This window comes from Campylobacter concisus, assembly GCF_003048535.1.
GTDB classification, from domain to species: Bacteria; Campylobacterota; Campylobacteria; order Campylobacterales; family Campylobacteraceae; genus Campylobacter_A; species Campylobacter_A concisus_S.
In genome coordinates, this window is the sequence record NZ_PIRQ01000003.1 from 1 (window position 1) to 57,671 (window position 57,671).

At 38.0% G+C, this 57,671-nt stretch carries 50 protein-coding genes and 4 pseudogenes (1 of these 54 running past the window's edge); 21 read left to right on the forward strand and 33 right to left on the reverse strand.

The features are described from left to right. Window positions 1-248: 248 nt before the first annotated feature. From CVS93_RS09910 to CVS93_RS03380, 8 genes and pseudogenes are all read right to left on the reverse strand, one after another. Window positions 249-428: a hypothetical protein gene (locus CVS93_RS09910; RefSeq protein ID WP_234400075.1), complete on the reverse strand. Its 180-nt coding sequence runs from the start codon at window positions 426-428 to the stop codon at window positions 249-251. A 38-nt stretch (window positions 429-466) separates the two neighbouring features. Continuing rightward, window positions 467-1,449, reverse strand: a pseudogene (locus tag CVS93_RS10060) (methyl-accepting chemotaxis protein); the annotation flags it as partial. Between the two features lie 30 nt (window positions 1,450-1,479). Next, window positions 1,480-2,202: pseudogene (locus CVS93_RS10065) on the reverse strand (cache domain-containing protein); the annotation flags it as partial. A gap of 198 nt (window positions 2,203-2,400) precedes the next feature. Then, window positions 2,401-3,333, reverse strand: coding sequence for a methyl-accepting chemotaxis protein (locus tag CVS93_RS10070; protein ID WP_413784186.1), 933 nt, complete (start codon window positions 3,331-3,333; stop codon window positions 2,401-2,403). 303 nt (window positions 3,334-3,636) lie between these two features. Then, window positions 3,637-4,368, reverse strand: a pseudogene (locus tag CVS93_RS10075) (cache domain-containing protein); the annotation flags it as partial. Between the two features lie 207 nt (window positions 4,369-4,575). Then, on the reverse strand, window positions 4,576-5,004 hold the full coding sequence (locus CVS93_RS03370; protein ID WP_413784287.1) for an EamA family transporter: 429 nt from the start codon (window positions 5,002-5,004) through the stop codon (window positions 4,576-4,578). A gap of 39 nt (window positions 5,005-5,043) precedes the next feature. Beyond that, window positions 5,044-5,967, reverse strand: coding sequence for a Dyp-type peroxidase (locus CVS93_RS03375; protein WP_107686580.1), 924 nt, complete (start codon window positions 5,965-5,967; stop codon window positions 5,044-5,046). 20 nt (window positions 5,968-5,987) lie between these two features. Beyond that, entirely contained in the window at window positions 5,988-6,683 is a 696-nt protein-coding gene (locus CVS93_RS03380; RefSeq protein ID WP_107686581.1) for a DUF4230 domain-containing protein, read from the reverse strand. Between the two features lie 279 nt (window positions 6,684-6,962). Between CVS93_RS03380 and CVS93_RS03385 the strand changes: the two genes are divergently transcribed. Next, on the forward strand, window positions 6,963-10,154 hold the full coding sequence (locus CVS93_RS03385; RefSeq protein ID WP_107686582.1) for a S8 family serine peptidase: 3,192 nt from the start codon (window positions 6,963-6,965) through the stop codon (window positions 10,152-10,154). 43 nt (window positions 10,155-10,197) lie between these two features. On the opposite strand, the gene ilvA is transcribed toward CVS93_RS03385, so the two are convergent. From ilvA to CVS93_RS03415, 6 genes are read right to left on the reverse strand one after another with little or no spacing between them, the layout of a single operon-like run. Continuing rightward, window positions 10,198-11,409, reverse strand: a complete 1,212-nt coding sequence (gene ilvA / locus CVS93_RS03390) for a threonine ammonia-lyase (RefSeq protein ID WP_107686583.1) — start codon at window positions 11,407-11,409, stop codon at window positions 10,198-10,200. Between the two features lie 22 nt (window positions 11,410-11,431). Further along, window positions 11,432-12,535, reverse strand: coding sequence for a tRNA (uridine(54)-C5)-methyltransferase TrmA (trmA, locus tag CVS93_RS03395; protein WP_107686584.1), 1,104 nt, complete (start codon window positions 12,533-12,535; stop codon window positions 11,432-11,434). A 2-nt stretch (window positions 12,536-12,537) separates the two neighbouring features. Further along, entirely contained in the window at window positions 12,538-14,232 is a 1,695-nt protein-coding gene (locus CVS93_RS03400; protein WP_103641583.1) for a Na+/H+ antiporter NhaC family protein, read from the reverse strand. A gap of 9 nt (window positions 14,233-14,241) precedes the next feature. Then, window positions 14,242-14,988, reverse strand: a complete 747-nt coding sequence (locus tag CVS93_RS03405; protein WP_107686585.1) for an SDR family NAD(P)-dependent oxidoreductase — start codon at window positions 14,986-14,988, stop codon at window positions 14,242-14,244. An 8-nt stretch (window positions 14,989-14,996) separates the two neighbouring features. Then, on the reverse strand, window positions 14,997-16,208 hold the full coding sequence (locus CVS93_RS03410) for an ankyrin repeat domain-containing protein (RefSeq protein WP_107686586.1): 1,212 nt from the start codon (window positions 16,206-16,208) through the stop codon (window positions 14,997-14,999). Window positions 16,209-16,244: 36 nt separating this feature from the next. Continuing rightward, the gene (locus CVS93_RS03415; protein ID WP_107686587.1) at window positions 16,245-18,830 is read right to left on the reverse strand and encodes a bifunctional aconitate hydratase 2/2-methylisocitrate dehydratase; all 2,586 of its coding nucleotides are present in this window, start codon (window positions 18,828-18,830) and stop codon (window positions 16,245-16,247) included. A 126-nt stretch (window positions 18,831-18,956) separates the two neighbouring features. Here CVS93_RS03415 and CVS93_RS03420 point away from each other — a divergent pair, with 126 nt between their 5' ends. Beyond that, window positions 18,957-19,415 carry a methylated-DNA--[protein]-cysteine S-methyltransferase gene (locus CVS93_RS03420; protein ID WP_107686733.1) on the forward strand — a complete coding sequence of 153 codons (459 nt, stop codon included), beginning with the start codon at window positions 18,957-18,959 and terminating at the stop codon, window positions 19,413-19,415. Between the two features lie 651 nt (window positions 19,416-20,066). Here the strand turns inward: CVS93_RS03420 and lon are convergent. After that, on the reverse strand, window positions 20,067-22,484 hold the full coding sequence (lon, locus tag CVS93_RS03425; RefSeq protein WP_107686588.1) for an endopeptidase La: 2,418 nt from the start codon (window positions 22,482-22,484) through the stop codon (window positions 20,067-20,069). Window positions 22,485-22,492: 8 nt separating this feature from the next. Beyond that, the gene (locus tag CVS93_RS03430; RefSeq protein WP_107686589.1) at window positions 22,493-23,140 is read right to left on the reverse strand and encodes an outer membrane protein assembly factor BamD; all 648 of its coding nucleotides are present in this window, start codon (window positions 23,138-23,140) and stop codon (window positions 22,493-22,495) included. A gap of 112 nt (window positions 23,141-23,252) precedes the next feature. On the opposite strand from CVS93_RS03430, the gene fliW reads away from it, so the two are divergent. From fliW to CVS93_RS03465, 7 genes and pseudogenes are all read left to right on the forward strand, one after another. Further along, complete coding sequence (gene fliW, locus CVS93_RS03435; RefSeq protein WP_054196362.1) at window positions 23,253-23,636, forward strand: flagellar assembly protein FliW; 384 nt, start codon at window positions 23,253-23,255, stop codon at window positions 23,634-23,636. A 60-nt stretch (window positions 23,637-23,696) separates the two neighbouring features. Then, window positions 23,697-27,914, forward strand: coding sequence for a hypothetical protein (locus tag CVS93_RS03440; RefSeq protein ID WP_159071513.1), 4,218 nt, complete (start codon window positions 23,697-23,699; stop codon window positions 27,912-27,914). Then, a complete protein-coding gene (locus tag CVS93_RS03445; protein WP_054196360.1) occupies window positions 27,908-28,603 on the forward strand; it encodes a type II secretion system protein in 696 nt (231 codons plus the stop codon). Before CVS93_RS03440 ends, CVS93_RS03445 begins: the two co-directional genes overlap by 7 nt. Beyond that, the gene (locus tag CVS93_RS03450) at window positions 28,600-29,616 is read left to right on the forward strand and encodes a type II secretion system protein (RefSeq protein ID WP_234400077.1); all 1,017 of its coding nucleotides are present in this window, start codon (window positions 28,600-28,602) and stop codon (window positions 29,614-29,616) included. Before CVS93_RS03445 ends, CVS93_RS03450 begins: the two co-directional genes overlap by 4 nt. After that, entirely contained in the window at window positions 29,616-30,038 is a 423-nt protein-coding gene (locus CVS93_RS03455; protein WP_107686592.1) for a hypothetical protein, read from the forward strand. The genes CVS93_RS03450 and CVS93_RS03455 overlap by 1 nt, the downstream gene beginning before the upstream one ends. 80 nt (window positions 30,039-30,118) lie before the next feature. Continuing rightward, window positions 30,119-30,646, forward strand: coding sequence for a ribosome hibernation-promoting factor, HPF/YfiA family (gene hpf / locus CVS93_RS03460; RefSeq protein WP_087579818.1), 528 nt, complete (start codon window positions 30,119-30,121; stop codon window positions 30,644-30,646). A gap of 244 nt (window positions 30,647-30,890) precedes the next feature. Next, window positions 30,891-31,094: pseudogene (locus CVS93_RS03465) on the forward strand (DUF5131 family protein); the annotation flags it as partial. Between the two features lie 36 nt (window positions 31,095-31,130). Here CVS93_RS03465 and CVS93_RS03470 read toward each other — a convergent pair. Next, entirely contained in the window at window positions 31,131-31,673 is a 543-nt protein-coding gene (locus tag CVS93_RS03470) for a DUF1523 family protein (protein WP_107686594.1), read from the reverse strand. 71 nt (window positions 31,674-31,744) lie between these two features. Further along, entirely contained in the window at window positions 31,745-33,976 is a 2,232-nt protein-coding gene (locus tag CVS93_RS03475) for a nitric-oxide reductase large subunit (RefSeq protein WP_021090748.1), read from the reverse strand. 217 nt (window positions 33,977-34,193) lie between these two features. Between CVS93_RS03475 and CVS93_RS03480 the strand changes: the two genes are divergently transcribed. From CVS93_RS03480 to CVS93_RS03495, 4 genes are all read left to right on the forward strand, one after another. Then, entirely contained in the window at window positions 34,194-35,249 is a 1,056-nt protein-coding gene (locus tag CVS93_RS03480; protein ID WP_107686595.1) for an ABC transporter substrate-binding protein, read from the forward strand. A gap of 4 nt (window positions 35,250-35,253) precedes the next feature. Continuing rightward, on the forward strand, window positions 35,254-36,261 hold the full coding sequence (locus tag CVS93_RS03485; protein ID WP_107686596.1) for a FecCD family ABC transporter permease: 1,008 nt from the start codon (window positions 35,254-35,256) through the stop codon (window positions 36,259-36,261). Continuing rightward, window positions 36,261-37,034, forward strand: a complete 774-nt coding sequence (locus CVS93_RS03490; protein ID WP_107686597.1) for an ABC transporter ATP-binding protein — start codon at window positions 36,261-36,263, stop codon at window positions 37,032-37,034. The genes CVS93_RS03485 and CVS93_RS03490 overlap by 1 nt, the downstream gene beginning before the upstream one ends. Before the next feature lie 84 nt (window positions 37,035-37,118). Further along, on the forward strand, window positions 37,119-37,325 hold the full coding sequence (locus CVS93_RS03495) for an excalibur calcium-binding domain-containing protein (protein WP_107686734.1): 207 nt from the start codon (window positions 37,119-37,121) through the stop codon (window positions 37,323-37,325). A 65-nt stretch (window positions 37,326-37,390) separates the two neighbouring features. On the opposite strand, the gene recG is transcribed toward CVS93_RS03495, so the two are convergent. Genes recG through CVS93_RS03510 form a run of 3 tightly spaced genes read right to left on the reverse strand, consistent with a single transcriptional unit; the run spans window position 37,391 to window position 41,474 of the window. Then, the gene (gene recG / locus CVS93_RS03500; protein ID WP_107686598.1) at window positions 37,391-39,208 is read right to left on the reverse strand and encodes an ATP-dependent DNA helicase RecG; all 1,818 of its coding nucleotides are present in this window, start codon (window positions 39,206-39,208) and stop codon (window positions 37,391-37,393) included. Further along, a complete protein-coding gene (locus CVS93_RS03505) occupies window positions 39,198-40,427 on the reverse strand; it encodes a M16 family metallopeptidase (protein ID WP_107686599.1) in 1,230 nt (409 codons plus the stop codon). The genes recG and CVS93_RS03505 overlap by 11 nt, the downstream gene beginning before the upstream one ends. After that, window positions 40,428-41,474, reverse strand: coding sequence for a dehypoxanthine futalosine cyclase (locus CVS93_RS03510; RefSeq protein WP_103590803.1), 1,047 nt, complete (start codon window positions 41,472-41,474; stop codon window positions 40,428-40,430). Between the two features lie 132 nt (window positions 41,475-41,606). Here CVS93_RS03510 and CVS93_RS03515 point away from each other — a divergent pair, with 132 nt between their 5' ends. After that, window positions 41,607-41,813: a hypothetical protein gene (locus CVS93_RS03515; RefSeq protein ID WP_107686600.1), complete on the forward strand. Its 207-nt coding sequence runs from the start codon at window positions 41,607-41,609 to the stop codon at window positions 41,811-41,813. A gap of 22 nt (window positions 41,814-41,835) precedes the next feature. Here the strand turns inward: CVS93_RS03515 and CVS93_RS03520 are convergent, their stop codons facing one another. Then, window positions 41,836-42,228, reverse strand: a complete 393-nt coding sequence (locus tag CVS93_RS03520) for an NfeD family protein (protein ID WP_021090625.1) — start codon at window positions 42,226-42,228, stop codon at window positions 41,836-41,838. Further along, the gene (locus tag CVS93_RS03525; RefSeq protein WP_107686601.1) at window positions 42,225-43,139 is read right to left on the reverse strand and encodes an SPFH domain-containing protein; all 915 of its coding nucleotides are present in this window, start codon (window positions 43,137-43,139) and stop codon (window positions 42,225-42,227) included. Before CVS93_RS03525 ends, CVS93_RS03520 begins: the two co-directional genes overlap by 4 nt. An 80-nt stretch (window positions 43,140-43,219) precedes the next feature. On the opposite strand from CVS93_RS03525, the gene CVS93_RS03530 reads away from it, so the two are divergent. Genes CVS93_RS03530 through CVS93_RS03540 form a run of 3 tightly spaced genes read left to right on the forward strand, consistent with a single transcriptional unit; the run spans window position 43,220 to window position 46,097 of the window. After that, window positions 43,220-43,648 carry a copper resistance protein NlpE gene (locus CVS93_RS03530; protein ID WP_107686602.1) on the forward strand — a complete coding sequence of 143 codons (429 nt, stop codon included), beginning with the start codon at window positions 43,220-43,222 and terminating at the stop codon, window positions 43,646-43,648. Between the two features lie 48 nt (window positions 43,649-43,696). After that, window positions 43,697-44,899, forward strand: coding sequence for a copper resistance protein NlpE (locus CVS93_RS03535; protein ID WP_107686603.1), 1,203 nt, complete (start codon window positions 43,697-43,699; stop codon window positions 44,897-44,899). Window position 44,900: 1 nt separating this feature from the next. Beyond that, the gene (locus tag CVS93_RS03540; RefSeq protein ID WP_107686604.1) at window positions 44,901-46,097 is read left to right on the forward strand and encodes an MFS transporter; all 1,197 of its coding nucleotides are present in this window, start codon (window positions 44,901-44,903) and stop codon (window positions 46,095-46,097) included. Window positions 46,098-46,145: 48 nt separating this feature from the next. Here CVS93_RS03540 and CVS93_RS03545 read toward each other — a convergent pair whose 3' ends face one another. The 9 genes from CVS93_RS03545 to CVS93_RS10080 form a co-directional block, all read right to left on the reverse strand. Further along, window positions 46,146-46,970, reverse strand: a complete 825-nt coding sequence (locus tag CVS93_RS03545) for a CheR family methyltransferase (protein WP_021090925.1) — start codon at window positions 46,968-46,970, stop codon at window positions 46,146-46,148. Beyond that, entirely contained in the window at window positions 46,957-47,526 is a 570-nt protein-coding gene (locus CVS93_RS03550) for a CheB methylesterase domain-containing protein (protein ID WP_021090732.1), read from the reverse strand. Before CVS93_RS03550 ends, CVS93_RS03545 begins: the two co-directional genes overlap by 14 nt. Window positions 47,527-47,637: 111 nt before the next feature. Beyond that, window positions 47,638-47,898 (reverse strand): FlhB-like flagellar biosynthesis protein, encoded by a 261-nt coding sequence (locus tag CVS93_RS03555; protein ID WP_021090972.1) that lies wholly within the window; start codon window positions 47,896-47,898, stop codon window positions 47,638-47,640. Further along, entirely contained in the window at window positions 47,898-49,529 is a 1,632-nt protein-coding gene (locus CVS93_RS03560; RefSeq protein ID WP_199907225.1) for a flagellar hook-length control protein FliK, read from the reverse strand. The genes CVS93_RS03555 and CVS93_RS03560 overlap by 1 nt, the downstream gene beginning before the upstream one ends. Window positions 49,530-49,550: 21 nt before the next feature. Then, the gene (locus CVS93_RS03565; RefSeq protein ID WP_107686606.1) at window positions 49,551-50,795 is read right to left on the reverse strand and encodes an MFS transporter; all 1,245 of its coding nucleotides are present in this window, start codon (window positions 50,793-50,795) and stop codon (window positions 49,551-49,553) included. Further along, a complete protein-coding gene (locus tag CVS93_RS03570) occupies window positions 50,785-51,309 on the reverse strand; it encodes a hypothetical protein (protein WP_234400078.1) in 525 nt (174 codons plus the stop codon). Before CVS93_RS03570 ends, CVS93_RS03565 begins: the two co-directional genes overlap by 11 nt. After that, window positions 51,293-51,574 carry an AtpZ/AtpI family protein gene (locus CVS93_RS03575; protein WP_103582531.1) on the reverse strand — a complete coding sequence of 94 codons (282 nt, stop codon included), beginning with the start codon at window positions 51,572-51,574 and terminating at the stop codon, window positions 51,293-51,295. The genes CVS93_RS03570 and CVS93_RS03575 overlap by 17 nt, the downstream gene beginning before the upstream one ends. After that, window positions 51,574-52,857, reverse strand: coding sequence for a glutamate-1-semialdehyde 2,1-aminomutase (gene hemL, locus CVS93_RS03580; RefSeq protein WP_107686608.1), 1,284 nt, complete (start codon window positions 52,855-52,857; stop codon window positions 51,574-51,576). The genes CVS93_RS03575 and hemL overlap by 1 nt, the downstream gene beginning before the upstream one ends. Continuing rightward, the gene (locus CVS93_RS10080) at window positions 52,854-53,456 is read right to left on the reverse strand and encodes a c-type cytochrome (RefSeq protein ID WP_107686609.1); all 603 of its coding nucleotides are present in this window, start codon (window positions 53,454-53,456) and stop codon (window positions 52,854-52,856) included. The genes hemL and CVS93_RS10080 overlap by 4 nt, the downstream gene beginning before the upstream one ends. Before the next feature lie 83 nt (window positions 53,457-53,539). On the opposite strand from CVS93_RS10080, the gene folD reads away from it, so the two are divergent. From folD to CVS93_RS03600, 3 genes are read left to right on the forward strand one after another with little or no spacing between them, the layout of a single operon-like run. Further along, window positions 53,540-54,400, forward strand: a complete 861-nt coding sequence (folD, locus tag CVS93_RS03590; RefSeq protein ID WP_107686610.1) for a bifunctional methylenetetrahydrofolate dehydrogenase/methenyltetrahydrofolate cyclohydrolase FolD — start codon at window positions 53,540-53,542, stop codon at window positions 54,398-54,400. Between the two features lie 2 nt (window positions 54,401-54,402). Continuing rightward, entirely contained in the window at window positions 54,403-55,308 is a 906-nt protein-coding gene (gene lepB, locus CVS93_RS03595) for a signal peptidase I (RefSeq protein ID WP_107686611.1), read from the forward strand. Next, on the forward strand, window positions 55,295-55,954 hold the full coding sequence (locus CVS93_RS03600) for a site-2 protease family protein (RefSeq protein WP_107686612.1): 660 nt from the start codon (window positions 55,295-55,297) through the stop codon (window positions 55,952-55,954). Before lepB ends, CVS93_RS03600 begins: the two co-directional genes overlap by 14 nt. A gap of 18 nt (window positions 55,955-55,972) precedes the next feature. Here the strand turns inward: CVS93_RS03600 and CVS93_RS03605 are convergent, their stop codons facing one another. After that, on the reverse strand, window positions 55,973-57,358 hold the full coding sequence (locus CVS93_RS03605; RefSeq protein ID WP_107686613.1) for a DUF4139 domain-containing protein: 1,386 nt from the start codon (window positions 57,356-57,358) through the stop codon (window positions 55,973-55,975). 110 nt (window positions 57,359-57,468) lie between these two features. Here CVS93_RS03605 and rpiB point away from each other — a divergent pair, with 110 nt between their 5' ends. Next, window positions 57,469-57,671 carry the beginning of a ribose 5-phosphate isomerase B gene (gene rpiB, locus CVS93_RS03610; RefSeq protein WP_107686735.1) on the forward strand. The gene runs 241 nt beyond the window's last position, so only the first 203 of its 444 coding nucleotides appear in the window; it begins with the start codon at window positions 57,469-57,471; the stop codon falls past the right edge of the window.

Consider the following 57,671-nt stretch of genomic DNA (forward strand, 5'->3'; position numbering starts at 1 on the left):
CCTTACTGAAATATCAATAATTGCAAGGATAAATTCTAATAATTTTCATTACATTGCGGCAAACATAATCTATAAAAATTTAACTAGCGATATCACTATAAAGCTATAAATATTAGATTATTTTTAAAAATTTTATTATGTTTATAAAACAAAAAATAATTTTAAGATTATAGATAAAAAGGAGTTATTTTCATCCTCAAATTTTGAGGATGAAATATTAATGAAATTTTAAATATCAATCCACAAGGTTAAAATTTATTCTTTTTAACATCAGCTACTATTGTCTTAGCCATTTCATCTATTTGAGCAGTGATTTCATTCGTTGAGCTCACTATATGAACATTTTGCTTTGTAATGCTATCTATCTGGCTTACACTTTGATTTATCATATTTATGCCTTCGCTTTGCTCTCTAATACTCTCGCTCATTTCATTGATACTTTGAGTAAGTATATTTGCATTAGTTTCGATCTCGCCAAGTGATTTTTTGGGTTCGCTCAGCTAGTTTTCTAACTTCATCTGCAACTACAGCAAAACCTCGTCCATGCTCACCAGCACGTGCTGCTTCGATAGCGGCGTTTAGAGCAAGTAGGTTGGTTTGATCGGCTATATCTCTAATAATAACGATGATATTTTTAATCTCTTCAGATTGTTTTATAACATCTACAGTTTTTTGACTAATTGCGCTCATTGAGCTACTCATTTGCTCGATAGCAGCAGCACTTTCTTGAAGAGAATTTGCTTGTGTGCTAGCACCTTGAGTTACTTGTTTCATTGATGCATCTAAATTTTTGGCTTTTTCTTCTAAGAATTGTGCTTGTTTTAGGTTAAATGCAAGCATATTAGCTATCTCTTCGCCAAGCTCATTTGTTACTAGTTCGACATTGCCTTTGGCATCCAAAATTCTTGAAGTAAAATCAGAATTTCTAAAATCATTAAAAGTTTTTTGGATCATATTTAAATCGCTACCGACTCTTTTTTCCAAAACATCTAGCATTTTATTTAAGACATCTTTTAATTCGATTAGCTTTGGATTAGCTGGAACATCTACTATCCTTGCTTTTAAATTTCCATTTTCTATCGCCTTTGCAGTCTCAACAGATTGAGATACCACTCTAGAGTCTTGATCGGCATTGTCAAAAATTTTAGCAATATTATCATTTATTAGTTTGCTCATTACGCCAAATTCATCTTTTGTTGCCACCTTTGAAACAACTGGCTCTTTTATCTCAAAATTTAAAAATCTAAAGAAACTAACCAAAGCATCTGTAATAGTTTTAATAGGATTAAGCGATCTTTTTAGCAAGAAATATACAAACGCAGACAAGACAACTATAAATATAAAGGCTAAAATAATCTGAACTTTTAAAATAGGCAAAGTATGCGAGCTAAAGATATTTTGATCCATTGCTGTTATTGCCAACCAACCTTTGTCATTTATCTCTAACATATAAGCATAGACATCTTCGCCTTTTGTATTTTTATATGCTATCAATCCATTTTCATCAAATTTCTTTTCATTATATTGTTTTATTAGACTCTTTGCGATCTCGTGAGGTTTGCCGACTAATTCTTTATTTGGGTGCATTATAACATTGCCATTTTGATCTGTAACAAAAGCATAGCTGTATTCAGTTTTACTAATTTGCGATATATTATTGCTCAACTCCTCAATAGATGCATCTATACCCGTAACTCCAATATTTTTAATAGGTGCAGCAAAAGTTATAACCATCGCATTTAATGAAGCTGCCATATATGGATCAGTATATATTGGTTTATTCTCGGCTTTAGCTTGTTTATACCATCCTCTAACTCTTGGATCATATCCAGCTTTATTTTGCCCATTTGATCTAAACATAGCCCCATCCTCATATCCAGCGTAAACAAGAGTGATCTCTTTTCCAGATATAGCTTTTGCTTGAGATAAAGCTAAATTTATACCATCAGCATTCATCGAGCCATCACTTTTCTCGCTTATCTTACTAAGAGTCTCAGCCATTTTCTCTATAGCATACTGATTATTGGTAAAAAAGCTATTTAGTGTGATTTTCACATCTTTTAAGATTTGCTTTTGAGTTTGTATTACTAACTCAATGGCCTTATCATGAGCTGTGTTGTAGCTAGCTAAAGATATTAGCGAGAATGATATGAATAATGCCAGTATGAGCATTAAAGATATTTTGTTTGCAATTGATCGCATTTACTTTCCTTTTACAAAAATTTTTAAGATGCGATTGTATATTTTTTTATATTAAATAGTATTTAATAATATTAATTACAAAATAGTGATGTATACATTAAATAATAATTTTGAATTATTTTTTCATTTTAGATAGTTAAAGTAAGTGAGATAAAATTAGAATTTAGGGGAGATAAGCCCCTAAATTCGGCTCTAAGATTAAAATTTATTCTTTCTAACGTCAGCTACTATCGTCTTAGCCATGTCGTCTATTTGGTCAGTAATTTCGTTTGTTGTACCAACAATATCAATATTTTGTTTTGTAATACTGTCGATCTGACTTACGCTTTGGTTTATCATATTTATGCCTTCGCTTTGCTCTCTGATACTCTCACTCATCTCATTAATGCTTTGAGCTAGAACATTTGCATTAGCTTCTATCTCACCAAGGGATTTTTGAGTTCTTTCAGCTAGTTTGCGCACTTCGTCTGCAACTACGGCAAAGCCTCTGCCATGTTCTCCTGCACGTGCTGCTTCGATAGCAGCGTTTAGAGCAAGTAAATTTGTTTGATCGGCTATATCCCTAATGATAACTATGATGTTTTTAATCTCTTCGCTTTGTCTCGTTACGTCGCTAGCTTTTTGGCTAATGGCGTTCATAGAACTGCTCATCTCTTCTATAGCGGCCGCACTTTCTTGGATGGAGTCGGCTTGCTTATGGGCTCCGTCGGTTAGGGTTCTCATAGATTCTGCTAGGATTTTAGCTTTTTCTTCTAGAACCTGAGCTTCTTTTAAATTTTCTCTTAGCATATTGCTTACGGCGTCGCCAGCACTTTGAAGGCCTACTATCATATCTCTTAGATCACTTTCAAGCTCCGGTTTTAGTTCTAGTCTAGGAGTGTAGTCGTTTTTGTTGTAAGAAGCTAAAACTACCGCTATTCCTTTTAAATTTTCAGAAATTGACGCAAAGAATTTATTTAGTAGATCTTTTAACTGAACCAAAGCCGGGTTATTCGGAGTAGAATTAATCTTAGCACCCATATGTCCTTTTATCATGAGATTTGCTATACCGTTCATCTCATCTATTAAGGCGCTGTCTTTTTTAACGCCGTTAAGGACTTTTTCTATATTTTCGTTAATAGATTCGCTCATTCTGCCGAATTCGTCTTGCGTAGTTACCACTAGCTTTTCCGGAGCGTTAGGGGTTTCGTAGGTGATAAATTTAAACGCGTCTTCAAGCTTGGTTTGAATAGTTCTAATAGGGCTAAGGGATTTTTTAAGAAGAACAAATACTATAACCGAAAGTATGACTATAAAAGCTACAGCTAGGATTATTTGAGCTTTTAATAAAGGCAATGTATTAGACGAAAAAGTATCTGCTCCGATAGCGGCTACGGCTAACCAGCCTTGATCGTTTATAGGAAGGACTTTGGCGGTTACGTTTTCGCCTTTATAGTTTGTATAAGGGATAAGTCCATTTTCATCAAATTTTTTAGCCGCAAACGCCTCGGCTAGATATTTGCTTGCGGGAACGGTTTTACCGACGTTGTTTGGGTCGTTATGCATTAGTATTAGGCCGTCTTTATTCATTAGATAAACATAGCCGTATTTTGTTTTACCCATTTCGAGAATTTTTTTACTTAGAGTATCTATTTTTAAATCAAGCCCCAAAACACCATCAAAATTTCCATTTTTATTTACTGGAGCGGCAAAACTAATTACTAAAGCATTAAACAAGGCAGCCTTGTAAGGTTCGGTATATATAGCACCATTTGCACTCTTCGCTGCTTTATACCAGCCTCTAGTTCTAGGATCATAGTTATCGGCTGGAGTTGTTCTAGTGCCGTCAGACTGGAAAAAATGTCCATCACTCTCGCGACCATAAAAAATATCAGTAACTAGATGACTAACGCTTTCTTTTTGCATTTTTGTTTTTTCCATGTACGAGTCATCATTATTTGGTGTTTGTGCTATATCTAAAGCATACTTTTTAGCAACTTCTAAATATTCTTCAAAAAAAGAATCCGTAGTAGCTTTGATGTCACTTAGAATCTGATCCTGGGTCTGGCTGACCAACTCTACTACCTTACTTTCCGCTGTATAGTAGCTGACTGCTGAAATAGCAGCAAACGAAATAACTAGCAATGAGATGATAATCATCGCTATCTTTGAAGTTATGGACTTCATCTTTCCTCCTTTAAAAAGTTAAAATCGCTTTAATTTATCGAAAAAGAATTAAAATTAGTATTAAATTTACCCTCTATTTAATGCTTTTTAAAAATTAATAAAGATATCTTGATAATTAAAATTTTTGAATAAATTTTAGATCACTAAAAATCATTAAATAAGCTAATTTTACTTTTTATTCTTTTGCTAGACATAGAGTATAAATTTTTACTTGAAAATCAATAAAATAACGCCTGAAATAATAAGACAGATGGCTAAAATTTCTTTTAAATTTAACCTCTCGCCAAGAAAGATGACAGCCAAAATAATAGCAAGTACAACGCTAAATTTATCAACCAGCGCCACTTGATATACCTTGCCAACTTGCATCGCTTTAAAATACATGAGCCAAGATAGTCCGGTTGCCATGCCACTTAGTATGAGAAAGAGCCAGTTTTTGGGGCTTAGTGAGTTTAATGGTTGCCATTTTTTAGCCACGCTTAAAAGCAAAACGAGCATCAAAATGACAACGATCGTTCTTATAAATGTCGCAAAATCACTGTCGATATCCTTTACACCAAGCTTTGCAAAGATCGCTGTAAGTGCAGCAAAAACAGCTGAAAGAGCTGCATAGATAAACCACTCTGGCATTTTTATTTAAAATTTAAAAGGGCAAGTTGCCTCACCCATTTAAATTTATCCCTCATAATCACTTAGCATATCAACTGTTGGAACAAAGTATAGGGCACCAGTTACAGGCGTACTAAAGTCAAGCAGCCTATCTGAGTTACCCTTTGGCTCGCCGATAAACATCTTTTTAAGCATAAGCTCAACCGTTGAAAACGTGCTCGCATAAGCGATAAAATAAGTGCCTGTTTTGCTGCCTTCGGTAAATGGCATATTGCCACGCACGACTTTTTTATCATCTCCGACGTTTGCAGCAGCTGAGTGCGAATTTGTAGGTTTTACATCCTCGCTCATCTCGATGTCAAGCTCTTTTGAGCGGCCTATTACCTTTTCTTGCTCGCTTACGCTTGTGGCGTTCCACTCTTTCATGTTATGGAAATATTTTTGTACAAAAACGTAGCTGCCGCCTTTAAATTTAGCGTCCTCATCGCCAACTTTAGCAAAGAAATCTCTATTTTCGCCCTCAGGATTTTCAGTGCCATCAACAAAGCCAATTATCGCCCTGCCGTCATGATACTTAAAGCCTTGCGTCTCGTCTGTAAGCTCTGCAAATTTAAAAAGTACGGCCTTTATCGCTTGAGCCATATCGAAGCAATCAGGCGCATTTAAAGCGCGGATATGGATGTGAATATCGCCCTTTGTGCTAACAGCCTCGTGTTTATCGCCCTTGATCGCTTTAAAATTTACAAGCTCTTTTGGCAGATCTTTTGAAATTTCAAGCTTTTTCCAAGCATCATGACCCACGCCAAGGACGCAGTTTACATTTTCATTTGCGCCAAATCTAATCTTGGCAGTTTTATTTAAATTTACAACCAAGGCGCAAAGCTCGGCAAACCCCTCTTTACAAGCCTTTTTATCAGCTGTTAAAACCCATGTTTGAAAGACTGTGTTGTTGCCTGGTGTCTGCGTGACTTCCTGTGAATTTACGCTCATTTTTTCTCCTTTTTAAAATTTTATGCAATATTTTCTAAATTTAGTTGCGAGCTTATCTGCTCATCATTATCGTCAAAGACAAACTCAACTTTGTTTGCGCCAAAGCTCTTAGCTATCGCTTCAAGCGTGTCGCGAGCTGATTTATGAATTTTACTTTGAAGCTGCAAGATAAGGCGAACACTCATCTTTTTGACTTCATTTCTCGCCTCTTCGATTAGTCTATTTTTATCTTCTTCTGTAAAAGTGCTACCAAAAAAGCCATTTAGCGAGTCAGGCAGCAAAAATGGTATAAATTTGCCGTTTTTCTCATCGTAAAATTTCATATCGGCGATTGAGAATTTATACTTGCAAGGAGGCATTTTTATCTTATAGCTAGAGTTTGCGATCTGCGTGATCTCGAGCTTTGGGCTAGTTAGATCGTAGATGAAATTTATCTCAAACTCAAATATCATCGAAAGCTTCTTCTCGCTTATAAGCCATCTTAGATACTCTTTGCCAAAATTTCCAAACGCATGATCTGTCTTTGTGACGATCTCTTTGCTATAAACTTGAAAAACAGATAGCTCGCCGATGCTTTTTAGCTGCGAAATTTCGGTGCTGACTGAGAGATCTTCGCTATCATCTTTTGCCTTTTTTAAAGCCTTATTTGACCTATAAAATGCAAATGCCAAAACAGCTAATAAGATAGCTAATATCAAATTTGCATATTCGCTCATTTTTTCTCCTTTAAGGCTTGCTATTTTAGCTTAAATTTGTAAAGCAAAGGTGAAATTCTACTTTTATTAAAAATTATATTTAAATAATTGTTTTAAAGTAAAATAGTAATTAATAATATTTAAGTGATATTATCTTGATCATTTTTTCATATCTTATAGTAAAAATAGCGTAAAAATGGGATTATTAGAGTAAATTTTTATCATAAATTTTAATATTTTAATTAATAATTTATTTTAAGAATATTACAATCCATTTAAATTTTATGCAAAGGATGAGATATGAAAAGATCCATTTTAAATAAAAAATGTATTTTGATAAGCGCGGCTTGTTGTACTCTTTTGTTTGCAAATTCACTAAATGCTAACGATCAAGAAAGTGGTAAATTTGGCGACATAAGCAGCTGGCAGAGCGCTGAGTATAAAGCATACTGGGGACTAAAGCGTATCAATGCAGCTATAGCGTATGCTCTTGGAGTAACGGGCAAAGGTGTGACACTCGGTGTTATGGACTCTGGCGCATTACTTAGCCACCCTGAACTTAGCGATGGTAGGATAAGCGCGCTAAAAATTTCTGGCAGCTACTACAAAGATGGACAAAAATATCCAGATACTGAGCACGGCAACTCTCCTTTTTTAAAAAAGGGAAGCACTGATAAAAACAGAGCTGACTTTGGCGACTTTAAAAAAGGTGAAAAATTTGAAGCTGATGGCAACTGGATCGCTGGTGTAAACGACTCGCACGGCACACACGTAGCTGGCACAATTGCTGGCTCAAGAGATGACAAAGGGATGCATGGTGTAGCATTTGGCTCAAAACTTATAGTAGGAAATACTGGCGGAACCGACGGTATGACATATGGACCAAACCAAGACTACAACTTCTTTTTAGCATCTTATGAGGGACTAGCCAAAGGTGGTGCAAGAGCTATAAATAATAGTTGGGGTTCAAACCGAAAATTTTATAAAGCTTATGAGGGAGCAACTGGATTTGATGGTGGTAATAGCTTAGATATAAAAGACCTTGACGCAGCATATAAAAGCTACTATCCATTTGTCACAAATGGTAAAAATTTCATGGATGCCGCTTATGAAGTCGCCAAAAAATACGGCATCATTCAAGTCTTCACTGCCGGAAATAGAAATGGCATGAAAGAGTCATACACGAGAGCTATGCTTCCATATTTCCGTCCAGATGCTGAAAAATACTGGATAAACGTCACTGGAGTGACAGATGGCGATGCACAATACTTTAACACAGCAGGACACTCAAAATGGTGGAGTATTGCCGCACCTGCTAAAAAAATAAAATCAAGCACCGTCGATCCCAAAAACGGAGAGGCAGGCTATGACAGTTGGGACGGCACATCTATGGCAGCTCCACACGTCACTGGCGCACTTGGTCTTGTCATGCAAAGATATTCATATATGAGTAATACTCAAGCAAGAGATGTTCTACTAACTACCGCAAGACAAGTTAGAGATGAGTTTAAAAAGCCAGCTGATACAAGAAGAATTTCTGGTTTTACTGCACCACTTGGCGTACCTGATGAGCGCTGGGGCTGGGGAGCACTTGATATGTCAAAGGCTATGTTTGGACCAGGACAGCTGCTAGGTGTATTTGATGTAAGTCTAGACGTAGATGATCTTTACTCAAATAATATCAGCGATGTAGCTATAAAATACAGAAAGACTGAAGATGAGGCAGAGGCAAAAATTTGGGCTAATCGCAAGGCTGAGCTTGAGAAAATGTCAAATTTAACAGCCGAGCAAAGGGCTGAACTTGATATAGAAAATGCTAGAGAAAAAGCGAGAGAACAAAGAGCTAACGAAGGCTATGAAGGGACTCTTATCAAAAGAGGTCTAGGCACTCTAAAACTAGCAGGTAACAACTCATACACTGGCAAGACTATAATAAAAAGTGGCAAAATCACAGCACTAAATCAATCACTAAAATCAAGCGAAGTAGTAGTTGAAAATGGTGGTGCACTTGAGATTGTTAAAGAGATGAGCGTTAGAGAGATTGATAAAAATAAATTTTCTCAAAAGCTATCTTTTAAAGATGTAACTAGAAAAAGTACAAGTGACACAGTAAAAGCTACTATAAAAACAGGTGGTAGTTATATCATCTCAAATAACGCAGCAAATTTAAATCTAAATTTTGAGAAGAACTCTATCATAGATATAAGTGAGCCAGATGTAGATGTCATGAAAAAACTATATGATGATAGCTCAAAGGCAAAAACTTATGCCGTAACTGGAAATTTTAGTGGCTACAACGACACTATCTCAAAAAAATACGCATTTTTTGACCTTACTAGAAATTATAGTGACAACAAGCTAGAGCTAACACTCAAAAAATCAAAAAATACAATAACAAGTATAGCAGCTAGTGACAACCAAAAAAGAGTAGCACAGCTCATAGAGAGTACAGCTAGCAAACCAGCACTCCTTGCTTCGCCGTTTAGAAGTAGACCAGCAGTTATTACGAGTGATCTATACAGACACTTCATCTACGCTACACCAAAACAAGCAAGTGATACGCTAAAAACATTTGCAAATAATGCAAATTTAGCTCAGCATAATGCATTTTTACTAGAAAGCATCCTACTAAAAAATGCCATCATCAACCATGAATTTGATCCATTTGGAGCAAAAGCAAGTGATGTAAATGGCATGAAATTTTGGTCAAATACCATGGCTAATGCTATGAAATTTGATGATGTAAAAGCAAACTCACTCACTCAGCTTTTTGGATTTGACGGTAGTGTAAATGATGTTTTCACACTTGGTGGTGTGCTTGGTGCTAGCAACGAAAAAGTAAAAGAAGATGGCGAAAATGCTTATAAAACAAAAGGTGCAAGTGTCGGTATCTACTCAAAAAGTCAAATTTCTAGCACAAAGCTAGACCTTGGCCTCATATACACAAACGCAAAACGCAAAACGCAAAATGGTGCTACAATCGCGAGCTTTTACTCAAATGAACACGTAAAGAGCAAAGAAAAAGCACTTACTACTTACGCAAATTTGGCACTAACTAGCTTTAACAGTACAAATTTCTCACTAAATCCTTATGTGGGCGCAAGCTATCTACGTATGAAAACTGATAGCACTAGCCAAAATGTAGGAATTTTCAGAATGGACATTGATGAAAAAGCTAGAAATTTAGGCATATTTAGCTTAGGCCTAAACCCTAGTGTGCCATTTAGTCTTGGCAACATGAAGATGAAATTTGAAGCTGATCTAGCCTACAATAGACTAGTTGGCGATACAAGAGCAAATATCGGTGTAAATATCGCAAATGCTGGATACTTAGAACTTAAAGGAAGAGAGGTGCGTGATCTTGGCACAGCTAGCCTTGGTATAAAAGCGAATGTTTATAAAAATATAAATTTAGGCCTATCTTACACAGGTGCTTTTGCTAAAGATGTGAAGTCAAATAGCGTAAATGCAAAATTTGAGATATTGTTTTAGTAGAAGCTATGCTCGCTACTTTAAATAGTAGCGAGCCATTAAATTAAAATAGTTGAGTGAAAGAAAAACCATTTTTTGTAAGAACTTCTTTGATCTTTTCTTGATGCTCAAGACCCTTTGTCTCAAGTGTAATCGTAATACTTGCATCACCATAATCAAGCCTTGTTGAGAAGCGATCGTAGTCGATTTTGACGATGTTTGCATTTGCTGATTTGAGACTATCTGTTAGGCTCATGAGTGCTCCTGGCTTATCCACAAGCGTTATTTGTAGTGTCATCTTGCGGTGAGACTTGATAAGACCTTTTTCGATGATGATAGAAAGTACTTGTACGTCGATATTTCCACCACTTAGCACCACGCCTATCTTCGCACCTTTTTTAAATTTGATCTTATCATGCATAAGTGCTGCCACGCCAGCTGCACCAGCCCCCTCTACAACGATCTTTTGAGTCTCTAGCAAAAACAAAATCGCAGTTGCGATCTCCTCGTCATCAACCTGCACAAACTCATCAACGCACTCAATAATATTTGCTAGCGTAATCTCACTCGCATCACGCACAGCTATACCATCAGCTATGGTGCGAACTGATTTTGAGTTTATGCTCTTTTTAGCGCCATAGCTATTAAACATAGCTGGAGCGCCTTTTGCACCGACACAGATTACTTTTGTCTTTGGATTAACTTGTTTTATACAACTAGCCACACCGCTAGCTAATCCGCCACCGCCAACTGGGACAATGACTATATCAAGGTCGCTTATCTCATCAAGCATCTCAAGCCCCACAGTGCCCTGCCCTGCCATGACGTACTCGTCGTTAAATGGATGAACAAAGGTCATACCTTTTTCTTTGGCGTAATTAACCGCAAAAGCGTACGCCTCGTCAAAATTATCACCTTTTAAAATAACCTCTGCACCAAGGTCTTTCGTACCAGCAACCTTTAGAAGCGGGGTTGATTCTGGCATGATGATACAAGCGTGTACGCCAAATTCTTTCGCACTTATCGCTACACCTTGAGCGTGATTGCCAGCACTTGCAGCTACGACTCCACGCTTTCTCTCCTCATCACTTAGGCTAGCTATTTTATTGTATGCGCCTCTTATCTTATATGCGCCAGTTCGCTGTAAATTTTCCTCTTTTAGATAGATACTTGCTCCCAAATTTTTACTAAGTTTCGCACTCAAAGCAAATGGAGTTTTATTTACAAAATGACCGATCGTGATCTTTGCTTGGATGATTTTATTTAGTGAAACCATTTTTTATTTTTCCTTTTTTAAATTATTCTTTTGCCCTTAGTAGCACGCCACACTCGATATGGTGAGTATTTGCAAACTGATCAAAAATGGCAAATTTTATCACTTCATGGCTTTTACAAAGCTCATTTAAATTTTCTTTTAGAGTCTCTGGATTGCACGAGATGTAAATGATATTTTTGAAATTTTTGATGAAATTTACGACACTTTCGCTTAGTCCTGCACGGGGTGGATCGACAAGGACATGCGAGAAGCTAAAGTCGCTTAAATTTATCTCTTTTAGCCTGTTAAATTCCCTAACGCCAGCAAATGCACTCATAAGCTCATCAGCGTCCATACGTAGAAATTTGATATTTTTAGCTTTGTTTAGCTCGCAGTTTTTAAGGGCATTTGCGATCGAGCTCTTTGAAATTTCAGTGGCAAGAACGTTTTTAAATTTAAACGAAAGCGGAATAGTAAAATTTCCATGTCCGCAGTAGAGCTCAAGGAGGTCAGCGCCAGCCTCTACGAACTCTTTTGCCCAAGCTATCATCTTTTCATTTACGGCTCTATTTGGCTGGATAAAGGCATTCTCACTTAGGCTAAATTTATAAATTTGACCTCCAACATCTAGCTCATCGATCAGATTTAGCTCACCACTTAATAGCTTTTGCCCGCGAGATCTGGCAAGTATGGTAACGTCAAGCTTACTGGCTAGAATTTTCATAGCCGCCTCAAACTCGCCATCAAGCCTTTTATGATAAAGAAGTGTGACCAAAATACCACTTTTACAAGAGATAAATTCCACTCCAAAAAGCTTTGCGCGCAGTATTTCGTTCTCTTGTAAGCCATAAAGCAAGCTTGGCATGAGATCTGAAATTTGCTCGCAGACCTTTGGACAATCATCTATAAAGACCTTTTTGCCCTTTTCGCTTGCATGCATCGTGTAGCTAAGCTTGCTGCCTTCATGCCAGATACCAAACTCAGCTCTTGTGCGGTAGTGTTTTGGTGTTGAGCTAAAAACATCAAACTCGCCATCATAAAACTCTGAAAAATTTTGTTTTACAAGGTCAGTTTTAAATAAAATTTGCTCATCATAAGAAGTAAAAAGAGTGCAAGAGCCACACTCTTTTAAATAATTGCAATCCAAATTTATGCTTCTACTTTCTTTCCAACAAATCTAACTAGCGCCCAAATCGCTAAAAATCCGCAAGGAAGCGCGATCCAAACGCTAAGACCAAGTGCAACTGGCAAGTAACCAACTAGCACACAAACCGCACAAACGCTAAGCGCGTAGACCATTTGAGTCGATACGTGATCGATATGATTACATCCTGCACCCATTGATGAAAGTATCGTAGTATCCGAGATCGGTGAACAGTGATCGCCAAAGATCGCACCTGTAAGTACGCCTGAAATATTTACGATCATATATGCATGCATCGCATCGCCCTCTAGGCCGTAGTTTTTGCCGACTGCATAAGCTAGTGGGATAGCTAGAGGCATTAAAATTCCCATTGTGCCGTAGCTTGTTCCAGTCGAGAAGCTAATAAACGAGCCAAGGATAAAAACAGCAACTGGCAGGATAAATTTAGGTGTTGATGAGCTTAGTAGATCAACCAAATACCTTGATGTGCCAAGCTCTTTTATAACAGCACTAAGACTCCACGCAAGAAGCAAAATCACAACTGTGATTATCATGGTCTTCCAGCCTTTTACCCATGTGCTGATAGCCTCTTTTACGTCAAAAATTTTACGCCAAACGCCCATTGTGATAGCTACAATACTAGCAAGTAACGCTGCTTGAAATAGCGATGTAGCCGAGTCAGCTGCGCCAAAAGTATCTTTAAATGTAGAAAAAGCAAGCGGATTAGCAAGTGCATTTTTAAGAGCATCGCCCTCAAGTGCAGCAAGGCCACTAAAATAAAAACTAGTAAATGCACCAATGACCAACACAAGAAGTGGCACAACAGCATTTGCAGCGCTTAATTTTACGCCCTCTTTTGGCTCAAGTGTTTTATCTTCAAGATCTTGGATTTGAGTTTTTCCTGAGTGAAGCTCCCCTCTTCTAGCGCGTCTTTCAGCTAATAGCATTGGTCCGTATTCACGCTGCATCAAGGCTGTGCAAACTATAAAAAATAAGATGAAGAGGTTATAAAATCTATATGGAATTGTCTCGATAAATATAGAATAAGCGTTAATCCCAGTCTCTCCAACTAGCTCATAGCCCTTTTCGATGAGTGAAACCTCAAGGCCAACCCATGTCGAGATGATAGCAATACCAGCGATCGGTGCCGCAGTAGCATCTATGATGAAGGCTAGTTTTTCACGGCTTATTTTAAATTTATCGCTTATTGGTCTCATAATAGGGCCAACGATTAGGGCATTTGCGTAGTCATCGAAAAATACAAAAATTCCCATGAGCCATGTTGAAATTTGAGCTGAAATGCCGCTTTTTGCCTTTTTACTAAGCCAAAGAGCAACCGCCTTTGTGCCACCCATCTTTGTAATGAGTGCGACCACACCACCGATACAAAGCACTTGAAGTAAAATTCCTGAATCAGTCTTATCAGCCATTGATTCAACGACTCTTGAAACGATACCTGTAAAGCCTTTTACGATACCCATAAAGATGTTTTCATTGATGATATTTATGAGAAACGTTCCACTAAAAACACCTATAAATAGCGACAAAATGACGTCTTTTGTGATAAAAGCAAGTGCTATTGCCACAACAGGCGGTATAAGCGTGAATACGCCGTAAATTTCAGCGTTTCTCTTTGCCACTTCTGGATCGACACCAAAAAGCGCAACGCTAAAAAAAAGTAATAATAAAATTTGTCTCACAAGAACTCCTTAAAATTTTTCTATCGCAAGTCCAGCCCAAGTCTGCGTATTTGCCATGACTTCGACTCTATTTATATTGACACTTCCGGGCATATTTAGACAATTTACCAAAATAGTCGCGATATCCTCAGATGTGATGAAATTTGTATTTTCATAAAGACTATCCGCTTTTGCCTTATCTCCTCTAAACCTAACCTCGCTGAATTCAGTCTTGCAAAGCCCTGGCTCAATGTTTGTTACCCTGATATTTGTGCCGACCAGATCGTTTCTTAAATTTAAACTAAACTGCTTTACAAAAGCCTTTGTAGCACCGTAAACGTTACTTCCTGGATATGGCCATGAGCCAGCTGTCGAGCCTAGGTTAAATATATAGCCCTTTCCTTGTTTATAAAGTAGCGGCAAAACAGCCTTTGTCGAGTAGATAAGACCCTTGACGTTGGTGTCTATCATCGCCTCAAAGTCCTCTACCTTCGCATCTATCGTCTTTTCAAGTCCAAGTGCCATACCAGCGTTGTTTACAAGCACTTCGATATCCTTAAATTTATCAGGCAGGCTCTCTACCGCCTTAAAAACAGCCTCTTTGTCGCGTATGTCAGCTATAATGATATGCGTATCACCAAGCTCGCTTGCAAGCTTCTTTAGCCTATCTTCTCGCCTTGCAAGAGCGACTATCTTGTAGCCTTCTTTTGAGAGTCTTCTGGCGATCGCCTCGCCAAATCCAGATGTTGCACCGGTTACAAAAGCTGTCTTTTTCATGATTTTTCCTAATTGAAATTTGGTTTTAAGCCCAAATTTTCTAAAAATTTGATCGTCTTTTCGTTTTGTTCTTTCAAGGCATAGTCAAGTGCGTTAAATCCCGCATCATCAGTGGCATTAATATCAGCACCGTTATCCATCAAAAGCTTTAAAATTTCTGGCGTTGCGTGAGCTCCTGCATGCATAAAAACACTTCTATTTGTGTGTTCTAGACCGCATGTATCTTCAACTTGCGTCATACCCAAATTTATCATATTCATCTTGGCATTTTCGTCTATGTAGCTCTCGTTTGCATTGGCACCATTTTTTAGCAAAAGCTCACAAAGTGGCTTATCGCTAAACTGCACAGCATAGAAAAGTACGCTTTTTCCAAAGAAATTTTTGTGATTTACATCGGCTTTATTTGCAAGTAAAATTTTTACGTTTTCTATATTTTTTAAAGCAAAAAATAGCGGCGTCTCATCGCCCAAATTCACATCGGCCCCGCGCCTTATGATCTCTTTTACCATATCGCTACTTTTTTCGTTTAAAAGAGCGATATTAAGCAAATTTGTAAGCTCAGCGGTACTGAAATTTTTTGAGTAAAGTAAATTTGCCAGCTCATCGGAATTTATCCTTTGAGCCATTATATTTTGCTCAGGTGTTAAAATTTTAGCTTTATTTACACTTTTACCGACACCAAAAGTCAAAAACTCATTTACCACGCTAGTTGCGTAGTAAGCGGCACTTGGCGTATCAAGTCCAAGGCTTTCATAAAATTTCACAAGCGGAGTTTGAGCGTTTTTGTAAGCTTCTGTAAATTTTTTATATTTTAAAAAATTAAATAAGCTCTCGTTTGCCCAGTATCTAAGATACTCCATTCTAGCGTCTTTTTCACCCTCTGCAATCTCTGGCTTTGCAAGCTCTTTTTGATAAAGCTCAGGTGCGAATGATGCTTTTAGCAAAAGCCATCTAAGCTTGTTTAAATTTTCTTTATAAACTCTATCACCAACGCAACTTTGAGACTCACTTCTCACAGCCACACTCGCATCAAAAAGCTCTTTTACCTCTTTTAAATTTAAAAGCGAACCATCACAGTAAAATAGCCCTTCATTCGTATAAGCAAGATCATTTGGAGTAGTTTTAAAGCTCTCTTTTTTGGCAAGATCACTGCACTCTAAAGCGTGTAAATTTATAAAAGAACAAACGCTAAAAAAGAGAAAAAAAACTACTTTTTTCATCAAAGCTCCTTAAAATTTCGCGATATTGTAACAAATTTATATGCTAAACTCGCTTATTTCATTAAAATTTAGATATTTATAAATTTCATCTTTATTTAAGCTAAGGCTATCTTTTACTATCTTTTTATATTCATCTACACTTGGTAAACGCCCAAGTAGCGCACAAACAGCGGCTAGCTCAGCACTTCCTAGATAAACCTTTGCCCCCATGCCCATTCTGTTGTCAAAATTTCTTGTCGAGGTCGAAAAAACAACGGCATTATCGTTTACTCTTGCTTGATTACCCATACAAAGCGAGCAGCCTGGTACCTCTGTCCTTGCATTTAATCTTTTAAAAATTTCATAAACGCCTTCATCTTCAAGTGTGCTTTTATCCATCTTTGTCGGCGGTGCTATCCAAAGCCTAGTTGTAAGCCTGCTCTCATGCTCTAAAATTCTAGCAAGTGCCCTGTAATGGCCGATATTTGTCATGCAGCTTCCCACAAAAACTTCATCTATTTTATGCACTCTTTTATTATCAGCCAAAATTTCACTTAGCGTCGCCACATCATCTGGATCATTTGGACAAGCCAAAATCGGCTCATCTATCTGAGCTAGATCGATCTCCAAAATTTCAGCGTAGCTTGCGTCCTTGTCGGCTCTTAAAAGTGTTGGATTTTCTAGCCATTTTTGCATTTTTTCTTTTCGTCTAAGCAGAGTCTCGCGGCTCTCATAACCAGCTTTTATCATTGCATCAATTAGCGCAACATTTGAGCGAACATACTCCACGACACTATCAACGCTTAAATTTACCACGCAGGCCGCAGCCGAGCGTTCAGCCGAAGCGTCACTTAGTTCAAACGCCTGCTCTACTTTTAAGTTCTCAAGCCCTTCTATCTCTAAAATTTTACCCGCAAAAACATTCTTTTTGTTTTTCTTTTCAACGCTTAAAAGTCCTTTTTTGATCGCAAAATACGGTATCGCATTTACAAGATCCCTAAGCGTCACGCCCTCTTTTAGCTCGCCTTTAAATTTGATCAAAACCGACTCTGGCATATTTAGTGGCATCATTCCAAGTACCGCTGCAAACGCCACTAGACCACTTCCAGCTGGAAAACTAATGCCGATAGGAAATCTCGTATGACTATCGCCGCCAGTACCCACCGTATCAGGTAGTACCATGCGGTTTAGCCACGAGTGGATGACGCCATCGCCTGGCTTTAGACTCACACCGCCACGTAAATTTATAAATTTTGGCAAACTCTCATGCATCACAAGATCACTTGGCTTTGGGTAAGCGGCCGTATGGCAGAAGCTTTGCAAAACAAAATCCGCGCCAAAACTAAGGCTAGCAAGCTCTTTTATCTCATCTCTAGTCATCGGCCCAGTCGTATCTTGTGAGCCAACAGTTAAAATTTCTGGCTCCACATAAGCCCCGGCTCTAACGCCAGCTACACCACAAGCCTTGCCAACCATCTTTTGAGCCAGCGTGTAGCCACCACCCTGTTCTTTTGGCTGATCTGGCTTTATAAAAATTTGCTCATCGCCAAGCCCCAAGACCTCTCTGGCCTTTTTGGTCACTTGACGTCCTATCATAAGCGGTATCCTACCACCTGCTCTTATCTCATCACTTAGAGTATTTGGGTTTAGTCTGAAATTTGCCACGAGTTTTTTCTCAGTGCCTGCAAGCTTATAAATTTCGCCTTTAAATGGATAAATTTCTATCTCATCGCCCATCTCAAGCTCATTTACGTTTGCAACTATCGGCAGTGCACCGCTATCTTCAGCGGTATTAAAAAATATCGGAGCTATGGTAGTGCCGATCACGATGCCGCCCGTTTTTTTATTTGGCACGCCCTCGATCTCATCGCCAAGATGCCACTGGATCGAGTTTATACCGCTCTTTCTGCTGCTGCCAGTACCGACCACATCGCCAACATAAGCCACTTTTTTACCACGAGTTTTAAGTTCTTTTAAAATTTCTAGACCCTCAGGCATCTTTTTAACAAGCATTGCTTTTGCGTGAAGTGGTATGTCGGCCCTTGTATAGGCCTCACTCGCTGGACTTAGGTCGTCAGTATTTGTCTCACCAGGTACTTTAAAAACGCCTGCGTTTATACAGGTTTCGATTGGCTTTTTATGCGTAAACCACTCTGCGTTCGCCCAAGAAGCAAGCACCTCTTTTGCAAATTTATTGTTGCTACTTAGCTTTGCGATCTCGTCAAAATATTCATGCACTAGGATGATATTTTTTAGCTCATTTGCCGCGGCACGCGCAATATTTTCATCGCTATTTTTTAGAGCTCGCACCAAAATTTCCACGTTATATCCGCCAAGCATCTTGCCTAAAATTTTAATAGCACGCATAGCGTCAAGGCCGTTAACAGCAAGCCCATCTATCACTTCGCCAAGAAAGTTCGCCTTTATCTTCGCTGCGTCATCAACGCCGGGATTGATACGAGTTTCAAGCAAACTTATAAGAAATTTTAGCTCGTTTTGCGCCTTTTCGTCGCCACTAGACTTGCTGGCAAGCTTTATTAGCTCACAAACTTCACTTGTTTGCTTGGCATTTAGCGCAAGCGGTGGCACGCCCTCTTTTTCTCGCTCGCTCACGTGTTTTTCGTAGTCGGTAAAAAAGCTCATGAAATTCCTTTGTGGTTTTTGCTCGTTATTTTTAGTCTAAAATCGCTAGTTTTGCTTGCATTTTATCAAAAAGCAAAACAAACTAAAGTAAAATTTGCCCAAAATTTCAAATTTCAAGGAGCAAATGTGTCAAAAGCTTATCTAAAATCGCCTATCGGAATTTTGGAGATCATCGCTAGCGAAAATGGAATTTATGAGATAAATTTTGTAGATAAATTTGAAAAAATAGCGGTAAAAGATGAAAATTTAAAGCTTTGCTTGAATGAGCTAGAGGCTTATTTTAATGGCAAGCTTAAAGAATTTAGCGTAAGGCTTGATATAAAAACAACTAATTTTAGAGCAAAAATTTACGAGGCTTTACAAAAAGTACCATACGGAGAAACGACCACATACGCGGCCCTAGCACTTGCCGTAGGTCACAAAAATGCCTACCGAGCAGCAGGCTCAGCCAATGCTAAAAATCCAGTGCCTATCATCGTCCCTTGTCACAGAGTGCTAGCTAGCAGTGGGCTTGGCGGATACTCGGGCGGCGAGGGCTTGCCAACTAAAATTTGGCTTTTAGAGCATGAAGCAAAGCATAAATAGCTAAAAATTTACAGCAAAATAAAAGTCCGGCAAATTTTAAAATTTACAAGCGAACATTTTTAAAATTTATCAGAGTATTTGAAACGCGTGAAGTGCTTTAGCGCCATTGTATACATCTTAAACATGAGTGATTTAGCAGATTTAAAAAAAAGGAAGATAAGAGAGCAGCCTCGTAATTTGAGTCCTCTTGTCTCTCTTTTGAATAAAAAAGGAATTTACAAATTTAATCAAGCTGTCTTTACAAATTTTAAAACTTCATTCACTCGCAAGAGCTGACTACTAAAATCTGAATTCACTTACCGCTTAGTTCAAATTTTAGAGCCGAAATTACTCGTTCATGAAATTTTAAAATTTACTTGACACTCACTTGATTTAACAAAGCAAATTTACAAATTTTAAAACCTTACACAATCGCCTTAGCAACTTACCAAAATTCAGGTCTCGCTATTTGCTTGCTACTGAATTTGGAAGCGTGATATGCTCGCTCATAAATTTTAAAATTTGTTTTCTCTAGTGTGCTGCATGTGTTTATATTGTTTAAATTATTAATTGCTTTTATGCGTTATATGGCTTTTTATTTGGATTTTACAATCGTCAAAATTTATAAATTTTCCTAGCCCCGAGTGAGAGAAAATGGGGCTAGAGTAAGGATTATTTTTTAGCTACAAGAGCGTTTTTTAGCACATCATCGATCGTATTTACTGCGATGATCTTCATATCAGCTTTTACTTCAGTTGGGATATCGACAAGATCGCGGTCGTAGTTTTTGCGAGGTATCAGAGCTGTTTTGATGCCAGCTTTGTGTGCGGCAATGAGCTTCTCTTTTAGACCACCGATCGGCAACACCCTACCAGTTAGCGTAATCTCACCAGTCATTGCTATGTCGTGTCTTACCTTTGTATCGGTTAGTATCGATGCGATCGCAGTTGCCATCGTGATGCCAGCACTTGGGCCGTCTTTTGGTACAGCGCCCTCTGGTACGTGTAAGTGAAGATCATAGCGTCTATAAACATCGCTAGCTTCGAGCTTACGCTTATCGTCATCTAATTTTGGCACGATTGTCATAGGCACTTTTAGTTTCTTGTTGTCTATTAGCACTTTAACGACGCTAAATGCGATGTGAGCGCTCTCTTTCATCACGTCACCTAGCTGGCCGGTGATCTGCATATTGCCTTTACCTTGGATCCTGATAGCCTCGATCCTTAGTACGTCACCACCAACACTAGTCCACGCAAGGCCATTTACTAGACCTATCTGATCTTTTTTATCTGCCGGCTCGATCTCATAGACCTTTTTCTCTAAAAATTCTTTTAAATTTTTAGCCGTGACGCTGATCTTGCCTTCGTTCTTTTTGGTGAGGATATTTTTGGCGACTTTTCTTAGTATATCAGCGATCCTGCGGCGTAAATTTCGCACACCACTCTCTCTTGTGTAGTCGCTGATGATTAGCTCAAGTGCCTCTTTGCTGATGTTCACATCACTTGGTTTTAGCCCGTGCTTTTTAAGCTCCTGAGGCAAGAGATATTTTTTAGCGATCTCAAATTTCTCTTGTGGGGTGTATGAGCTAAGCTCGATAAACTCCATCCTGTCGCGAAGTGCGGCCGGGATCATGCTCACGTCATTTGCTGTGGCGATGAAGATGATCTTGCTAAGATCGATGTTAAAATTTAGGTAGTAGTCTCTAAATTTATTATTTTGCTCGGGATCTAAAATTTCAAGTAAAACCGCAGTCGGATCGCCTCTGTAGCTTCTGCCAACCTTGTCGATCTCGTCTAAAACAACCACTGGGTTCATCTGCTTGGCTTCTATGAGCCCTTGCACGATGCGGCCTGGCATAGCGCCTATATAGGTGCGGCGATGACCTCTTAGCTCGTTTACGTCCTCAAGTCCGCCAAGTGCGATCCTAACTAGTTCGCGCTTTAACGCCTTTGCGATCGAGTTTGCAAGGCTTGTTTTGCCTACGCCTGGAGGGCCTGCAAAGCATAAAATGGCGCCGTTATTTACCTTTTCGCCAACACCTCTAAGCTCCAAAAGCTCACGCAAGGCAAAATACTCTTCGATGCGCTCTTTTGGCTTCTCTAAGCTGTAGTGATCGGCATTTAGGTGCTTGCTCACTTCAGCGATAGATGATTTTTTCTTAGCTACATTTTCAAATGGTATCTCAAGTACCCAATCAAGATAGCTTTGCAAAGTGTTTGCATCAGCTGAGTCTGGGTGCATACGCGAAAGCTTATCTATTTGTTTTTTGATCTCTTTGTAAGCGTCCTCGGCCATAAATTTCTTCTTCGCATCAAGCTTTTTGCGGTACTCTTCAAGCTCCTCTTCACGGCTCGTGTCCGCTCCAAGTTCGGCTTGGATTTGCTTTAACTGCTCTTTTAAAAAGTACTCTTTATTTGTCTTATCGATCTTTGAATGGACTTTATTTTTTATCTCTTTTTGAAGTTTATTTGCCTCGATCTCTTCGATGACGTAGTCAATTAGTTTTAGCAAGCGCTGCTCTAAATTTTCCTCGACAAAAAAACTATATGCGATCTGTTTTTTTAAGCGAAGTGCACTTGAAACTAGGTCACAAACCCTGATCGCTTCAGCACTCTCTTCGATAGTCTTTAAAAGATCAGGTGGAAAAAAGTGGCTAAACTGCGAAAGCTCTCTTACTTTTTCTCTTAAAACCACGATGAGAGCGTCAGTTTTGACCTGCGATGGGCGCTTTACGTGGAGCATATCGACAATGCCACGGAGCGGATTTATGCCTGATTGTTTTAAAATTTTACCTTTATCTATGCCTTGAAATAAAACTTTTACACGTCCATCAGGTAGTGGCACACGGCGCATTATCGTGCCGATCACACCAGCATCATAGATACCATCAAAGTCTCTAGCGCCGTCTTGCTGAGGCTTTGTAGGCACCACAAGGATCGGAGTCTCTTCTTGTATGGCAAGTTCGAGTGCCTTTAAATTTTCATCATCGCTTAAAAAAAGCGGAGTTATCATAAATGGATATAAAAATAGCTCATCCTCAACGATGATGGGAATTTCGGTTGGGAAGCCTTTATTTTCGTTTATTTGCAAAATTTCTCCTATTCAAACAGTTTTCTATACCATGCTACATCAGGTTTGATAAGATCTGAGTTTTTAAACGGCGACTCTTCAAGTTTTTGCTCGTAAATTTTAGCCGAAACGTCACGACCAGTCCTATTGTAAAGATCGGCTATTTGCATATCTAAAAAGTAAAGTGCGAGCTTAAATTTTATAAGCATTGTCTCGATCAATGGCTTATATTCAGTACTTGGATACATATAAAGAAATTTCTCGATCTCTGTTACGCTATCTTCCATAAGCTTTTGGTTGCGGTTTGGCTGAGTGAATGAGTCAAAATTTGCTTTTATCTTTAGATACTGAGCAAACTCTGTTTTTGGGCCGTTATCGCCATATCTTTTGATGTATTCGTCAAGATAGTGATTTGCCATTAGATACTCTTCGTCATTTGCATGAGCTTGAGCAAGAATTAATAAAATTTGCTCCAAAAGTGGGCTTGCCACATGTTCGCTTGCCATTGAAACATAGTGTTTATCGGCCGCTTCAAGATCACCGTCTTTTATATCGGCGATAACCTGAGCATACCACTCATCAGGAGTTAGATTATAAAGCTCAGTATATTTTTCAGCACAACCACTAAAAAGCCCTAAAAGAGCTACAACTGCTAGAAATTTAGAAAATCTTTTCATGCTTTTCCTTAAAAAGTTTAAATCCTCGTATTCTACATTTTTTGCTATTATTTTTGTATAAATTTTTTAAAACTATGATAAAATACGGCAACTTTACAAAATAGGAGTTAGTATGATTTTTAGTGTTAAAAGCCCTATTTTAGGCTTTGAGCATATCAAAACGATGGAGTTAATTGAACTTGATAAATTTTTTGTTAAGCTAGCAAGCAAAGATGATGAGACATCTTTTACAATGATAAATCCTTTTGCATTAAGAAGCTACGAATTCGATATTCCAAGCTATTATGAAGATCTTATGGAGATTAAAGAAAGCTCTCAACTTAGAATTTATAACATTATCGTTGTTGCACTCCCGCTTGAAAAATCAACTGTAAATTTTATAGCTCCTATCGTTTGCAATATGGACAATATGACCTTATCCCAAGTTGTTTTAGACATTGCCAAATATCCTCAGTACGGGCAAGCTGAAATGATAGAAAATTTTATACAAAAATAGTAGCTAAAAGCTTTTAAAAATCTAAGGAGAGATTTTTTATTGTTATTTAGAGGATTTGTTGTGAAGATAGCATACTTACTCTGTTTTATTGTCACGTTTGGTTTTTGTGCACCCAGAGCTTGTACAACAGCAGAAGCAGCATCTATTGGTTGTAGTGGAGCAAATTATTCTTGCTTTATAGACGCTGAAGAGTATCAAGACAACTCTTCTAAAAATATCCCACATTGCATAAGAAAATCTGATAGAACCTGGACGATAGATACCAATAGCTTTTCTTCAGGCTTAGCACAAGATCACTATCATATTTACGTTGAGCAATTTTCTCCATGGAATCAACGATCATTAATAGGTATGTGGGATGATCACTCTAAAGGCTTAAGACAAAGATCAATAAATGGAAATCTAAATACCAGAGTAAATGGAGATATAGCTACCATTGGTGCTACTATTATGATTCCACAATACGCTGGATATAATTTTGTTCCAGATCCATCTAACGTAACAAGAACATCATCTACAGCCGATAGAATATTTTTAGATACTGGTAATTTTTCGCCTAGCAATTACACACTTTGTCAAACAACATATATTTATAATCCTAGCAAGCATCCTTATTGTAAAAATTCATCCTCTTCCACATTTGATTTTAGTGAGAAAAATACCTTTATACAAAATAATTTAAAAGGTAAAAACGTAGTCTATGGCAGGCTTTATTGGGGTGGCTCTCTTTATCAAAACTGGGCCATAAAAAATCTTGGGTCAAATTTATATGTAAGTGCCTTAAATTACATAAAAGGATATAGCAGGATTGATTTTAAAGCTCCTGGAAAAAATGTAATCACAATAGATGCTGATCCAAAAGATGTTTTTTGGTTTGGCTCATTTAGTGAGTATAAACCAAAATCAATGACTCTTGAATCATATAATCAAAACGAGTCTAATAGCTACTATGTAAAGGCTGGAATAAACTACCAATATGTAGCAAGTGCCGATGTAACAGATATAGTTAGAGATTCTCTTGGTACTAGTGAGTCAGATAGGACATTTTATGCTGGCAATATCAGATCCACTACGATTCCCTTTAGTGATGAATTTATAGACCCAAATGATGGCATATATAAGGTAAACAACTCTACTAATAGAAAACTAAAAAAAACATACGGCACACTGCTGTTTTCGCCAGTCCAAGGACAAAATGGCTACTGGATACAATCCATCGCACCACAATTTGCAGCTTGGAGCTTGGTTATCATTTATGACTTTGATGATAAAACTGCCGCAGCAAACAATATAGAGCCAAAGCTTGTTAGTATATTTGATGGGCTAGAAAGACTTGCAGCAGACTGGATGAAGTCAAGCGATCCATTTGGTACTGTAAAGAGCTCAACCATAGATGTAAAATTTGAAAATATCTACACACCAAAAGCAGGAAATATAGATGCTTCGCTCACAATGTTTTCATTTGGCGGCAAGCCAGAAACAAAAGGTGAAGATATCAAGATAAAAAAAGGTGGTAGCTATCAGAGTATTACCAGCGGATATAACGCACAAGGTGATCAGTTTAACTCTACTATGACAAAATTTGGACAACTTATAAATCCAGGTAAAAAATTTCACTCTCAAGCAGACTTAGATATATTCGATATATCAGACAAAATGTCATATGCTCAAAAAGAAGCGGATATAAAATTTACAGTTACGACGATTAAAAGCTCAGGCGGTGCTAATGTCGTAAGTGCTGACCGTATAAATTTAGCACTAGTTGGCTTTTCTTCTCGTATATATAAACCAGATGTTTGCTATATGGAGTATATTTATGCAAAAAAACCTAGCGATAGTACTTTTACAAAGGTGCAAGAAAATACTCCAACAGTAGTGCCAGCAAATACTATTTTAAAAACTTTCGTTGAAGTTACAAACAATACTAATGAAGCTGCCCAAGACTTTGCGCTAAAAGCTACAATAGATCCAAGTCAAATTTATAATCCAAACTCAACTTACATATACGCAGATAAAGCATCGCAAGGACCTAGTGATCTGCTTACTATGTCAGGACAGGTACACTATAGCGACAACACAGGCTTGCAGCAATTAAGCGGAAATGACTTAACTTTTTATTTAGGACAAGGTGCGGCTGCAAATAAGGGTGGAGAAATGCTAATTCATCAAGGCAACTACGCTTATGCCATATATGAAACAACCCTTAAGTCTAAATTTGAGCCAAATAGTTACAAAGCCACAGTTGCAAATGCTGATATAAATTTACAGCCCTATGACACATATATAAGAAGATGTAGCAATCAAAATTACAACATTACTTTAGGCGTTAGTGCCAGTCCAAATAATTTCGTCGCAAGCAATAGACAAGACGATGGCTCGGCAACTTTTAAAACTAAATTTAAAAATAGACTTCTAACCAAAATCGTTTCTACGCCATTTAATGTCTATATCACAAACTATGATACAGATGGCAACAAAAAAGTACCAGATGCCCCAGTAGATGTAAAAGTAGAGTTGGTCGAGTCTTGCAGTGCTCCAACAAATTTATATGAACAAGATATAACTTTTAATGGCGTAACTGATATTTTGTTGTCAGGCATTAGTATTGATAGAGCCTATAAAAGCGTAAAATTTAGAATTTCTCATCTTGATCCAGTGACAAATACTACAAAGGTTGAATGCGAAAAATTAGATGATTTTGCTATAAGACCAAGTCACTTTAGGCTATGGGATACTGACAAGAATACGATCAATAATAACAATGTTTTAATAGGCGGCAAAGTTTATAATAACATTGCTCTTGCAGCTATGAAACCTCTTGATAGTGGCTTAGCAAATGGTTATACAAATAACATAAGTGGCTCAAATGGAGAGATAAAACTTGTACCAGCATATAGTGCGACTTGTGATCCTAGCATTATAGAAAGTGAGAACAAACTAAGCGTAGATTTTAACGATCCAAATAAAGCATTGGGTAAAATTTTCCGTCACACATCAAGTGGACCTGTTGGCTTTTCTTACTCAGATATAGGCGATACATATTTTTATGTATTGGACAAAGACTATACAACAACTGATCAACATACGCCATCAAGAGCTGATGATTGTGTAAAAAACTCAATTAGCAACGATCCGTCACAAGATACTGCTCAAGAAGGAAGGATCGGATGCAGCATAAAGCTGGAAGGTAATAGAGATTATCTATTTAGGCCAAAAGATATACAAATAAGTAAGTTAAAGATAACAAAAGACAACGATATAACATACCTTGATAATGAAGGCATACAAAAAGCAAAGCTTGACTTTGAAGTAACTGCTAGGCTGTTTAACGATGACCCTGCAAAGCTTTATAATGAAGATTGCTATGCAAAAAATATGAACTTTGATATAAAGCTAGACAGAGTTCCTTTAAATTTTACAGATAATGATGGCAATGCCGGTACATTAGCAAAAGCAAATGAAGAAATTTTATTTTTTGAAATTCCTGGCTCAAACACTAGAAAAGCAATAGATCCAAGTGCTACAAAATCAACATTTTATGTAGAGAAAAATACTTTTGTAAATGGCGTAGGCAAAGGTGAAGTATATTTTAATTTTGAAAGAAAAGTAAATCATGCCAAAAATCCTTTTACTATTTCAAGTAATGATTTTAGTTTTAGTGGCATGTCAGATAGTACCGATACAGTAAAAAAATATGAAAAACCAACAACAGAAACAACAGCAAAATTTTACTTTGGTAGGGTTTATGCACCATTTTATGAAGGGCTTTATAGCGGTTTTTATGCCAAAATTTATTATGGTGCCTACTGCGATGGATGCAATAAAAATATCTATATGAAAGATAATGGCAAACTATGGCAAGACTTTCCAGCTGCACCATTTTGGGCTACCAATCCAAAACATAGCGCAGGAGTACTTAACTATCATGACTTTAGCTTTACAAACACTTACAGCGGTACTGTTTTAAGAAATGATGTAAGTAACATAAGCAATGGTGAGCAAATAATTTTTATAAGAAACCATTCGGCAGTTACTGATGTGGCTAAAATGAGAGCACCTAGTTGGCTTCTTTATAGTGAATTTGATGAGAAACCTGAAACAAATAATTTCAATCTAAATTTTCTAGTACCAAATGGCGAATGGGCTGGTAAAGTCCTAAAAAGCAATAACATAGAAGATAAGACAAGCGGTGCAGTTGGAGGTTTTATAGGAGTAAAATCAAATAGTGATAGTAGCCTAGATATAAGCGATAAGACAAACAGGAGAATAGAGTGGTAAAAAGAGGTGGCTTTTCATTGATAGAGCTTATCTTGTCAGTGCTTGTAGTAGCCATAGTAAGTGCAAGCTTGCCACTAGCGGTAAGAACTACTTCAAATTTAAGTGAGCAGTCCTTAATGCAAGAAGGACTAATGAATGCTAAAACCTATATGTCATTAATATTAAAAGCACCATTTAGTGATCAAGTCTTAATAGCCGGTAAAAATACCATGCCATCATCTATAACCACTCAAGAGGCTATAATTTTTCCTCTTATTATCTGCGACCAAGGGGCAAATCCAGATTTTTATGAAAAAAGTGGTGTAAAAGGAGAAGGACATAGGATACTTGCATATCCGGTACAAAATTCATCTGCATGTGCCACAAGGCCTAGTGATTCAAAGCTTCCAGAATCAATCAAAAGCGTAAATTTTAAAGTAAAATCTATCAAAAATTTCAATACCCAAAAATCCATCTCGCCAACTGCTAGCACTACCAAACGCGACTTTATCATAGATACAGAGACGACTCCAACCATAACAAATGGAGCTGATAAATTTGTAGTTAGCACTCCTTTAAATGATAGTGACGTTTTACAGATAAAGCTAGATACGACTATGAAAACTACAAAAGAGAGCAAAAGCGTACTTTATGGATATGCCTTTAACATAGGTGAAAGTAGCACTCTAAGTGTAAAAGAATGGAAATGAAAAGAACAAGAAAAGCTTTTACATTAATTGAGCTAATAATAGTCATCACCGTACTTGGCGTTATCTCACTTATGAGCTTTAACACGCTTATGAATTTATATCAAAACTATTTTCAAAGCAAAGTAATAAACGAACTAGAAACACAAAGCGAAATCGCTCTAGAGCAAATTTCAATGCTGCTTAGCCACAGAATCAAACAAAGCGTTATCGCTAGGAAAAAAAATGGAGATTACCTAGCTCTAAATGATAGTGGCGTAAATCTAAGTAGCGACTTTGAAATTTTAGAATTTATCCCAGCTGCTTATGAGCTATTTGATGGCATAAACGAATATAAAGGAGATGATACTAACGGAGATCCTATCATCGAAGAAGGCATATATAGCGGATATGTAGATCTTGCAAATAGCTCTGTTGCAAATGGATTAAAAAGTCCTGGGAGCAAATTTAATGATGCTTTTAGAAACGGCATAATGGACTTGACCTGCGAAAATGATAGCAATGAAGAAGATGTAAATAGTGGCTCTAGGTGCATAAACGCCAATAATGAAAATGGTGGTTTAGTAGCGATATTTTCTAGCATACTTTATAGAGTTGGTAGTAGCTTTGGCTATCAAGAAAATTTAGACCAAAGGCACTTAGATATCGCAAAAGTTGGCATACAATCAATCGACACGCTTAAGATTTCAAGTGATTTTAAAAATAAAAAAATTTCAGAACAGTATAAGCTAGCTTACACAGCCATTGCCATAGCGCCAGCTGAGCAAAGTGCCGAGGATATACAAAATGGCTCTTTTGACCTTAAAATTTACTACAATTATAGGCCATGGCTAAATGAAAGCTTTAAAAAATTTAGCTCAACATCCACAAAGGATATCAAAGCCGAAAATGCAACACTAGCTAAACACGTAACAAGATTTGTCTTCACGGAAAAAAATGGTGTCATCGCGCTAAAGCTTTGCCTTAAAGCAGAAAAATCAGAAATAACCATTTGCAAGTCAAAGGCGGTTTATTAATGAGAAAAGGATTTACATTAATAGCAGCGATATTTTTTCTAGTTGTGGCAGCTTCTATCAGCACTCTTGCTCTTTCGATAGCCAGCACATCAGCCAGACAAAGCAGTGAAATTTATCTAAGAGAGCAAGCACAACTCGTTGCTCAAGCAGCAGCAGAGTATGCGATGTTTGAAATTTTTAGAACTGATTTCTCAAACAAATGCTTAGATAAAGTAAATGGAGATTTTAACGATATGTTCGACTTTAAAGTAAAAATAACTTACTTTGGCGATATCGGTATATGCACTCCACCGACCATTATGCCAGGAACAAACGGAGTCGCAAGTACTGGCAACATGATCTTTGATGTTTTTGTAACATCAAAAGATAAAAAAACGCCAAATCCTATAAATTTTCACAAACGAACTCTTCAGAAACTTTAAAATTTTATAAAGATTTTAGTTTAATTTGTTTTTAGTTTTAGCGTGTTATAATCATCTTACTTTCTATAAAGGAGATTACGATGAACATAAGCATTGTAGGAAAACAATTTGAGCTAACAGAGCCAATCAAAAACTATATCCAAGACGCTTTTGATACGCTTGGTAAATACAATCTTGATATCATCTCAGCAAGATGTGTTGTAGCAGCCGATGAAAAACAAGGTAAGAAAGGTTTTAATGCAGAATTTTCTCTAAATATGGCCCATAAAGACACCATAGTCGTTCGCCAAAAAGATAAAGACCTTTACGCTGCGATCGATCTTGCTATCGAAAAAGCATCAAAAGTTTTAAGAAGAGAGCATGATAAGAAATTTACCGTAAAAGGCAAGGCTGACGATAAAGAATTTCGCTCAAGAATAGGCGAAGAAAAGATCGAAGGTGTCGAGGAGATCGTGCCTATGGAGCTTGAAATTTATAAACCACTTGAGGTAGAAGAGGCACTTGATAAACTAAAATCAAGCGATAAACAATTTTACGTATTTAATGACGTTGACGCAAAAATGCGTGTGATCTACAAAAGAACAGACGGAACTTTTGGTCTTTACTAAAAATAGGGGCAGCTTTGCCCCTAAAATTTATGCTAATTCACTATAAATTTTCTTTCTGAAATCCAAGAAACCCTGTTACAAAAACTGCTACGCCAGCAAATGGCTTTAAATTTTCAAAAATAGAATAGAGATATCCTTGCATAAGATAGATCTAGATACAAGAAGACTTCCCTGTAAGCCATTTTAAGAAGATCTTAGCGAACTAAATTAGGTCACAACCGATGAATGGCAAGGCAAAGAAGCACGTGCCATGAAAAAGGAGTGGATACTTTCCCTAAAAAATGAGTGCGAATACCAAAGCGTGGCATTTTATTTTATGGGCTGGGGAAGCATAGACGAAAACGGCAAATGTCGCAACAGAGCAAACGAGCTAAAAACGCTTGATGGCGTCAGGTATAAAGAATTTCCAAAGATAAAAGAGAGACAAGGCTCTCTTTTTGATTTTTAAAATATCCAATAATCAAAACAAAAAATAATCGCTAAGTTATTTCTCTAAATTTTCACTAACCTTTGGTGTAAAGGCCTTGTTTATCTTTCTTATCCAAATGATTAGCGAGATAAATAAGATAAAGTAAAATACATAGCTAGCTACCGGCCAACTAGTATCATTGCAGTTTTCTTTTAGCGATATAATATTTCTAAACTCTTGAAGCATAGAAATTCTATATCCATAATATTTTACAGTAACGTTTTTATCGCTATTTGCAAAGCCTTGAGCCTTGGCTTGTACATCAGCTGAGTTAAATTTAAAATAAAACGGAAATCCCCATGCGGTATCTTCATTTCTATAAGCCATGACTTTATTTGGATTATTAGAATCTTTAGTATAGATAAGATAAATATCTCTAGTAAGGCCATCAGCTGGATTTTTAGCATCGATGATACCATCTTTGTCCATACGTTTGAGATCGCTACCTGTGATTTGTACATTTGCATAATGTGGAAATGAATAATCAACTACAAGAGCTAAAAAAGAGTGTAAGAGTACAATAAAAATAACGCAAATTCTTTTAAAAAATGTAATCATTTCTTTCCTTTTAAATTTGCGTTATTTTATGAAAAGATAGCTTAATAAAGGGGCAAAATGCCCCTTTAATTTTAAGCTTTTTTATTAAGCATAAATTTTAGAAGTTGTGCAAGGAAGCTGATTCCACCGATTATTAAAATCGTATCACCAATCATTCTTACCCATCTTAAATTTTGTAAGTGTGATTGTTGTAAAAGCTCAGCGCTTCTTGCATACCACATACCATGCTCTAGGCTTGCAAATGCTTGATAAATTCCTATTGGAAGTAGTGAAAGCACGATCATTAGCATAAGGCCTATATTTAAGCCCCAAAAACCTACTTTCATAAGTTTCTCGTCAAATTCTTGACCTTTGAACAGATAAGTAGCTACTAGCCAAACAAATCCAAGTGCTAAAAATCCATAAACACCAAATAGCGCAGCATGTCCGTGAACTGGAGTCGTATTTAGGCCTTGGATATAAAATAGTGAAATTGGAGGATTGATTAAAAATCCAAATACACCAGCACCTAGCATATTCCAGAAAGCAACTGCGATAAAGCAGTAAAGTGGCCATTTTAATGTCTTAGCCCAAGTTTGAGCAAACTGAAGTCTATAATGCTCATAAGCTTCAGCACCAAGCAATACAAGAGGAACTACCTCAAGTGCTGAGAAGCTAGCGCCAACTGCCATTATAGGTGTTGTAGTGCCTGCAAAATATAAGTGGTGGAAAGTTCCTGGAATTCCGCCTACTAGGAAAAGTGATGCACTCGCAAGTGTTGAAAATGTAGCAAATCTCTTTGAAACAAGACCAAGACTAACAAACACAAAAGCAAGTGAAGCGGTAGCAAAGACTTCAAAAAAGCCTTCAACCCAAAGGTGTACAACCCACCAGCGCCAGTATTCCATCACTGGAAGTGGGCTTCTTTGGCCGTAAAATAATCCTGCTCCGTAAAATAATCCAACTGCAACAGCTGAAGCTGCGAAGATAGCAAGTAAATTTTTGTCACCTTTGTTCTTAAATCCGCCGATAAATCCGCGAAGTAAAAGTAGCATCCAAATGACAAGACCAACAAATAAAATAATTTGCCAAACACGTCCAAGCTCGATATATTCATATCCTTGGTGTCCAAACCAGAAGCTTAAATTTATAGGCATAATATTTGCGATTGCTAAATACTCGCCAGCAAAACTGCCAACTACAAGGATTAGTAGTGCGTAAAATAATAAATCTACGCCAAGCTTTTGGAATTTTGGATCTTTACCGCCATTTATAATAGGTGCTAGGAAAAGACCGCCTGCTAAAAATCCTGTCGCAATCCAGAAAATACTAGCCTGAATGTGCCATGTTCTAGCAAGTGAATAAGGAATATAAGCTGATAAATTTATACCGTAAAATTCTTGTCCTTCTACTGTATAGTGAGCTGTAAAGCCGCCTATTAAAATTTGGAATGCAAAAAGAGCCAAAGTTACAAAAAGATACTTTTTAAGAGCTTTTTGAGATGGAGTTAGGCTTAATTTACTAAGTGGATCTTCGCTAATAGCTTCCAACTTTTCATCATCTTTTTTGCCATAAAAAGAGCTAAACCAAACAAGAAATCCAATACCAGCAATAAGTATTACAACGCTTGCGATTGACCAAAAGATATTTTCGCTTGTTGGTACATTATCGATTAGTGGCTCATGTGGCCAGTTGTTTGTGTATGTAGCATCGCTGTTAGGTCTGTTTGCTGCGGTTGCCCAGGCTGACCAGAAGAAAAAGTTATTAAGATCATCTCTATCAGAAGCATTTGGAAGAGTATTTTCTTTCATCGCATAAGCTTCTCTTAAAGATTTAAACTTAGGGTCATTTCCAAAAAGTGATGAATACTCTTGGCTTACTTGTTTCATAGCCTTTAATCTATCACTACTAAGTACGATCTTATCGTCTTTTACGCCATTTTCTCGGTACTCTTTTTTAAGTAGAACTTTTAGATTTGCCTTTTGCTCATCATTTAAGTCAGCATATTTTGAGTGGTAAATTTCATCTGCTTTTAACTCTAAAAATATAACTAACTCTTTGTGAAGCCAGTCCGCACTCCAATCAGGTGCTTGATATGCGCCGTGTCCCCAAACAGAGCCAACTTGCATACCTCCTATGCTTTGCCAGGCCTCTTGACCTTTATAGATGCTCTCTTTGTCGATCACGACATTGCCATTCTCATCTGTAAAATTTACAACTGGTGGCGAGCTTCTATAAACCTCAACGCCGTAGTAGCCTAAAATACTAAAGCAAATTACTAGTACTGCAACAAGTGCTAGCCAATACTTTTTGTATTCACGCATTGATTCTCCTTTTTTTAAAAATTTTAAGGCGAAGTTTATCTCATTTTAAAAAAGCAAATAATGACATATGTCAACAAAAGGAGAGAATTTATCCTATTAGATTTATAAGAATTTACAAGATATGCAAATTTTTCATAATGTATATGCAAAATTTACATAGAATTAATATAAATATTATTAATATACATGTTTATACTTCAAAAATAAAGGAAAAAATATGCAAACAAATTTTATGCATAAAGTAACCAAATTTAGCCTTGTTGCTTCACTATTTATGGCTCTTAGTCTAAACGCAGCTGAGTCTGCTAGAAGCATCACAGATATGAAAGGCGTAAAAGTAAGCGTGCCTGAGAAGGTTGAGAAGATCGCAGCACTGTGGAATGCAAACAACGAGATCATCCTAGCACTTGGCGGTATGGATAAGGTTGTAGCCACAACTGATCTGATCAAAAACAACAAGTGGTTTGAGCACGTCTATCCAAAACTTAAAAATTTACCAGCTGCACTAAATGGCAAAGACCTTCAGATCGAAGAGCTTGTTAAACTTGCACCTGACGTTATCATAGTGTATAACAAAAATTTTCAAGATGAACTTATCAAAAATGGCTTTAGCGCGGTAAATTTGATCTTTAGAGACTATCCAGATATGGAGAAAAGCATCTATGCAACAGCTGAAGTCATAGGCACTGATGATGCTAGAAAAAAAGCTGAAAAACTTGCTAATAAAATCCACGATAACTCTGAGTTTGTAACAGCAAGAACAAAAAACATCCCTGACGCTAAACGTCCAAAAGTACTTCACTTGCTTGGTGGCGCAAATTTACTAAAAGTTGATGGCACAAACACTATCCAAAACACTTGGATCAAGCTAGGTGGAGGCGTAAATGCTATCAATACTGAGGGTTTTATGATCGAAGTTAGCGCTGAAGAGATCATCAATGCAAACCCTGATATCATCATCGTTGGCGGCAATGACACAGACGCACAGATCAAAAAGATAAAAGAGCATCCTGCATTCTCTGGCTCAAACGCTGTTAAAAACGGCAAAATTTACGGCAACCCAAAAGGTGTATGGAGCTGGGATAGATATGGTGCTGAAAGCATTCTTCAAATTTTATGGGCAGCAAAAACTATCCAACCAGATCTATTTAAAGATATCGATATGAAAGTAAAAACAAAAGAGTTTTATAAGGAGTTTTTAAATCACGATCTTAGTGACAAAGAGTATGGCTATATCTTAAAAGCTCTAAATCCAGACGGTAGCAGCAAGTAAGATTATGAAAAACACAAATTTTTCGCTAGTTGTTATCTTTTTAGCTCTACTAACGCTTGTTTGCGCCTTTGTCGCACTTGGCGTTGGTAGATTTTACATACCATTTAACGACGTCTTTAGCGTGCTAGCTCACAGCTTTGGCTACGGCGAGGGTGCAGCTAGCAACATCACAAATGTGATAGAAAATTTGCGTATACCTCGTATCATCGCAGCTATCCTTGTTGGAGCCGCTCTTAGCGTGAGCGGTGCTGCCTATCAAGGCGTCTTTAAAAACCAGCTAGTAAGCCCAGATCTCCTAGGCGTATCAGCAGGTGCCTGCGTAGGAGCTGCCACCGCGATCATCTTTGATCTATCGCTATTTTGGGTGCAGGCTTTTGCTTTTGGCTTTGGTCTAGCAGCTGTTGCTATCACTCTAGCCATACCAAAGATGATGGGGCGCACAAGCACGCTCATGCTAGTTCTTTCTGGTATCATCGTAAGCGGCCTCATGGGCTCGATGATCGGCTTTTTAAAATATGTCGCTGATCCTGAAACAAAGCTACCTGACATCGTTTACTGGCAGCTTGGAAGCCTTGCAAAGCTTGATAGCGAAAATTTAAAATTTATAGCCCCAGTGATGATCATCTGCGCCATTTTACTAATCGCCATGAGCTGGCGTATAAATTTACTCTCTCTTGGCGACAAGAGTGCAGCTAGACTTGGCGTAAATGTCGCTTTTGAACGTGCTATCGTTATCATTTGCGCTACGCTTCTTACAGCATGCAGCGTCTGCATAAGCGGAATAGTCGCTTGGGTTGGGCTCCTCATGCCACACCTAGCGCGAATGCTAGTTGGCGCAAACAACATAAAAAGCATGCCAGCAAGCATATTTATGGGTGCGATGTTTTTACTATTTGTAGATACATTAGCTCGTAGCATAAGCGTGAGCGAAGTGCCTCTTGGCGTACTTACTGGCTTTATCGGCACAGTATTTTTCGTCTGGGTATTGTGGCGAAATAAAAAGGTTGCGTGATGCTTGAAGTTAGAAATTTAAACTTTAGCTACCCAAATGGAGCTGGCAAACTAGAAAATGTAAATTTAAAGATAGGTGCAGGCGAAATTTTAACCATACTTGGGCGAAACGGAGCCGGCAAATCAACAACTCTTGGGCTAATAAGCGGATCACTAAAGCCAGTATCTGGAGAAATTTTCCTTGATGGTAAAAACGTAGAGAGTCTAAGCAATAAAGACCGAGCAAAAATAATGGCCTACGTCGCTCAAAGCGAGATCACAGAGTACGACTACACGGGGCTTGAGTTTATTACGATGGGACGTGCAGCACACCTTGGTATCTTTGCAAGACCCAGCAAAGAGGACGAGGAGATCGCTAAAATTTATACTAAAAAGCTTGAGATCGAGTATCTTGAGGATCGCTTCATCACGCAGATGAGTGGTGGTCAAAAGCAGATGTGCATGATCGCACGTGCGATGGCTGCGCAGCCAAAGATGATCATATTTGACGAGCCAACGAGCGCACTTGACTTTGGCAACCAGTATAAATTCCTACGCACCGTCAAGTGGCTAAAAGAGATTGGCTACTCAGTCGTGCTAACCACTCACAACCCTGACTTTGCCGTGCTTCTTGGCGGATATGTCGCACTTGTAAAGGGTGATGGCGAGGTTGGATTTGGCACGGTTGATGAGATCATCAGAAGTGAGAATTTAAGCCAGCTTTACGGACTAAATTTAAACGTGAGCTACATCGACGAAGTGCAAAGAGAGTGTTGCCTAACATATCCTATTTAAATTTATCTGCTTTCAAAAGGATAAATTCTTTTGAAAGCACTTTTGCATTTTTGCTATTTCACACATACTGCCTTTGGAGTAAAAATGAAAAAGTTAGTTTTGATTTTATTTTTTGCATTGATAGCAAATGCGGCTGATAAATTTGATTGCTCTAAACGCTACTGCAAAGAGATGAAGAGTTGTGAAGAAGCATATCACTATCTAAAAGAGTGTGGACGCAGTGGCTTTGACCGCGATCATGACGGTATGCCATGCGAGAATATATGCAAAGAACGTAGAGTAGGAAAATAATTTTATTAAATTTTACTCCACTAAAAATTTAAAGCTAACAAAATTAAATCAAAAATTTAAAGCAACTAGGCATTATTTTTAGCAAGCGCTGCCACTCTAGCCTTTGCAGCCTGTGTGATATCATCCTCGTAGTCGTAGAAGTTAAATGTCGCTCCATGCTGTACAAAGCCGTTTAGTATGTCACCGCTTTGGCGGTTTTTCAGATCAAGCTCGGCCACCTTAAAGCCGTCGTTTGTCGCGCAAAATTCTTTTAGTCTAGCTGGCGCCTCTTTTAGCTTGGTAAATAAAAAGCAGTATCCATCGCCGCCATTTCGCCCCACCCTGCCTCGCAGCTGATGAAGCGTGGCAAGCCCCAGCCTCTCAGCGCCCACGATCACTATTGTATTTAGCCTTGGTAGCGAGATGCCGACCTCAACAACCGTCGTAGAGAGCAAAATTTCGCCCTCTTCTCTAAACCTCCTTAAAATTTCCTCTTTCTCTTTGTCCTTGCCATGCGTGACGAAGACATTTTTGAAATTCTTTAGCCAAAAGCCCTGCGCCTCGCTTAGACTTTGGTAGTTTGAGCTCTCGCTGCTATCAACTAGCGGATAGATGATAGCTACTTGAAAGTCGCCCGCAAGCTGCTTTTTGATGTGAGCGAGCAGATAGCCAAACTCGCTAGCGCCTAAAATTTGGCTCGTTATATTTTTCTTAAACGGCATCTGCTTTAAAAAGCTAAAATTTACGATCTCAGACTGGATAAGACTAAGCGTCCTAGGTATAGGCGTAGCTGAAAACTGCACGAAATTTGCTCGCTCATACTCGTTTGAGGCAAGCTCTTCTATCTTTTTGCGCTGGTTTGAGCCAAAGCGGTGCTGCTCATCGACCATGACAAGTGGCGAGTTTGGCAGCTCGTGAAATAGAAGCGCATGCGTGCCGATGATCAAATTTACCCCGCTAAAGTCTATCTTTTTCTCCCCACTTCGCACCAGCATCACATTCATAAAAGCGGGCAGCAACCTCTTTGCTTCGTTATAAATTTGCTCGCTTAAGATGCTTGTTGGCGCCATCAAAATGGCACTTTGCGGATATACGCTAAGAGCGGCTGCTAGGATCACTAGCGTCTTGCCGCTTCCCACGTCCCCCATTATGACGCGCCTTTTTGCCTGCACGGCACTAAGGTCGTCTCTTATATCATTTATCGCGTTTATCTGGTCGTTTGTTGGCGTAAATGGCAAGCTTTTAAGCCAAGAGCTTATATCAAAAAGCTTGATCTTAGGACTTTTAAAGTAGGTTTTTTTAGCGCTTAGCTTTTTTATGTAGTTAAAAATTTCTACAAATTTTAAAATGTGCACACCCTCATTATCGTTTTTTAGGCGGTATAAAATTTGTACGCTTTGCTCATCTAGCCTTTGCAGATCAGCTAGAAATTGAGCCTCTTTTCCATTTAAGCCCTCGGCTAATAAATTTTGTAAATTTATATATTTTAAAACAAGTTTTTTGACTTCATCATCTTTTAGCTCGGTCTTAAATTTAGGCACGATCTGGCCTGTTTTTGTGGTGATTTTTGGATTTACGATCTGCCACGAGCCAAAGGCATAGGAGCAAAGCCCATATATCGCCATCTCTTTGCCGACCTTAAAAGCGCCGTAGTGCCAGGACTTTGCGTTAAAAATGACGATCTTTACGCTACTTTGCCACTGCTCGCAAAAGGCAAGTGCTGTTAGCATGCCAGGGCGCGAGGCGAGAGAAGTGATCTTTACATTTATGCAGACCTGCCCCTCTCTTGGGCTCTTAGCGATCGTCGTATCCTCAAAGCCCTTTGGCAGCACAAGAGCAAGGTCGAGCAGGCTAAGCACGCCTATTTTTAGAAGTTTTGCTCTGTCGCTTGCTTCAAATTTCATTTTTTAAAACGCAAAAGCTTAGCTCATTTATCTCTGCGTGGGCTTTTATGAAGCTATTTAGCTCGTTTAGCGAAAGGGCTGAAATTTTATCCAGATCCTTTAAAAATGCCCCAAGTTCGCCATGCTCATAAAACTCGCCTTGCGCGATGTCAAGGCGCTTAAATAGCGTCTCAAGTCTAAGCGGCAACGAACCAAGTAAAAATTTCTTCGCCTGCTCAAGCTCGGCCTTGCTAACGCCTTTTTTACTAAATTTTAAAATTTCCTCTTTTATAACGGCGATCGCCTCATCTTTTTTCTCATTTTTTGTCTGCATGTAGCCATATAACTGGCTGTAAGAGAGATTTAGCAAATTTCTAGCGTAGGCGCTGTATGCAAGCCCTCTTTTCACGCGGATCTCCTCCATAAGCCTTGAGCCAAAGCCACCCTCACCCAAGATAAATGTCGCCACTGCGGCCTTGTATTTCTCCTCAGGTTTTACATTAAACGGCGCGCCAAAGTAGATGTATGCCTGCTCGCTTTGTCTGATGATCTCGCTACTTTCGCACTTGTCGCTTGGGCTAAAGCGCTCTAGCTTTCGCGCCTTACCAGGCTTTAAAATTTCTAAAACGCTAGTAAGCTCTTTTGTCTGCTTCTCGTCGATGTCGCCGCCTAGCACACAAAGCAAATTTGAAAGATCTAAGTACTCGTTTAAAAATTTGCTTACATCTTCAAGTGTGATCGCTTTTATGCTCTTTTTAGTGCCAATACCTGGCAGAGCAAGCACGCTTTTTGGGTATAAAAGCTCAAAAAGCCCTTGCCTTGCCACGTAGTCAAAGTCGTTTTCATTTGCTGCGATCTCGCCAAGTGTGACGGTTTTGCACCTATTCAGGATCTCATCTGTCAAATTTGGAGCGAGTAGTAGCTCTTTTAGCTTGCCGCACGCAAAGGCAAAGTGCTCTTTTAAACAGTTTATATCTATGCAAAATGTCTCAAAGCCACAACTTGCATTTAGGCTGATTGCCCTTACTTCAAGCTCTTTGGCAAATTTGGCCGAGCCTAGCTTCATATCACCCTCGTTTAGCAAATTTGCGCTTAGTCTTGCAAGGCCTGCTAGCTTACCATTTTGCGAGCTACCAGCTGCTTTGAAAACTAATTTTAGGCTCACTACTGGCATCGCTTTTGAGCTTTCAAAAACGACTGGGATTTTTACATTTTTTACATTGATATCTAAAATTTTCATCTAAAATTTCTCCAAAATATCGTAGTTTGTGTTGCGCTTGGCTGGAATTTCTCCGACATCTTTTATAAGCTCGATCATCTGGTCTTGATTCATCCTAAAGCTTGCACCTGCCGCCTTTACGACGTTTTCCTCCATCATTGTCGAGCCAAGGTCGTTTGCACCAAAAAGAAGTGCGAGCTGACCTACGTAGCTGCCCTGCGTGACCCAGCTGCTTTGGATATTTTTAAAGTTATCCAAAAATAGCCTTGAAACCGCAAGAAGCCTTAGATAGACGTTTGAACTTTGCTTTTTGATCTCAGGGAATTCTTGCATGAGCTTTGTGTTTAGCCCTTGAAAACTCCAAAGTATAAATGCCCTAAACCCAGCCGTTTCATCTTGTAAATTTCTGATGTGCTCCCAGTGCTCCACGATCTCACGAGTGCTCTCAACCGTGCCAAACATCATTGTCGCAGTCGTTTTTATGCCAAGCTCGTGCGCCTCTTTGTGTATGCGAAGCCAGTCTGCGGTGTCGCACTTTTTAGGGGCGATGATGTCACGAACGCGGTCGCTTAAAATTTCTGCTCCAGCCCCTGGCATCGAGTATAAGCCCTTTTCGTTTAGGCGTCTTAAGACCTCTTTTGTAGAAATTTTCGAAACTCTTGCGATGTAGTCGATCTCAACGGCTGAGAAGCCATGTATCGTGATGCTTGGATAGTGCTTGCTGATGTAGCTTACAAGCTCCTCGTACCACTCGATCTTTAGCTTTGGGTGCACGCCGCCTTGAAATAAAATTTGCGTGCCGCCAATGGCTATTAGCTCCTCGATCTTTTTGCCGATCTCCTCAAAACTTAGCACATAAGCGTCTTCCTCTTTTGCGTGGCGGTAAAATGCGCAAAATTTACAATCCACCCAGCAGACGTTTGTATAGTTGATGTTGCGATCTACGATGAAGGTTGTTATGCCCTCTGGATGAAGCTCTTTTTTTCTAGCTAGCGCCATCTTGCCAAGCTCGTAAAGCGGTGCATTTTCTATTAGATCGATGGCTTCATTTACACTAAGTCTTTTCAAATTTAACCTTTTATTTTGCTTATTTTTGGGCGAAAGTTTAGCCAAAAATGCTTTTAAATATGATAAATCAGGCATTATGAAAAATTAATTTTTAAAGGCTAAAATGTGAAAAATTCTTTAAAGGAGAGAGTTATGAAAAAGATAGTATTTGCCGTTATTTGCGGACTATTTTTAGTTGGTTGTGCTAAAAATGAGCCAAAGCCAGCAAGCCACGAAGGTTGCGGTTGTCCTCATCATCAAAAAATGATGCAAGAAAATATGCCAAGCTGCCCATATCATGGCATGCAAGGGGCGATGCATGAGCAAATGCCAGCAGGCTGCCCAGCTCACGCAAAATAGTATAAAGTGCCAAATGGCACTTTTATTTTAATATCACCTTGTCACCTTTGGTGCCAAGAACCGTCACCTTCTCTCCATTAGCTAGATTTCCATCATATTTCCAAAGTGTGCCTTTGAAATAGACCATATTTTCTCTGATCTCGCCAACTCCGGCTTCGTCTAAAAATTCCTCGTTAAAGCTCTCTTTTCTGGACATAAATTTACTCTTTAACGGTGCTTTTAAAAGCACAAGGAGCACGATCGCAATCGCTGCTGTAATTAAAATTTGATAGCTCCAAGCAAAACTAAAACCAAAATTTATAGCTCCAACTACTATAAAAGCTATGCCAAAAAATAGCAAATAAAATGAAAAAAAGATAAACTCGGTGATGCACAAAACCACACCGATTGCTATCATTATAAAAGGGCTGATCACGCCTTATCCTTAGCTAGGAAATTTTTCAAAACGCTAAGGGAGCCAATAAGCTCGGCCGCCTCATAAGGGACTAAAATTTTATCTTTTGAGCTATTTTTAGCCAGTTCACTAAACGCCCCGACCCTGTCTCGTGCGAGCAGAAATTCAGCCGCATTTGCATTTTTACTCATGCTATCATTTATCATATCCATAGCCTCTTTTTGAGCCGTTGCGATGGCTATTTGCTCGTATTTTTTCGCATCAGCCATACGCTCGATCGCCTCTGCTTGAAGCACTTTTTCTTGTTTTAGCGCTTCGGCGTTGCGTATTAAAGCCTCTTTTTCAGCCAAGGCTTTTAGCTCGATCGCGCGTTTTTCACGCTCAGCCTTCATCTGCATATTCATCGCCTCTTCGATACCAAGTGGGACAGAAATTTCAGAAATTTCAACCCTCATGATCTTTACACCCCAGTTGCCAGCAGCGTCGCCAAGAGCCACTTGAAGTGCGGCATTTAGGCGGTCACGTGAGCTTAGTGTATCGTCAAGATTCATCGCACCTATCTCGCCACGAAGCGTAGTCATGGCTAAATTTGCAATGGCACGCTTATAATTATCGACATTATAAACTGCCATTTTTGCGTCAAAGACCTTCAAAAAGACGATACCATCGACGCTTATGTTTACGTTATCTTTTGTGATGACTTGCTGTTTTGTGATGTCTACAAGCTGCTCTTTTACGGTGATTATCGCTCTTATTTGATCGACAAATGGGATGATTATGTGAAATCCGCCATCAAGCACTTTGTGAAATTTGCCAAGTCGCTCAATGAGTAGATTATCAGCTTGTGAGACGATCTTGATGCCAGCCTTTAAAAACAAGAACGCAAAGATAACCAGAACTACGACTAAAATGCCAAATGCTTCGATTTGCATTTTTACTCCTTTAATTTATAATTTGTTATTTTCTTAAGTATTATAATACATTTTAAATTTTATTTTCAAAAAGGATTAGCATGAAAAATTTTATATTTGCACTAAGTGCGACTCTACTTTTGGCAGGTTGTGCCTCATCTAGCCAAAACGCAAACGTCCCACAAGGCAAATGTGAAGTAAAAAGTAGCTGCGAAGCTCCAATTAGCAGCATCGAGGGCACTTATAAAGCATTTTTACCTTGCGCTAGTTGCATGGGTGTTGATTCACGCTTAATATTAAAAAAAGATGGCACATTTGAAAGCGTGATGGACTATAAGTCAAAAGACAACTACAAAGCCGTTAGTAAAGGCAAATACTCAATCGAAAATGGTGTGATAACAACGATTGATGAGTATAAAGAAAAAAGCTTTTATAAAATAGAAGGCGAGAACCTAAAAATGCTAGATATGGATCAAAAAGAGGTCACTGGCGAGTTAAAAGATAAATACATCTTTAAACGCGTAAAATAAATTTTAAAGGCAAAATGATATAATTTTGCAATTTTTAAGGAGTTGCAAATGAAATATCTTTTTGCCATACTTATCTCATTTTTCATCCTTGGCTGCGCAAAAAATGAAAATTTAGAGCCAAATCAAAGCACACAAAATACAGTAAAAGAAGACAAGCCGTTAGTTCAGGCAAATACACCCAAAAAGCCAGAAAAGCTAATACTTCCAAACTCAATTTATAGTAGTTTTCACACTATTTTGCCTTGCCCAAACTGCGAAGGCATAAAAACTATCATTACGCTAAATAAAGATAAAACCTACACAAAGACAATGCTTACTATGGATAAAGAAGTAAGCTTGGTTGAAAAAAATGGCACATTTGATGTTGATGATAGTGCTATCATTTTAAAAGATGAAAATGGCAATCTTAGCTATTTCGCACCAAATAAAAACTCACTTCTTCAGCTTGATGACAAGAAAAATAAGCGAGTTGGCGTACTAGCTCAAATTTATAATTTTGAACCGGTAAATAAAGCTTACAAAGATAGTTTTTTTGCTAAATTTTATAAATTTAAAAACAAAGATAACTTTTTAGATATCGTAATCGTGCCAAGTAAAAATGGTGCAAAAATAAGTTTTTATTCATCATTAAAAAATGGCTCACCACTTTGTGAGTTTAGCTCTGAGCTACTTTACGACAAAGGAATTTTTTACCTTTTAGATGAAAAAGGCATTGCTCTAAGCATACACAGGATAAATAATGCAATTTTTCTAGTAGCAAACGATAAAATTTGTAAAAATGCTCACATAAGCGGACGATATAAAAAAGATAAAGATCAAAAAAATCTCTTTGGTAAAGGTTTTTTTGCAGAGCTGACAAACGAATCAGCAAATAGAGATGTGATAAAAATTTATGGCTCAAAAAACATAAAACGGGATAACACAAAAAAAGAAAGCAGCTACATCGTAACAAGTAAAAATGAAAGAATTTTTGAATACACCTTGCTAAATGGCATTATCACAAGCATTGAAATTTACTCAAACGAGTTTAAAACTCCAGAAAATATCAGCCTTAAATCAAATTTCAAAGATATAAAAAATTCTCTTGTCATTTCTAAATTTCGTAGTGATAAAAGCAACATCTATCTAAAAATAGATAGCCACGATATGCTAATCACACTAAAAAATCCAATTGCCAAAGAGATAACAGGCCTAAACGATATCCCAGATGAAACAAAGATAGAGCAAATAACGCTAATGTGGAATCAATAAGTTGAAAGAATATCTTAAACTTTTAAAAGAAGAGAAAAATTTTCGCCTCTTAAGCATCATTCAGCTTATATGCTATTTTGGCGTATGGTTTTCGCACACAGGTATTTTTACCCTTCTTATCAAGCTTGACGCTCCTGTTTGGGCGATTACGCTAAGTGCAGCGATGGCATTTATCCCAGGTGTTGTCATAGCTCCGTTTAGTGGAATTTTAGTTGATAAATTTAGCCCAAAACCAATGCTTGTCATCATGATGGCAGTTGAGACGATAAGCGTTTTCATGCTTCTTTTTATAGACTCACTTGATTTTTTATGGTTACTTTTACTTATCATTTTTATTAGAAATGGCACTGGCGGAATGTATTTTCAAGTAGAGATGAGCGTGCTGCCAAAAATTTTAAGCAAAGAAAATCTCAAACTCGCAAACGAGATCCACTCTATCATCTGGGCAGTCTCATACACCGCTGGTATGGGGCTAGCTGGAGTTTATATACACTTTTTTGGTATTAAAAGCGCATTTTTGCTTGATGGCATACTATACATTTTTAGCTTTGGATTTTTATATTTTTTAAATTTACAAGGTCTAAAGCCAGAATTTATAGAAAAACCACTAAAAATGCTAAAAAATGGCCTTGTGTATTTAAAAGAAAACAGGCTTATCGTGCATCTTATATTTTTGCACGCCTTTGTTGGCATTACCGCTTATGATGCATTGATCGCACTTTTGGCTGATTACAAATACGCAAATTTACTCTCAACATCGCTAGTTATAGGATTATTAAATACTTCAAGATCCATTTCGCTTATGTTTGCTCCAGCCATACTTAGTAAATTTATAAATAAAAATACGCTTATTTTCGTATATATCGGTCAAGGCCTTGGTATTATTATTTGGGCTTTATCGCTTTGGAATTTTTATCTATCGCTTATTGGCATTATCTTTGCTGGATTTTGCACATCAAGTCTTTGGAGCTACACTTATACAATGCTTCAGCAAAACTGCAAAAAAGAATTTTATGGCCGAGTGATTGCATATAACGATATGGTTTTTCTTGGCTTTAGCGCTCTCATTTCATTTATCATTGGTCTGCTTTATGATATTGGACTTAGCGTTGAGATGATTGCAAGTTTTATGGGAAGCCTCTTTTTTATAGGGGCTTTTTACTATCACATCGTATTAAAAAGCTACAAAATAAGGTGATTGATTTTAAATTAAGTCGCCTAAGTTAAAAGGCGACTTGGCAAATTTTTATTTTTTTAGATAGTATGTAGTTCCATTTGAAAAGCGCTTTTCATAAGCTGGAGTGTAAGGCACAAGATCAGCGTGCCCAGCGTAAAGCCTACCATCTGGCTTAAGCAATTTATGAAGCCTCTCAACGCATTTTAATCTAAAATCATCATCAAAATAGATCATCATATTTCTTGAAAGCACAATATCAAATTTTCCTAGATTAAAAATAGCATCATCAAAAACATTTAAAATTTTAAACTCACACCTTGGTAAAATTTCTTTTTTTATCTTAAATTTATCATCGACTTTTGTAAAAAATCTCTCTTTTTGAAAATCGCTTAATCTATGCAAGCTCCTCTCACTAAAAATACCATTTTGACAGCTTGCTATGGCTTCTGAGTTTATGTCTATACCTACGATTGAAATTTCATGCTGTTTAAATCCCATCTCATAAGCAAGCATTGCAAGCGAATATGACTCATCTCCAGTAGAGCAAGGAGCACACAAAATTCTAGCTCCTCCAAGCTCCTTTGCGTAATATATCACATCTTTAAGTTGAGGCAACTCTCTATAAAAATAAGTCTCATTTACAGTTACTAGATTTAAAATGTCTTGTCGCAAGCTTGAGTTATATCTTATCATCGAAACAAGATCTTTAAAACTTTTTATCTGGCGATCTCTAATAAAAATGGTAATTCGCTGCAATGTAATATCTCTTTTTGGTTCCAGATCAACTCCGCAAAGAGTTTTGATAACATTCATAAATTCATTAAAACTATCCATATCTTGTGAAGTATTTGTTTGCATTGTTTTTGTATCTTTTGCATCATTAGTTAATAGCATTTAAAAAATCCTCCAGCTCTTTTTTTATCATAGTTAGATTTAATGATTTTAAGCTTTGATTTAGCTCTTTTGCACGTTTTGGCATACCATAAACTATCGCGCTCTCTTCATTTTCAGCTATACATTTTGCTCCAGCCTTATAAAGCTTATCAAGCCCAGATGCACCATCATCTCCGATGCCAGTTAGCAAGATAGCTAGGACATTTGCGCTTTTACAAATTCCAACTCCAGATTTAAACAACACATCAACATTTGGCGTATATATAGTCTTTTCTTCTGTATTTGGTTTTGCACTGATTGGTAAATTTGGTGATACCACTACATTTTGCTCGCAAACATATACGGTATTTTCTTTTAAAATTTTCCTCTCATTTAAAATTTCAACATCCAAGCCACACTCTTTTCCGATTTGCATAGCAAAAGAGTTTATAAACATTTTATTCATGTGCTGGGCTATCACGATGATAGCTCCATTTAGTTTTACGTTTTTTAATAACTTTTTTAAATGCCCAGGCCCGCCAGTAGACGCCCCTATTAATATTAATTTTTGTGCCACAAATAGCCTTTAAAATTTTAATTTAATATTTAACTTACACCACTTTTTGTATATCGTCAATATCCCCGCCACTCTTTATATGTCTTGCTAATTTTTAAGCAAATTTATAGATCATTTCTTTGTGATCTTATACAAAAAGCTAAAAATTTCAGCAACAGCTTTATATAAATTTGGTGGAATTTCTTGATCAACTTCAACCTTGCTTAAAATTTCAATAAGATCAGGATCCTCTTTGATCGGTATATCATGCTCTTTTGCAAGATCAATTATTCTATTTGCTATCTCACCAGCGCCACTAGCCAGCACTCTTGGAGCATTATCTTTAGATCTGTTGTAGCCAAGAGCTACTGCTTTTTTCTTATTTACTTGCATTAAATTTTCTTATCAAAGCCCACATCAAGGCCACCAAATTTTTTAAATCTATCATTTAGCTTTACTTTTGACAAAGTTTTGATATTAAAGTTTGAAACTATGAGTCCAAGCTTTGATATTGCTTGTTTTAATTCACTAGAGTTTGAAAGGATTAGCTCCTTAAACTCATTTGTTTGCGTAGCTACCGAAAGATCAATATACCTTTTATCAATAAGTCCAACCATCACATTTATCTGTCCAAATTTCTTAAAATTCAGATCGATCTGAGCGTAAAATTTATCCTTTTTGCCTTGCTTAAATGCGATATTTCCACCCTCAACGCCATCCCAAATATAAGGCATATAAGTTTGAATCCCGCCTTGAAGGCTTGATATCATTTGATGCATCTCGATCTGCGAAATCATCTTATTTGCAGCATTTACGCTTTGCGGGTTTTGACTTTTTTCACTAATATTTAAAAGCGTACTTTTTATATCTTGGCTTAGCACCTTTGAAATTTCGCTGCTATTTTTAGTCGTAATGTTATTTATATCGTTTGTAGCGAGATTTAGTTGTTTTAAAAGTGCCTTACTCTCACTTAGCTCATTTTTAGCCAAACTTGCCTTAGCATCAGCAAGACTTAGGCTATGAGCAAGACGTCTCGCTGCACTTTGGAGCTTATCTTGCAAGCTACCATCCTTCGAGACATCGCTCATCTCATTAAACGCTTTTACAAGCCCTGCTTCATCGCCTATATTATTTAGCGTTTTTAAATCGTTTTTTATGCTATCAAGGATAGTTTTTAGCTCTTTGTGATTTTGGCTAAAACCAAAATTTTGATTTAGCTTTTCATTTGCTAGGCTTGCGACTTTCTCGCTTAAATTTGAGATGAAATTTTGCATTTTGCCTATTTGATTTTTTACTAGCTCGCCATTTTGATCTTTTGAAAAATTTTTATCTAAAAATTTAACCACACTATCAAGCTTATCAACATCTTTTAAAAGGGTTTTTATGTTTGAGTTATCAAGGATATTTTTTGTGTCATTGCTCGCTTTTTCAAGTATAGAAGCAAGCTTTGAAAAAGAGTTTTGATTGTCTAATTTTTCATCATTTAGGGTTAAAATTTGATTTAGTAAATTCCCGCTTGAGAGATTTTTTATATCGCTTAGTAGCTTCTGAACCGAGCTTGGAAGCTTCTCTGGACTAAGTGCATCTTTTAAATTTGCTTCAAGCATTACGCCTGAGTTTTTGATCTGATCATTTAGTGAGCCGGCTTTTAGATCGGCTATTGGTTTTAGAAATTCTTTTAGCTTTAGTGCAAGGCTCTTTATCTCAGGGCTTTCATTCTGCGTTGCTTCAGCCTCTAAGCTTTTCGCAAGGTCTGATAGCTCGCCCACTAAATTTGGAGCGATTTTCGTATCTTTTGCCTGAGATAAAATTTGTTCAGCCTTGCTAAGACTTGAAGCACTTTTTAGATCATCAAGTACTCTTGCAACGAGTTTCCCAACATTATCAAGTGTCTCTGAAATACTCTGCTCACTAGGCGTTTGTACGCTTGGCTGATTTTTAAAAAGCGAGCCTTCATTTTTACGAACTGGCACATTTTGAGTAGCATTTTGCCCGGTTTGAACCGAAGTATTTGATATATTCAAAGAATTTCCTACGTCCATTTTTTACTTTTTATTTTTTCTATCGGCAAAATTTCCATTTTGCTCAATAGTAGCGATACCAGCCGTCCTTGCAACGAGCCTATCGTTATACTCTTTTCTCATGTGCTGTGGTATAGTTTTTTGCGTTAGCGCAAATAAAATAAGCCCGGCAAAAAGCACCAAATAAACATAGATAAAGCCAAATGCTCCAAAAATTTTCATCGCATAGCTCATAAGAAGCGGCGAAAAAAGCGAAGCCAAAGAGTAGCTAAATAGCAAGGCACGTGCGACTTGCACGCTCTTTGTCTTGTCTGTGATCTCATCATTTGCCCTAGCCAGAGAAAGCCCATAAGTGCAAAAAATTCCAGCCCCAAAAAAGAATGAAAGCAGATATTCAACCGTTAAATTTTTGCCATTTAGCAAAAACAAAACCGCGCTTATTAAAGCCACACTGCTACAAAGCAAAATAGCTGGCCTTCTGCCATATCTATCAGAAAAACTACCGATAAAAACTTGAGCTAAAAAGCCTCCGATCATCGCAACCGTCATAAAAAACGATGCCTCTTTTGTGCCGTATCCTTGAAGCAAGACAAAAAGGCTTGCCATCGAAAAAAAGCCGTTTATTGCTAAGCCTGCAATGAGCGCGCCAACAAGAGCAAGCGGAACGATACCAAAAATTTTTGGAATATTTATGGGCTGACGCTCTGGGATTTGAGGCTGATTTATACGGATCAAATTTAATGGAATGCTTGAGAGCATGATAAAAGCTGCACTTATGATAAAAATTTCAAAGGTATTAAGATCAAGCGCCAAGATCAAAATGCCAAGTCCAAAACTCGTGTAAAAAACGCCTTCATAAAAGGCTATCACGCGAGATCTTATTTTATTTGGAATTTTTGCATTTAGCCAGCTTTCTATAACCATCAAAAGCGCGTAGTAGCAATATCCCAAAAATGCACGCAATATCGCCCAGAATGCTAAATTTTGATTTACCGCATGAAGCATAGCTGAGACTGCAAAAATGGCTGAAAAGATGGCAAAGGCTCTGATGTGGCCAGTAGTTGAGATGACTCTGTGGGCTGTAATAGTGCTAATTAACGCACCCACAAAAAAGCCTGTATTGATTAATCCAATCTCTAGCTCACCCACTCCGTTTTGCTTAAGAAGTGCGCTACAAGATGCGATGACTAGGCCATTTCCGATAAAAAGCAAACTCATACCCAAAAATAGCGGTCCCATCGAACGGATGATCCTAAAGCTACTTGCCATCAGTATCCTTTATGGTATTAAATTTATTCTCCATAAGCCCAAAAACAAATGCACCAATAGGCATCGGGGCAAGCCCCACTAAAAAACCAGACACATTTAGTAAATTTTCATTTTTTAAAAATATAAATCCAAAAAAAAGTATCGCATAAGCGACCAAGCGGTAAGGCATAAAGGCTGCTGCGAAACTCTTATCTTTAAATGAAAATCTCTGCTTTTTTAGCCTTGCTTTTTCTTCTTTTAGGCTAAATTCTTTTGTCTCATTTTGCACCAAATTTTCATCATCTTCATCGTCCTCTTCTTCTATCTTGGCTAAAATTTCCTCTCTAGCATTTTCTAGCCGAGAATTTATGCGGTTTTTATAGGCAAAAAAGCTAGCTGTTAAAATGATAAGCGAAGCAAAAAATGAAATTTGCGAGCTTATGAAAAATTGATTTGATATAAATTTGCCAACCACGCTAAGGGCTAGCCAAAGCGCAAAGTAGCAAATAAAAATCCTGCTAATCGTCCTCGTCATCATCGTCTTTTTTATAGCCCTTATATCTAGTCTCATCCTTTAGCTCATCTAGGCTTTTAACCTGTGCTTTGTAAGCTTTATAGACATTTAAAATGGCAGCTGCGATGCCAATAGCAAAGCCTATCCAAAGAGCTGGCGTGAAATTTGTAGCCTTTTTTACAAAATACCCTAGTCCAGTGCCAAGCAAGATCGCAACTACGATTGAAACGCCAAGACTTAGTTGCTCAGCACCCGCTACGATATCTTTTATCTTAAATTTTGCCATTAAGCTTTTATCTCCAAAAATGCCTCTTTAGCTGCATTTACCGCTAGATCGATATCCGCTTCACTCATCGCATCGCAGACAAATCCAGTCTCAAACTGACTTGGCGCTAGATAAATTCCACGCTTAAGCATAGCTTGGTGAAATTTAGCAAAGAGTTTTGTGTCACTCTTTAGCGCATCATCGTAGTTTTTTACTGCATGATCTGTAAAAAAGTAGCCAAACATAGAGCCACGAACCTCGGTTTGAATGGTGATGCCAGCACTTTTTGCTGCCTCTTTAAAGCCGTCCATTAACTTTGTAGCAAGCTTTTCAAGTCTAGCGTATAAATTTGGATCACTATTTATCTTTGAAATCGCCGCTATACCAGCACTCATCGCCACTGGATTGCCACTTAGCGTACCTGCTTGATAGACAGCACCATCTGGGCTTAAGCAGTCCATTATCTCAGCCTTACCTCCAAATGCAGCGACGTTCATGCCTCCGCCTATGACCTTACCAAATGTAATGAGATCAGCGTCCACCTCGTGAAATGGATATGAGCCAAGGCGAGAAGCTCTAAAACCGCTCATAACCTCATCAAGGATAAGCACAGCACCAAATTTATCGCAAAGCGCTCTAAGCTCCTCTAAAAATTTCTTATCAGCTGGTACAAGCCCCATATTTCCTGCAATTGGTTCGATTATGACGACGCCGATTTTGTCTTTATTATTTTCAAAGATGGCTTTTACGCTCTCGATATCGTTATAAACTGCTAGATAAGTGTTTTTCACAACATCTTGTGGCACACCGCTGCTTGAAGCGTTGCCGTATGTCGTAGCGCCACTTCCTGCTTTTATAAGAAGTGCATCGCTGTGTCCGTGATAGCAGCCTTCAAATTTTATTAGTCCATCTTTTTTAGCATATCCTCTAGCCACTCTGATAGCGCTCATAGTGGCCTCTGTGCCAGAGCTAACGAAGCGAATTTTATCTATTTGTTTAAACTCATCGCATATTAGCTTTGCAAGAGCTGTCTCTTTTGGTGATGGCGCGCCGTAAGAGACGCCTTGTTTTACAGCAGAGATGATCGCTTCTTCTATGTCTTTGTCGCAGTGGCCAAATATGAGCGGTCCCCAGCTTTGAATGAAGTCAAGGTATTTTTTACCCTCTACGTCGTATAGATAAGCGCCCTTTGCGTGATCTATCATCACAGGCTCACCTCCAACGCTGCCAAATGCACGAACAGGTGAATTTACGCCACCTGGGATATATTTTTTGGCTTCGCTAAATGCTTCTTTATTTGTCATTTTTTATCCTTTTGATTTTGTGTTTTTAAATTTATTTTTTGATTATCTTTTGGGTTTGTAGCTGGTTTAGTCGGTGTTTTTACCACTGGTGTAGCAGCTTTTGCTGACTCAGCTGGCTTAGCCGTGGTAGTTTTAGCTGGCTCTACTGGTTTTGTAGCAGGAGCGACTTTAGCAGATTGCTCTGGCTGTTTTTGCGTCGTATCAGCGGAAACTGGCTTGCCCAAATTTTGCGCTTTTGCTGCTTTTAAAGGAGTACTTATCTTATTCGTAATGTATTCATAAAGAATAGTAGTCTCCTCGTCTGTCAAAAAGTAGCTTGGCATGACACCTTTTGGCTTTGTTAGAGCTGCTTTAAAGCTCTCAAAATCTATATCATTTATTTTTGGCGCTCTAAGCTCATCGTCAACCGTTTTGTTTACCTTTTTATCAAAGTGTTTATATTTAGATATGAGACTACCCTCGCCCTTTGTGCCGTGACATTTATCGCATCCTATGCCACGTGGATTTAGGTAAAGCATCTTGGCATATTCGGTCTTTGTGATAAAATCAGCTCCAAAAATCACCACACAAAAAAGCAAAAACAAAAAAACAGACCGCATAAACCTCTCTTTAAAAATTTTAATTTAATTTTAGGTATGATACCACCCTTGTGATTAAAAAAGCTTTTAAATAAGGATCCAATATGAAAATTTTAGACGGCAAAGCCGTATCTTTAAAGGTCAAAGAAAGCGTAAAAGTAAGAGCTGAAGAACTAAAAAAATTTGGCGTAGAGCCAACCTTAGCTGTCATCTTAGTAGGCGAAGATAAAGCATCTCAAACATATGTTAGAGCCAAAGAGAAAGCCTGCAACGAATACGGCATAAAAAGTGTAGCCCACCGTCTAAGCGAAAATACAACCCAAGCAGAGCTTCTAGCGCTTATAAATGTGCTAAATTTAGACGATAGCATCCATGGAATTTTAGTGCAGTTGCCACTTCCAAAACATATAGATACAAACACCGTTTTAGCAACGATCGATCCAGCAAAAGACGTAGATGGCTTTCACGCTGTAAATGTTGGCAAACTTGTCAGCGGCCTTGATGGTTTTGTGCCTTGCACACCGCTTGGCGTGATGGAAATTTTAAAAGAGTATGGCATTGACGTAGCTGGGCTAAACGCGGTTGTTATAGGTAGAAGTAATATCGTTGGCAAGCCTATGGCAAATTTACTTTTAAACGCGTCAGCAACCGTTACGATCACTCATAGCAAGACTAAAAATTTAAAAGAAATTTGCAAAAACGCTGACCTCATAGTTGCAGCCATTGGCAAGCCATTTTTCTTAAAGGCTGATATGGTAAAAGATGGCGTAGTAGTCGTTGATGTGGGTATAAACAGACTTGATGATGGCAGACTTGTAGGCGATGTGGACTTTGATGAAGTCGCACCAAAATGCTCATACATCACGCCTGTTCCTGGTGGCGTGGGTCCGATGACCATAGCCATGCTTTTAAATAATACAATCCTTGCAGCCCAAGCTAAGATAGCTAGCCACAAAAGAGCGTAATAATGAAAAAATTTTTTACTAAATTTTATGACTTTTGCTCGAGCTGGACTGGCACAGTCATCATCGTGCTTTTTGTTATATTTTTCATAGCTCAAGCCTTTGTTATCCCGTCTGGTTCGATGAAAAATACGCTTTTGGTTGGTGATTTTTTATTTGCAAAAAAATTTGTTTATGGCATACCAACACCAAGAATTCCATGGCTTGAGGTAAAAATTTTACCCGAGCTAAATGACAATGGGCATCTTATCACAGGCGATGGTCCGGCAAGAGGCGATATAGTCGTCTTTCGTTATCCAAAAGATGAAAAGACCCACTTTGTAAAACGCTGCTTTGCCACAAGCGAAGATGAGATAGTATTTACCGAAAAAGCCCTCTATCTACGCCCAAAAGAGGGAGATGATTTTATAAAGGCAAACTGCCGTGAAAATTTAAACGGCAAAGAGAGTAAATTTGGCTACTCATGTAGCGATATAGCCGAGCTTGATGGCAAACTTTTCATAAAAGAGCCATATAGATTTAGTGGCATCCACTATGACGAAAATGTAAATTTATTTGAGCAGATGATTTTCATGCTAAATACAAACAAAGATAGTGTTTTTATGAAGCTAGTGTCCATTAGCTCACTACCGCAAAATCCAAATTTTAACCTTAATGCATTTTACGTCAAAGTGCCAAAGGATGAGTACTTTATGATAGGCGACAACCGCGATCACTCAAATGATAGCCGTTTTTGGGGAAGCGTAGCTTACAAGGACATAGTCGGACAGCCTTGGTTTATATATTTTAGCTGGGACAAGAACTACAATGTGCGCTGGGAGCGTATCGGACGCTTTGTAGATACGATAGAAAATGACGAATTTTTCACTAACAAAGCTCTAAAAGAAGGCGAAGTAGATGGGCTTCATTGATAACATAGACATAGTTAAAGTCGCCACTATCGTCATCTCTTTAATAATCGCCATCGTCGGTCACGAGATCGCCCATGGCTATGTCGCTTATAAATTTGGCGATAACACAGCAAAAAATCTTGGCAGACTTAGCATAAATCCTATAAAACATATTGACCCAGTTGGCACTATCATCGTGCCGCTGGTACTTTACCTAAGCACTGGCATGATGTTTGGCTGGGCAAAACCAGTGCCTGTAAATACCTACACAGTCGTGCGAAATGGCGGATATAAAGCAGCTATCTACGTAAGTCTAGCTGGCATTTGCTATAACATTATCTTGGGCATCTTATCGCTTTTTGTGTTAAAGGCTTTATTAAATATAGAAACCTTTGAAATTTTACTTCAGTTTTTATTTACGCTTGCGCTTTTAAATTTGATGTTAGCCATCTTTAACCTCTATCCGATCCCGCCACTTGACGGCTTTCACGCGCTCGAGTACGCACTTAGAAATTTTGGCTTTCACGCACTAGCTGAAAAGCTTGAGAGCATCTCACGATACGGCTTTGTCATCCTTATCATCATCCTCGTCTCGCCTTTAAAAGATACCATTTTTTATCCGACAAGATATGTTTTAAATATTGCAAGCGCTTTTATAAATGGCTAAATTTAGAGCAAATTTGCTCTAAATTTTTGGCTTTGTGATCTTGTAAGAGTACTCTTTTTTAAATTCCTCTTTTGGCGCAAGCCTAAATTTAAGCTCCACCTTGCCATCTTTGCTGATATCTTTTTTGCCAAAGCCCTTTACCTCGACCTTTACTGCCTCATCGGCAGACACTGGCACACGATCGACCAAAGTAACATCAACGCTCTTACTTGAATTATTTTTGACACTTATCTCATAGCCCTCTTCACTTATGCGCTCTTTGCCAAGAAGTGAGCTTTTTTTAAATTTATTCAAGCGCTCTTTTTTAAGCTCGATTAGCTCGTTTTGTCCTAAAAAGAGCTGAGATGGCTCATCTTTTGCTTTCATCTCAAACTCGCTTGGACTGCCAACACTCACACCATTAACATAAAACTGCGTTTTAGCTGGCGTTAGATCATCATTTAGCTTAAGGCTAGCTACGTTATATGCCTTTAGCGAGCCGTAAAAATCAGCAAAAACGCTAAAATTTGCGTCCATTTTTTGTGTGTCATAAGTTATATATTTGCTCTCGCCTTTTGCTAAATTTATCCCATCTATCTTCCAAATTTTGGCAAACTCATTCTCATCTCTTTGCACACGCATATCAGCGACCTCAGCAGTGACTTTCGCAGCTTTTAGCATATTTTTTGAAGCGCCGTAACCATCAGCCTCCGCCTCACTCTCCTCATACCAAGGGTAAAACTTGCTTGGAGCAAGCGCCTTTTGATATCTGGTTGGATAGATAGCGAGCTTTAAATTTTTAACTTCACTGGCAAATGGGTTGGTGAGCAAAACTTCTTGTTTTATCAAGATATTTTTGTTTTTTGTGTCTGCATAAATTTCATTTAGCGTCTTTGGGGCCTCATCATCCATATATGATAACGTCGCCTCTTTTGGGTCGCAAGCAAATTTCATATCAAGCTGCAAAAATCCAGCCATCTCGCTTTTTGGCTCATTTTCTTTAAGCGCTTCAAGCTCACTTTTAGCAGCTGAAATTTTCTCGATATTTTCTAGGCTAAATTTATAAAACTCATCAGCTCTTTTTGTCACATCGTTACTTTTGTTTTCTCCTATCAAAGCTTGCTCTATAAACCTGCCTCTTGCATTTAGCGCCTCAAGTTTATTATTTAAATTTACAACTTCTTGCTTCCATTTTATGTAACTTTGGCTATTTTCTTCGCTGATCTTTTTTAGATTAGCATTCGCGTCACAATCCCCATTTATAGTGATGCTCTCACTCTCCACACCCTCTGGCACAAAGGCGCTAAAAGAGCTATTTGCGTCACTAAATTTTTGAGTGATTATGGTTTGATCCGTGTAGATCTCTATCAAATTTTCATTTGCAAAGGCTAGCGTAGAAGCCATTAAAAAGAGCGTCTTTTTCATATTTTTCCCTTTTAAGAATTTCTAAAATTATAGCCTTTTCTCACATGCAAGCAAAATTTTATTTTAATGCAACTTTGACTATAATCTGCAAAAAATTTATTGGATTTTTCATGAAAATAGATAAAATTTTTATAGCCTGCGATCATGCTGGAGTAGAGCTTAAAGCAGAGCTAAAGGAAGTCATAAAAAAGCTTGGACATGAAGTCATTGATCTTGGCACGAATGACAAAAATAGCGTTGATTATCCCGATTATGCGCACTTACTAGCAAGCAAGCTTGAACCTAAATGCTACGGCGTACTCATTTGTGGCAC

Excerpts from the sequence above, each read along its gene's own strand:
- CVS93_RS03605 (WP_107686613.1), bottom strand. The coding sequence starts at position 57,358 with ATGAAAAAGACGCTCTTTTTAATGGCTTCTACGCTAGCCTTTGCAAAT.
- CVS93_RS03430 (WP_107686589.1), bottom strand. The coding sequence starts at position 23,140 with ATGAAAAGATTTTCTAAATTTCTAGCAGTTGTAGCTCTTTTAGGGCTT.
- CVS93_RS03515 (WP_107686600.1), top strand. The coding sequence starts at position 41,607 with ATGAAAAAGATAGTATTTGCCGTTATTTGCGGACTATTTTTAGTTGGT.
- folD (WP_107686610.1), top strand. The coding sequence starts at position 53,540 with ATGAAAATTTTAGACGGCAAAGCCGTATCTTTAAAGGTCAAAGAAAGC.
- CVS93_RS03575 (WP_103582531.1), bottom strand. The coding sequence starts at position 51,574 with ATGGCAAAATTTAAGATAAAAGATATCGTAGCGGGTGCTGAGCAACTA.
- hemL (WP_107686608.1), bottom strand. The coding sequence starts at position 52,857 with ATGACAAATAAAGAAGCATTTAGCGAAGCCAAAAAATATATCCCAGGT.
- CVS93_RS03570 (WP_234400078.1), bottom strand. The coding sequence starts at position 51,309 with ATGACGAGGACGATTAGCAGGATTTTTATTTGCTACTTTGCGCTTTGG.
- CVS93_RS03410 (WP_107686586.1), bottom strand. The coding sequence starts at position 16,208 with ATGAAAAAAGTAGTTTTTTTTCTCTTTTTTAGCGTTTGTTCTTTTATA.
- CVS93_RS03455 (WP_107686592.1), top strand. The coding sequence starts at position 29,616 with ATGAGAAAAGGATTTACATTAATAGCAGCGATATTTTTTCTAGTTGTG.
- CVS93_RS03525 (WP_107686601.1), bottom strand. The coding sequence starts at position 43,139 with ATGCAAATCGAAGCATTTGGCATTTTAGTCGTAGTTCTGGTTATCTTT.
- CVS93_RS03485 (WP_107686596.1), top strand. The coding sequence starts at position 35,254 with ATGAAAAACACAAATTTTTCGCTAGTTGTTATCTTTTTAGCTCTACTA.
- CVS93_RS03555 (WP_021090972.1), bottom strand. The coding sequence starts at position 47,898 with ATGCAAGTAAATAAGAAAAAAGCAGTAGCTCTTGGCTACAACAGATCT.
- lepB (WP_107686611.1), top strand. The coding sequence starts at position 54,403 with ATGAAAAAATTTTTTACTAAATTTTATGACTTTTGCTCGAGCTGGACT.
- ilvA (WP_107686583.1), bottom strand. The coding sequence starts at position 11,409 with ATGGTTTCACTAAATAAAATCATCCAAGCAAAGATCACGATCGGTCAT.
- CVS93_RS10080 (WP_107686609.1), bottom strand. The coding sequence starts at position 53,456 with ATGCGGTCTGTTTTTTTGTTTTTGCTTTTTTGTGTGGTGATTTTTGGA.
- CVS93_RS03475 (WP_021090748.1), bottom strand. The coding sequence starts at position 33,976 with ATGCGTGAATACAAAAAGTATTGGCTAGCACTTGTTGCAGTACTAGTA.
- CVS93_RS03480 (WP_107686595.1), top strand. The coding sequence starts at position 34,194 with ATGCAAACAAATTTTATGCATAAAGTAACCAAATTTAGCCTTGTTGCT.
- CVS93_RS03470 (WP_107686594.1), bottom strand. The coding sequence starts at position 31,673 with ATGATTACATTTTTTAAAAGAATTTGCGTTATTTTTATTGTACTCTTA.
- CVS93_RS03565 (WP_107686606.1), bottom strand. The coding sequence starts at position 50,795 with ATGGCAAGTAGCTTTAGGATCATCCGTTCGATGGGACCGCTATTTTTG.
- CVS93_RS09910 (WP_234400075.1), bottom strand. The coding sequence starts at position 428 with ATGAGCGAGAGTATTAGAGAGCAAAGCGAAGGCATAAATATGATAAAT.
- CVS93_RS03505 (WP_107686599.1), bottom strand. The coding sequence starts at position 40,427 with ATGAAAATTTTAGATATCAATGTAAAAAATGTAAAAATCCCAGTCGTT.
- CVS93_RS03385 (WP_107686582.1), top strand. The coding sequence starts at position 6,963 with ATGAAAAGATCCATTTTAAATAAAAAATGTATTTTGATAAGCGCGGCT.
- recG (WP_107686598.1), bottom strand. The coding sequence starts at position 39,208 with ATGAAATTTGAAGCAAGCGACAGAGCAAAACTTCTAAAAATAGGCGTG.
- CVS93_RS03380 (WP_107686581.1), bottom strand. The coding sequence starts at position 6,683 with ATGAGCGAATATGCAAATTTGATATTAGCTATCTTATTAGCTGTTTTG.
- CVS93_RS03600 (WP_107686612.1), top strand. The coding sequence starts at position 55,295 with ATGGGCTTCATTGATAACATAGACATAGTTAAAGTCGCCACTATCGTC.
- hpf (WP_087579818.1), top strand. The coding sequence starts at position 30,119 with ATGAACATAAGCATTGTAGGAAAACAATTTGAGCTAACAGAGCCAATC.
- CVS93_RS03490 (WP_107686597.1), top strand. The coding sequence starts at position 36,261 with ATGCTTGAAGTTAGAAATTTAAACTTTAGCTACCCAAATGGAGCTGGC.
- CVS93_RS03450 (WP_234400077.1), top strand. The coding sequence starts at position 28,600 with ATGAAAAGAACAAGAAAAGCTTTTACATTAATTGAGCTAATAATAGTC.
- CVS93_RS03495 (WP_107686734.1), top strand. The coding sequence starts at position 37,119 with ATGAAAAAGTTAGTTTTGATTTTATTTTTTGCATTGATAGCAAATGCG.
- CVS93_RS10070 (WP_413784186.1), bottom strand. The coding sequence starts at position 3,333 with ATGAGCGAATCTATTAACGAAAATATAGAAAAAGTCCTTAACGGCGTT.
- CVS93_RS03375 (WP_107686580.1), bottom strand. The coding sequence starts at position 5,967 with ATGAGCGTAAATTCACAGGAAGTCACGCAGACACCAGGCAACAACACA.
- CVS93_RS03535 (WP_107686603.1), top strand. The coding sequence starts at position 43,697 with ATGAAATATCTTTTTGCCATACTTATCTCATTTTTCATCCTTGGCTGC.
- CVS93_RS03530 (WP_107686602.1), top strand. The coding sequence starts at position 43,220 with ATGAAAAATTTTATATTTGCACTAAGTGCGACTCTACTTTTGGCAGGT.
- fliW (WP_054196362.1), top strand. The coding sequence starts at position 23,253 with ATGATTTTTAGTGTTAAAAGCCCTATTTTAGGCTTTGAGCATATCAAA.
- CVS93_RS03545 (WP_021090925.1), bottom strand. The coding sequence starts at position 46,970 with ATGCTATTAACTAATGATGCAAAAGATACAAAAACAATGCAAACAAAT.
- CVS93_RS03415 (WP_107686587.1), bottom strand. The coding sequence starts at position 18,830 with ATGAGCTTTTTTACCGACTACGAAAAACACGTGAGCGAGCGAGAAAAA.
- CVS93_RS03405 (WP_107686585.1), bottom strand. The coding sequence starts at position 14,988 with ATGAAAAAGACAGCTTTTGTAACCGGTGCAACATCTGGATTTGGCGAG.